The organism is Robertkochia solimangrovi (genome assembly GCF_007279655.1).
Lineage (GTDB): Bacteria > Bacteroidota > Bacteroidia > Flavobacteriales > Flavobacteriaceae > Robertkochia > Robertkochia solimangrovi.
Genome location: NZ_QKWN01000009.1, coordinates 115,344 through 173,014 on the forward strand (window position 1 = coordinate 115,344; position 57,671 = coordinate 173,014).

A 57,671-nucleotide genomic window follows, 5' to 3' on the forward strand; every position below is an offset into this window, starting at 1 on the left:
TGAAGAATAATGGGGTGTTACCATTGCGAAATGACCTTTCAAATTATTATGTGACCGGTCCGAATGCGGCCAGTGTTGAAGTATTACTGGGGAATTATTACGGAGTCAATCCGGAGTTGGTTACCTTTCTGGAAGGTATCGCCAATGCGATCGAACCCGGAAGTCAGCTACAATACAGAATGGGCGCTTTGCTCGATCGTGATCCTGTTAATCCACAAGACTGGGCCTCTGGTAATGCCGGTACCAGCGATGCTACCATCGCTGTTCTGGGGATCTCCGGATTACTGGAAGGCGAAGAGGGTGAATCGATCGCTTCTCCCAGTTTTGGTGATCGACTGGATTATGATATTCCAGCCAATCAGATCACCTATTTAAAGAAGCTTAGAAACAGCGCGGGAGAACGCCCGATCATTAGTGTTATCACTGGTGGGAGTCCGATCAATCTGGCGGAAGTACAGGCCCTGTCCGATGCGGTGATATTTGCCTGGTATCCGGGGGAAGAAGGCGGGAATGCACTGGCGGATATCATTTTCGGAAAAGTGAATCCTTCCGGCCGACTACCTTTAACCTTTCCAAAATCGCTGGATCAACTTCCTCCTTATGAAGATTACAGCATGAAGGGACGTACCTATAAATATATGAAAGCAGCACCTTTATTTCCCTTTGGATATGGGTTGAGTTATACGACCTTCACCTATTCTGATCCTCAGGTTACCTTGAAGCAAACTGAAGAAGGATCTTCGGCCACCCTGACCTTTAATTTACATAATACCGGAAAGGTGGCGGGGGAAGAAGTGGTACAGTGCTATTTACACGCACCAGATGCTGAATTTACGGTCCCGAATGCAGAATTGAAATCGGTGAAGCGGGTTTTCCTGGAACCCGGAGAAACGACAACCGTGACGATGGAGCTCGATCCAAAAGACCTGCGGGTTATCAATGATGCAGGGGAGTCCGTTCAAATCCCCGGCCAGGCTGAATTCATTATCGGCGGTTGCAGCCCTATGAAGGTCAACGATCTCCCAATCGCAAAGATGATTCGCGTTACCTTCCAATCCGGCGCGTAACATTTAAATTGTAGATGGTGAATTAAGAGTTAAGGATTAAGAATTAAGAGTTAAGAATTATGAATTAAGAATTGAATTATAAAACTGTGTGCTCGTTCTCCATTCTCACACTGATCTTTAGGGAGACGAGGGAAGGTTTTAGATTGGTTTTCCCTTCCAATTCCACCCTTTAGGGCTGGGGTCAGCGAATTGGGAGGGGGGGAGGATTGTGAATTGAGAATTATGAATTGAATTATAAAACTGTGTGCTCGTTCTCCATTCTCACACTGATCTTTAGGGAGACGAGGGAAGGTTTTAGATTGGTTTTCCCTTCCAATTCCACCCTTTAGGGCCGGGGTCAGCGAATTGGGAGGGGGGGGGTAGGATTGAGAATTGAGAATTAAGAATTAAGAATTATGAATTAAGAATTGAATTATAAAACTGTGTGCTCGTTCTCCATTCTCACACTGATCTTTAGGGAGACGAGGGAAGGTTTTAGATTGGTTTTCCCTTCCAATTCCACCCTTTAGGGCCGGGGTCAGCGAATTGGGAGGGGGATAGGATTGAGAATTGAGAATTAAGAATTGAATTATAAAACTGTGTGCTCGTTCTCCATTCTCACACTGATCTTTAGGGAGACGAGGGGAGGTTTTAGATTGGTTTTCCCTTCCAATTCCATCCTTTAGGGCCGGGGTCAGCGAATTGGGAGGGGGGGGAGGATTGTGAATTGAGAATTAAGAATTGAGAATTAAGAATTGAGAATTAAGAATTAAATTATAATCTACAATTTACCACTTACCACTTACCACTTACCACTTACCACTGTATGGATTATTTTATCCGTTTGGAAGAGGCTCTTACAATGATCTCGGTACTGAGTACGGTAACTTCAGAAAGATTGTTGTCGGCATTTTTCTGGTCGTGTTCCAGGATTCGTTGTGCTGCGATCTTTCCCATTTTAGCTGCGGGATGGGTAACGGTCGATAATGGAGGGTCGACGATAGAGGCGATGGGATCATCGTTAAAGCCGATGATCGCAAGGTCTTCAGGGATATTGATGCCGCGTTTCTTAGCACAAATAATCGCACTTACCGCAGCTGTATCATTAGCGGAAAAGATCCCGTCGGGTGGATGTGGCAGATCAAGCAGTTTGTTCGTCGCTTTTTCACCTTCTTCGAAACTGAGGGTCTTTGCATGGATGATCAGGTCCTTATCGATCGGCAAACCGTATTCGCTTAACGCATCCAGATACCCTTTTTTACGGTCTTCATAAATGTTTCTTCGTTGTGCCCCGGCGAAATGTGCTATTCTACGGCAACCTTGGTCGATCAGATGTTTGGTAGCATTATATCCTGCCGTATAATTGTCGATCACCACCTTATAGGAACTGAAGGTTTTAGGTACCCGGTCAACGAATACGATTGGAATACCCTGATCTCTGAATTGTTGAAAATGCTCGATATTTCGGGTTTCCATCGCCAGAGAGACGATGAGTCCGCCCACACGACTATCATAGAGAACCTTAGAATTGTCTACTTCATTTTCATAACTGTCGTTAGACTGGCTAATGATCACATTGAAACCGGCTTTTCTGGCAGTCTCTTCAATTCCGCTGATGAGCGTCGACATAAAAGGCCGATTGATCCTGGAGATCAGGATCCCGATGGTATTACTTCGATTGTTTCGCAGGCTGGCCGCCAGTGAATTCGGACGGTATCCCATTTCCAGAGCAGCCTTTTTGATCACCTTAATCGTTTTTTTACTTATGCTTTTATGGTCATTCAGGGCTCTTGATATCGTGGAAGGAGAGTAATTTAGCTCTCGGGCGATATCATATATGGTGACCTCTTTCTTTTGATTCATTTGGCGATGGATTCAGTTAGGTTGATCATTCTTTAATGCTCGTATTTGGTGACGACTGAATATGGAGAAATCCGGTAGGAGATCGAAGCTCTCAAACGTGATTTTTCCAATTCCGGCACGGTAATATGACAAAATAAAATTACGTCAGGCAAATAAAATATCAGGAATTTAGATTTATTGTTAAATATTACTTTTTTTAGCCAGACTAATTTATATTTAAAAATTTTTGTAGCAATTTATTACGAATATAGTTTATGCAATCGATTCCGTTAACTATATTTAAACTTTTAAATTTAATAAAAATTAGTTAATTACCATGTATTGGATAGGTTTTGACCTTGGAAGTTCTTCCATTAAAGCCGCTTTGATCCGTTCGGAAGACGGAAAAGTCATTGCGGTTACGCAATATCCCGAAACAGAAATGCATATCAGTTCCCCGGAGATCGGATGGGGTGAACAGGATCCTGAACTTTGGTGGGAAAATGCCTGTATCGCTTCCAGAAAGTTGATTGAAGTTTCTGGTGTGGCTTCCGGAGATATTAAGGGAATAGGGATTTCCTATCAGATGCACGGACTCGTATTGGTAGATAAGGCGTATAAGGTCATCCGGCCCTCCATCATTTGGTGTGATAGTCGGGCCGTTTCCAGTGGTGATGCCTTGTTTGAATTGGCAGGAGAAGAGCGATGCCTGGAACATTTACTGAATTCTCCCGGCAATTTTACACTGGCAAAATTAAAATGGGTCAAAGATCACGAACCTGAAACTTTCGCTAAAATATATAAGTATATGTTACCCGGTGATTTTCTGGCATTACGCCTTACCGGAGAATGTATCACGACCCCTTCCGGACTTTCGGAGGGAATAGCCTATGATTTTAAATCGAATAATACCGCATCATGGTTACTGGAATTGGCGGGGATATCTCCTGAACTTGTACCTGAAATAAGGCCTTCCTTTTCCGAACAGGGACGCGTGACAAAGGCAGCAGCTAATGTTTCCGGACTCCCGGAAGGAATTCCGGTGATGTATCGTGCAGGAGACCAGCCTAATAATGCATTGGCCCTGAATGTACTTGAACCCGGGCAGATCGCAGCTACGGGAGGGACATCCGGGGTGGTGTATGCCATAACCGATCAGGTCACGACCACGGAAAGCGTCAGAATTAACAGTTTCGCTCACGTGAATCATAGTCCGAATGCGCCGCGTATCGGAAAGATGTTGTGTATCAATGGAACCGGGATTCAATATAGCTGGATGCGAAGCCAGGTTTCCGGAGGGAAATCTTATAATGAAATGAACGAGCTCGCTGCAACGGTACCGGTTGGTTCAGAAGGATTATGTATACTTCCATATGGAAATGGTGCAGAAAGGATGTTGCGCAATCAGTATAAAGGAGCCCGTATCTCCAATTTAAACTTTAATGTTCATCATCAGGCGCATTTATTTCGTGCTGCTTTGGAAGGGATAGCCTTTTCATTTGTTTATGGGATGGAAATTCTCGCAAAGGATGGAGCCAACATTCAAAGTATCAAAGCTGGGAATGATAATTTGTTCAGGGCGGGTATCTTTTCAAATACAATTTCGATTCTTACGAATGCCCGTATCGATATCGTGGAGACCACAGGAGCTGTGGGTGCGGCCAGAGCCGCTGCGTACGCTTCAGGTGCATTCAAGTCTTTTGATGAGGCCGTGCAGACCGATAAGGTTCAGCTACAGTATGAACCCGACCACAGTGTTCTTGAGCAATACAAGACCGCTTATAATAACTGGAAACAAGAATTAAAAGCATATATAAACTAGTAACATTTTAAATATTATGGTAACTCTAGGTGAAAAGGAATTTTTCAAAGGAATAGGAAAGATCGCTTTTGAAGGCAGAGAATCAGATAATCCGATGGCTTTCAAATATTATGATGAGAACAAGGTAGTGGCAGGTAAGACACTGAAGGAGCATTTTAAATTTGCCATCGCTTACTGGCACACGTTCAATGCCGTTGGAACGGATCCGTTTGGAGGACCTACACAGAATTTTCCATGGATGACGGCTACAGATCCGATACAACAGGCAAAAGATAAAATGGATGCAGCATTTGAGTTCATTACTAAGATCGGTGCTCCCTATTACTGCTTTCATGATGTGGATCTGATCGCTGAAGGTGGTTCTTTACAGGAATTTGGTAAGCGATTGGAAATCATTACCGACTATGCAGCGGAAAAACAAAAGGCATCCGGCGTGAAACTCCTGTGGGGTACTGCCAATTGTTTCGGTCATGCCCGCTATATGAATGGTGCTGCCACGAACCCTGATTTTAAGGTGCTGGCCTATGCAGGGGCACAGATCAAAAATGCGATCGATGCAACCATTAAGTTAGGAGGAGAGAACTACGTATTCTGGGGAGGCCGTGAAGGTTATATGTCGCTGCTGAACACCGATATGAAGAAGGAGCAGGATAATTTTGCAACCTTCCTGCATATGGCCAGAGATTATGCAAGAAAGCAAGGATTTAAAGGAACCTTTTTCATAGAACCGAAACCGATGGAACCTTCGAAACACCAGTACGATTTTGATGCGGCAACGGTGGTGGGATTCCTGAATAAATACGGACTACAGGATGATTTCAAGATCAATGTGGAAGTGAACCACGCGACCCTGGCACAGCATACATTTGAGCATGAATTACAGGTGGCTGCAGACAACAACATGCTGGGTAGCATCGATGCTAACCGAGGAGACTATCAGAACGGTTGGGATACCGATCAATTCCCGGTAGATCTTTTCGAGGTGACCCAGGCGATGCTGGTATTCCTAAGAGCAGGCGGACTCCAGGGTGGGGGCGTTAATTTCGATGCGAAGATCAGAAGGAATTCAACCGATCTTGAAGATATTTTCCATGCACATATCGGTGGAATGGATGTGTTTGCAAGAGCGCTGATGATCGCAGATAATATTATCCAAAAATCTCCGATGGAAAAAATGCGGGCAGACCGATATGCTTCCTTCGATAGTGGTAAAGGGAAAGAGTTCACAGAAGGTAAACTGACCTTTGAAGACCTTACAAAATATGCGGAAGCAAACCAGGATATCCCATCGATCAGCGGTAAACAGGAATTATACGAGAACATCATCAACCAATTCATCTGATGAGGGGTAATGTGAATTGTAAATGGTAGATTATAAATCAATTCTCAATTCTTAACTCTATTTCTCTTCCATTTCGCTGAACCCGGCCCTCGTATGTTAGCATTTGAATTAAAAGGCTAACATACGAGGGTTAGGGTAAAACGAGGGAAAGATCAGTGTGAGAATGGAGAACATGTACACTGTTTAATTGTAAATGGTAGACTATAATATAATTCTCAATTCTTAATTCTCAATTCTCAATTCTCAATTTATACCTTAACGAATAACTCACAACTGATAAACACTATTAACTAACCAAAACCAAACTACTATGAATTCTGTTTTAGAAACTGCCGACTGGGTGGTATTAGGACTGTATTTTCTGGCCTTAATGGCAGTTGCCGGCTGGGTGGTTCTGCAAAAGAACAAAAATACAGAAGATTACTTTCTGGCCGGACGAAACGTGGGCTGGTTCGTGATCGGGGCTTCTATTTTCGCCTCGAATATCGGATCTGAACATGTGGTCGGACTTGCCGGTACGGGTGCCGAATCGGGGATGCCGATGGCGCATTATGAATTACATGCCTGGATCGTACTTCTCCTCGGATGGCTGTTCCTGCCATTTTATATCCGGAGTGGTGCGTTTACGATGCCTGAGTTCCTTGAAAAACGCTTCGATAGTCGCTCGCGTTGGTTCCTGTCGATTTTTTCCCTGGCAGGATACGTGATCACTAAAGTATCCGTGACAATTTATGCCGGAGGTATTGTGGTTTCCGAACTGCTCGGAATCCCTTTCTGGTATGGGGCAATCGGTATCGTACTCTTCACGGGACTATACACCATTATCGGAGGGATGAAGGCGGTGATCTATACGGAAACATTGCAGACGGTTATTCTCATCCTCGGTTCGGTGATTATTACCTGGCTTGGAATGGAAGCGGTTGGAGGCTGGGATCAACTTCAGGCTACGGTACGTGAGACGAGTCCGCAACATTTCAATATGTGGCGTTCGGCATCGGATCCGGATTTTCCCTGGACAGGACTGCTGTTTGGAGGAACGGTCGTAGGGATCTGGTATTGGTGTACAGATCAATATATCGTACAGCGTACACTGGCCGCTAATAATATTAAAGTAGGGAGAAGAGGAGCGATTTTTGGAGCTTATCTGAAGATCTTGCCGATATTCATCTTTCTTATTCCCGGAATCATCGCTTATGCATTGGATCAACAGGGAGTGATCGAGCTTGGAAGAGCCGATGAAGCGTTCCCTACATTGGTTAAGGCATTATTACCGGTAGGACTTAAGGGGTTAGTAGCCGGAGGATTGATGGCAGCTCTTATGAGTTCACTGGCTTCTGTATTCAATTCATGTTCGACGATTTTCACCATCGATATCTATAAGAAACTCAGACCTGATGAAAGTGAGCGTAAACTATTGAATGTGGGTAGAATTGCAACCGGTATAGTTGTGGTTTTGGGGATCATCTGGATTCCGATTATGGAAAAGATAGGTGGAGGAGTCATGTATCAGTACCTGCAAAGTGTACAATCCTATATCGCACCACCGATCACTGCAGTATTTGTCTTAGGGATATTATGGAAGCGTGTGAATTCGAAAGCAGCTATTGTAACCCTTTTTGCAGGATTGATCGTCGCTGCGCTCCGTATTGGTGCCGAGCTGTACTATACCCCGGAAATTACCCATTTTAAAGAAACCGGTGAACATTTACTGTCCGGAATAGGGTATAGGTTCGCCGTGATCAATTTTGCCAACATGGCGATCTTCATGTGTCTGTTTTCCATATTTCTATGTATCGCAATCACTTTATTGACCGAAGCGCCTAACTATAAAAAGATTCAAGGACTTGCTTTCGGTACACTTACGGAAGAACAAAAACAATCGGGTAAAGACAGTTTTACCTGGATCGATATTGCAGCCTCACTGATCCTGATCGGGGTGGTCGTAACTATATTAACCTATTTTACCGGTTAAAGAATATTTAGATACAGTTGTTAAAAGGCAGCCAGTTCTTCAGAACAGGCTGCTTTTTTTGTTTTGAACTTTTCTGTTATAAAATCAATGGTTAAATTGGACAGGTATTAAAATATCTCTTATGCGATCTTTACTTTGCCTGCCACTGCTTTTATTGTTTATCAATTGTGGAAATTCCTCGAAGAAATCAGAAGAACATCATACAGGCCTTTCCGAAGCGGCTGCGGCTGAAGTTCTGGTGAAGGACTCAATCCAACCGGTTTCTGAGCCTGAAACGCAAACATCAGTTCCTGATCTCACTGCGCTAAACGATACGGTTTTTGTTCGTCTTGCTGATTACAGCGATGATTTTCGATATGATCTCAGGTATGCTACAACGAATAATTTTTTAAAGAGTCAGGTTTATGAATGTCCTGAGTGCTATGTCCGTGCAACCACGGCAAAGGCACTGATTGCGGTGAATGAGAAATTTATGGAGCAGGGCTACAGAATCAAATTTTTTGATTGTTACCGACCGCATGATGTGCAGAAAAAGATGTGGAAGATCATGCCGAATCCGATCTATGTGGCAGATCCTGCAGAAGGGTCTATTCATAATAAAGGCGGGGCGGTGGATATTACTTTGGAAACTTTGGAAGGAGAAGAATTACCGATGGGAACTACATTTGATTTCTTTGGAAGGGAAGCGCATCATGCCTATACCAAGCTTCCGGAAGATGTACTGAAAAACAGAAAACTTCTGAAAGAAACCATGGAGGAATTCGGCTTCGGCTCTATCACTTCAGAATGGTGGCATTATAATTATAAGCCGGTTCTTGACCTTTCTGTGGCAAATTTCACTTGGGATTGCCCGGAGTGATCTTCAGACTTTTTTACAGAAGATAACCTGTCGTTGGCCTTCAGGGTCTGTACAGAAGAAAAGGTAGGCGTCTCCTCCATCCTTGATCTTGAATTTTTTACGTATATCCGCAACAGATTCAGGAAAATTTCGGGTGGTTATATTTGCTTTAGTACCTGAGAGTTCCTTTTTTAATGACTTTTTATCTTTATAGGGCAGTACCTTTTCAATGACAAATACTCTTCCCGGAAAATCGATATAAACCTCATTGGTATACAAATGGGTATGCTGATGTAACTTTTTAAGATTGAAAGAACTGGCGATACTGTTAAAGGCACCTGCCTTCAAGATCGCTGCATTGGGTTCGTAGAGAAAGATTTCAGGTTTACCATAGGCAGGTGTCTGTGCCTCCTGTTCCTTGCTGAAGGTAAAAGATACCGGACTATTCTTGTCAATATTGATGGCATGTATACTTATTTCATGGTCTACATTGATGATATTTCCGAGTATCCAAAGTAATTCTTTGACTTCGTTATCCACAGCCACCACGTAGATCTCTAACACCATTTGAAGATCCTCCACACCTTTTTGAAGATCTAGCATGGGAGAAGTCTTGATCATGATATTATCCGATTTCGATAAAAGTAAATCCAGATTAGTGGGAATATCCGGAAGGCAGTCTTCCAGGAGAAAGACCTTGCCTTTTACATCATTCCTTCTGGAAGGATCTACATAGATCCAGTCATATCTTTCTTCAGACGACCTGAGTGCTTCTATACCGTCGATGGCCCGGGTCGTTATGTTCTTTTTTCCGAGCACTTCATAGTTGTGGGTGACAATTTCCGAGAGTTCTTCATTGAGTTCACAATGGGTAACAGCATCGAATCGTTCAGCAAAGAAAAAGCAGTCTACCCCAAATCCTCCGGTCAGATCGATCAGCTTCTTTCCGTTCACAAGTGAAGCCTTAAATCTTGCAGTTGCAGAGGAGGAGGTTTGCTCGATGGAGACTTTCGCAGGATAGTAGATCTGGTCTGATGCAAACCATTCAGGCAGCTTATTTTCCGCCTTATTTCTGGCTTCGATCTGGCCTGCGATTAATTTGATGTCAACACCGTCGATTTCGGTCATTTTTAATAGAAGTGACGAAATGTCAGTATTGTTATTTTCTTTTATAAAGTGTTGAATACCAGTATGTAATATATCTTTATTCAAAGTATTGCTATAAATTTCGAGTCAATGATTTCACAATCTTATTTTCTGATAGAAATTCCTTTAAAATCACTTTGGAAGCCGTATAGGCAGGGATCGCGATGACCATTCCGAAGACTCCGAAAATCAGTCCGGCGATGATGATCACCAGGAAGATTTCCAGCGGATGGGAGCGCACGCTACTGGAATAGATCAGGGGTTGACTAAAGAAGTTATCGATCAGTTGCCCGATCAGAAAACCGATCAGAACGTAGATAGCTTTCGGGAGCATAACGGAGCTGAAATCGCTTCCGAGATACCCGGATAGGGTAAGGGCGATCATAAGAATTCCTCCGATCAGCGGACCGATATAGGGTATTAGATTTAGCAAGGCACACAGGAATGCTATGACCATAGCATTTGGAATTCTAAAGATGAGTAACACGATGGTGTAGATCACAAATAAAATAAAGATCTGAAGTACGAGTCCAATGAAATACCGGGACAAAAGATCTTTGATCTTCTCTAAAGAAACCAGAACTCTTGTTTCTTTATCCGTAGGGATGAACATAAGGAGTCCGTTCTGGAACAATTTGGAATCCTTTAAAAAGAAAAAGGAAATAAAGATGATCGAAAAGAATCCGAAACTGAAATTCCCAAGTCCGCCCATGATAAAATTCAGTAGATTGGGAATGGCAGAAAGATCGAGGTTTGAAATCACATTGGATTTTTTGATCGATTCTTCGATCGATTCCTCTACTTCAAATCGGCTAATGGCAAAGTATTCCGATACCTGTCGGTACACGTCTTGTAAAGTGGTTTTAAGGTTGTCTATATCAAGAAGTGATAGATTCTTACCTTGCTCAATGATCAGGGGAATAAAGAGCCCGAGAAGGCCCAGGGTGACCGTTACCATCAGGATCATCGTCACAACAACAGCCAGTGTGTTATGAAATTTAAGACGTCTCCTAAGGAAAATGACCAGCGGTCTCCCGATCAGCGATATGATTACAGAGATGACGATATAGAGGATAACGGATTGTATCCTGTATAAAAAATATAACAACAGGCATATGCCGGTAATGATCGCGACTGCTCTTAATATTCCGTTGGCTATGGTTTTAGATTTCATATTTTGGTTGATAATGCCTTCTAATTTAATTAATTGTAACTGATTTACTTTGTTGATAATTGTGAAGAAATCTCATAAAGGGCAATGCCGGCGGCTACCCCTGCATTCATACTGCTGTTCTCACCGTACATTTCGATATGCACAGAGCGATCCGTTAATCGGAGTGTGTTTTCTGAGACTCCGTGGTTCTCTGCCCCGAGTATGAGGGCCAGAGGCATGTTTTCAGGCAGTTTGAAGTTTCGTAATGAGATGCTGTTGCTGGTGATTTCCAGAGCTACGATGTAAAATCCCTGGTCTTTCAATTCCCGGATGAGTGCCTCGGTTGATTCGCGATATTCAAAATCAACTTTCTCATGGGTCGAACGGGAGGTTTTCTGCATACGTCTGTTGAATACGGGGATGACACCACAGAAATAGAGCTTTCTGACGCCCATAGCCTCAGAAATTCGAAAGATGGCTCCGGTATTTGCAGCACTGCTGATACCATCACAAACCAATGTAACAGGGAATTTCTGTGCTCTCGTATTGACTTCTTCGTGTTCGAGTTGTTTGTTCATGAAAATTGATCAGTTCGAGAATACATAGGAGATGATATTGGCTCCCATACGCAACGCCTTTAAATGCACTTCTTCCGGGTCCTGATGCACTTCGGGATTTTCCCAGCCATCACCGAGATCTGACTCAAAGGTAAATAACAGGATCATTCTACCCTGATCGAATAGCGCCAAAGCTTTTGGAGCTAACCCATCGTGTTCATGGATTTTCGGTAACCCGTCTTTGAAATCAAAAACCTGATGAAAGATCGGATGATCAGCAGGTAGTTCCTGTAACTCCTTTTCGGGAAAGAGTTTTTTTAGTTCCCGCTCCAGATAAGGCCTCATCCCGTAATTGTCATCGATGTGTAAAAAACCTCCGGATAAAAGATACGATCGAAGGTTTTCGATATCCTTCTCATCGAAAAAAACATTTCCATGCCCGGTCATGTGTACAAAAGGGTACATGAAGAGGTCCTTACTCCCGGTACTCACGGTCTCGGGTTTAGCATCCAGATTCGTAGCGATCGAACGATTACAAAAACTGATCAGGTTTGGGATGGCAGTTGGATTCGAATACCAATCACCCCCTCCCTGGTATTTCAGGACCGCAAGTTTTTGTCCGTAAACACCGAAAGTACCTGAAAGTATAAATATCCAGAATAGCGTACGCATATTGAAATGTTATTAGGGTAAATATAAATATATCCGTTTAATTTATGAGCGAAAGTGGTTGTTTTTCCACCTTACATGAAGCTACCTGTCTGCAGAGGGTATCACTAACAGCGATGCGAAACAACGCCATAATAAGGCGAAGCGTCAGCGAGTTCGTCCTGCGAAGCGTCAGCGAGTTCATCCTGCGAGCGTCAGCGAGTTCATTCTGCGAGCGTCAGCGAGCCCCAAAATCAAGCAATGCGAAGCGAGCCCGTAAAGTCACTTAAGAGCGTATTGCGCCAGCAATACAACTCGCGACACTGGAGAACTGATCGCGCCAGCGATCAGGATCGACACTAAGCACCGTCAGGTGCACGTCACTGGGCCCGGACAAATCATTGATTAATCAACGCCACCGTATGACAAGCCACAATCGCCGCCGTCTCCGTTCGAAGTCTGTTCTCCCCAAGCGCTGCCGGAATATACCCCGCCGCTCTTGCCTCTGAAACCTCCTCCTCAGTAAAATCCCCTTCAGGACCTATAAGTATTAAAACAGGCTGATCAGGTTGAACGCGTCTTTTCAGATCGAATCTTTCCTGTTCATTACAATGGGCGATAAAACATTGTCCTTCTTTGTGTGTGCTGATAAAATCGCTTAAAGGTATGGCATCATTGAGTTTTGGGAGATAGCAATTAAGGGACTGTTTCATGGCAGAAAGAATGATCTTTTCGTAACGATCCGTTTTAACCACTTTTCTTTCGGATTGCGCACAGATCACCGGAGTGATCTCATCGATGCCGATCTCCGTGGCTTTTTCGAGAAACCATTCGTACCGGTCATTCATTTTGGTGGGAGCCACTGCCATATGAAGGTAATAGTTCTTTTTCCGTTTTAACTCCGACCCTATGATCTTTACACGACAATGTTTGAGGTCATCGGAGATGATTTCTGCCTCGAACAACCAACCTTTTCCGTTTGTGATATGGAGGATGTCGCCCGCCTTCCGTCTGAGAACGCGGATGATATGCTTACTTTCTTCCCGGTCGAACTCATATTCTGAAGTATGTTCGTTTGTATCGGGAGCATAGAATAATTGCATAGGAGGAGTTTTATAATGAAAATCTGGCTTGTGCAGTTGCCGTTTCGTCGGTGAAATCCTTATTGAGGAATTTGTGATAGCCTACAATTCCGATCATGGCTGCATTATCTGTGGTATATTCAAATTTCGGGATATAGGTTGTCCATCCGTAATCGCCTTCTGCCTTTTTGAGTCGGTTTCGGATTCCGGAATTCGCAGAGACACCCCCGCAAATTGCGATGCGGTTAATGCCGGTGATCTTAACGGCTTTCCGTAGTTTCTTCATCAGGATCTCCACGATAGTATATTGAATGGAGGCGCAGATATCGTTCATGTTCTTTTCGATAAATTCCGGATCCTGCTCCAGCGATTTCTCTACAAAATACAGGATGGATGTCTTTAACCCGCTAAAACTGAAATTGAGTTCTCCGACTTTAGGAATAGGGAATTCAAAAGCCTTGGGATTTCCTTCCTTCGCATTTCGGTCGATCAAAGGGCCGCCCGGATAGGGGAGTCCCAGTACTTTTGCCGATTTATCGAATGCTTCTCCCACTGCATCATCGATAGTTTCCCCGATAACTTCCATGTCGAAAAAATCCTTAACCAATACGATCTGGGTATGTCCGCCACTGATGGTCAGTGCCAGAAAAGGAAATTCGGGTTTGGGAAATTCGGGCTCATCGATGAAATGTGCCAGAATATGTGCCTGCATATGGTTCACATCGATGAGTGGAATATCGAGTCCCATCGATAAGGATTTAGCAAATGAAGTACCCACAAGCAGCGATCCCATAAGTCCGGGACCCCGCGTAAATGCTATGGCAGATAACTTATTTTTATCGATATTTGCTCTGTGCAGCGCCTGGTGCACCACGGGTACGATATTTTGTTGATGTGCCCGGGAAGCCAGTTCGGGAACCACACCCCCATATTCTTCATGAATTTTCTGATTGGCAACAACATTGCTCAACACCTTGTCGTTTTTTAATACAGCGGCAGAGGTGTCGTCACATGAAGATTCTATGGCTAATATGAAGACATCATTATTATTCATCCTATCTTTGGAATTATAATTGTGGTACAAAGGTAAAATATTAAGTACGATCAGGAAATTAAGAAAAATATTAATTCGCTTTATACTGATAATGATAGGTATATTCATTATCACAGCGATTATTTTGTCCTTACCTCCCGTACAGACCAGAATTGCCAAAAAAGCCACCAATTACCTCAATGAAACGTTTAATACCAATATCAACATAGAAAGGGTTAGTCTTTCCTTGTTCTTCGGGGATGTAAGCCTGAGAGATGTTTATGTGGAAGACTATAAGAAAGATACACTGGTATATATCAATGATCTGAATACTTCTATTCTCAGTATGAGAAAGTTGATCGGTGGTACGCTTCGTTTCGGAGATGTAGAGATCGACGGACTCAAAATGGTGATCCGTACCTATGAAGGTGAACGCGACACCAATCTTGATGTTTTTGTACAGAAACTCGAATCGGGAGAGTCTGATCCGAATGCTCCTCCGTTTTTGATGTCATTTACAAATGTAGAGATCGCTAATAGTGAATTTCATTTGATCGATGATAATCTAAAGACTCCGATGATCGTAGGTTTAGATGAACTCAATATCGATGCAGATGCATTTAAGATCGAAGGACCAGTCGTGACTACGTCCATTCAAAAACTCAACTTTACGACGAAAAGAGGAGTGAATGTGACGAATCTGAGTACCGATTTTGCCTACAGTAAATCTGAAATGAGTCTCAAGAATCTTATGGTAGATACCCAGAGTTCCGATATTGAAGGAGAACTGGTGTTTACGTACAAAAGGGAAGATTTTGCAGACTTTACCAACAAGGTAATGGTGAACGGATTCTTCAAAAATTCTACTATTGCTTTTGATGAGATCAACAACTATTATAACGTCTTCGGAAAAGGTAAAAGGGTTACCTTATCCACAGAATTTAGCGGATATCTGAATGAATTGGATCTCACTAATTTGAATATGCAATCGGAGAATACTGCGGTTCGCGGTGATTTTCACTTTACGAATATCTTCGATTCCGACAAAGAATTCAGACTGGATGCCAGGGTTGGAAATCTAACCTCGAATTACCGTCAGCTTACCACTTTATTACCCACCGTTCTCGGGACGACGTTACCAACTTCCTTTACAAAATTCGGACAGTTCAATCTGCAGGGTCGTGTAAGGATCAGTGAAGAATCGGTTTATGCCAAGGTTGATCTGGTCACTAAGATAGGAACGGGGCATTCTGATATCACCCTCACCAACATCGATAATATCGACGAAGCTTCTTACAAAGGGTCGCTTTCACTGGAAGAATTCGATCTTGGGGAATATATCGAAGACAAAGCCCTTGGAAAAACAACGCTGGATGTTACTGTAGATGGTTCCGGCTTCAAAAAGGAGTTGCTGAATACTGAGATCATTGGAAAAATCGACCTTTTGGGATACAATGGCTATGAGTATCATACCATGAGGATATCCGGAGTGCTTAAGGATCAGTTGTTCGATGGTTCCCTTATCAGTCGTGATGAAAATTTTGATGTTGATTTTAAAGGATTAGCGGATTTTTCGGGAGATCGTAACCAGTTCAATTTTGTAGCCTCGGTGAACACCGCTGATCTAAATAAGCTTAACTTCTTCAAAAGGGATAGTATTTCTATTTTCTCCGGAAAGATCATGATGAACGTCAGTGGAAATACCCTGGATAATTTTGCCGGAGATATCAGTTTTTCCAAAACCAACTACACCAATCAGAACGACAGTTATTATTTCGAAGATTTTAAAGTGGTCTCAAGATTTGAGAACGAAGAACGGATCATTGAAATCAATTCACCGGATATTATAACAGGCTCGGTTGTAGGGGTGTTTAAAGTGAACGAACTTGGGGATCTTATCAGTAATTCTCTGGGTAGTATATATACTAATTACGAGCCGAATCCAATTACCCCCGGACAGTATGTCGATTTCAATCTGAAGATCTACAACAAGATCGTTGAGGTTTTCTTCCCGGAAATCGAGTTTGGCAGCAATACCATTATCAAGGGTAGTATGGCTGCAGATAATGGCGATTTTAAATTATCCTTTAAATCACCGAACATCAATGCTTATGGCAATGTTTTCGACAAGATCAACGTCAATATTGACAACAAGAACCCATTGTTCAACACCTTTGTGGAGGTGGGGGAGATCGAATCGAGTTTCTATGATGTTTCCAATTTCAATCTGATCAATACCAAGATCAAGGATACGCTTTTCTTCCGTACAGAATTCAAGGGAGGAGAAGAATATGGTGACACTTACAGTCTTAACTTCTATCATACCTTTAACGAAAAACAACATTCGGTGATCGGCCTTAAGAAATCGCACCTTGGCTTTAAAGGGAACGATTGGGTGATCAATGAAGAGAATAATCAGCGGAATAAGGTTACGTTCAATAAAACCCTGGACACCATCAATATCGAAGAGCTGGTGATGAACTATAAAGACGAACAGATTCGTCTTGAAGGGCATCTGATCGATTCGACCTATAAGGATATCGATCTCGAATTTCAGAACGTTCAACTCGATAAGATCACCCCTGAGATCGACAGTTTGCGAATAAAGGGTACGGTGAACGGATTTCTCAACATTCTTCAGCATAGCAACGCCTATGTGCCTTCATCCAATGTCAAGATTGCAGATTTTGAGGTCAATGACCTTGTGCTGGGGAACCTGTATTTATCGATTCTCGGGAATGAGAGTTTACGGAATTATAGTGTCAATGCCAAGATCGTAAGGGATGCCCGTGAACTGCTCAATGTACTGGGAGATATAAATTATGAAGGAAATCAGTCAAACCTAAACCTGAGAGGAACGCTCGATCAAATGGATCTTAGTCCGTTCAGTCCGCTCGGAGGTATTGTTATCTCGGATATCCGTGGAAATGCCAGCGGAAATTTCACGGTGAGAGGACCGCTTTCAAATCCGGATATGAACGGTAAGTTGCAGGTGACCGATGGCGGCTTGAAGATTCCGTATCTGAATCTTGATGTTGATTTCAATAAGGTGACGGAGATCGGAATGGACAAACAATCGTTCGTTTTTAATAATATTCAACTTACCGACACCCAATTTAAGACCAAGGCGAATTTCGACGGTACGATCACCCATAACAAATTCAAAGATTGGTATCTGGACCTGAATATCGATACCAAAGGTGAGCGTTTTCTGGTGTTGAATACCAAACAGGAAGACGATGTGTTGTATTACGGTACCGCATTCATAAGTGGTGATGCCAGTATTCGCGGACTTACCGATGAGATATTGAATATCGATGTTAATGCCACTACGGAAAAGGGAACCGTCTTTAAGATTCCGGTTAGTGACGTAACGGAGGTTGGTGATATTTCATTCATCAATTTTATTCCCAAAAATGCGGAACATCATGACCTGACCAAGCGAGAGCTAAAGGATTACAGCGGACTTGAATTATTCTTCGATCTGGATGTAACACCGGATGCAGAAATTGAGATTGTGATCGATCAGAAAACCGGTAGTTCTCTGAAGGGTACCGGAGCAGGGAACCTGCTTATAGAGATCAATACCAATGGAAAATTCAATATGTATGGTGACTTTATCACCTATACGGGAAAATATAATTTTAAATACGGAGGATTCATCGATAAGCGCTTTAATGTACAGCCGAACGGAACCATTGTCTGGGATGGAGATCCCTTAAAGGCGGATGTTAATATAACGGCGGTTTATACGCTGTATGCGAATCCGGCCGTATTATTGGATAATGCACAGTATACGCGAAAGATCGAGACCGATGTTATGATTCATATGGTGGGAGACCTGATGCAACCCACACTCGATTTTGAAATTCAGTTTCCGGGAGCCAGTGTCGTGACGAATTCAGAATTGCAATATCGCCTTGATGACAAGACCAAACGCGAACTACAGGCCTTTGCATTGCTTTCTCAAGGTTCCTTTATGAGTGAGGTGAGTTTGAATCAGCAGGCGGTCACCGGTAACCTGGTGCAGACGGCATCGAGTATGTTCAATCAGATTTTAAACTCAGATGATGGTAAATTCGATATCGGTGTTTCTTATGATATCGGAGAGCGAAATCCTGAACAGGATTTCGTGACGGATGACCGACTCGGGGTTACGGTTTCAACGCAGATCAGTGATCGTATCCTGGTGAATGGTAAGATCGGAATGCCGATAGGAGGCGTGACCGAAAGTGTGGTGGCAGGAGATGTGGAAGTTCAGATCCTTCTCAACGATGAAGGAAACCTGAGTGCAACCATTTTCAATCGTGAAAATGAGATTCGCCAGTTCTTTGCTCAGGAGCAAGGTTATACGCAGGGTGTCGGACTTTCCTATCAGGTCGATTTCGATACGTTCAGGGAATTGTTCCGCAAGATATTCAAAGGAAATAAGGCTCCTGAAAACGAGAAGGAAACGGTGGAAGAGGAGCAGACATCTGCAAGAGAAGAGGACGTTAAAGTAATGGGTGGCGGACTCGTAAAAATGACTTCTAAAAAAGGGAATTGATTCTATTGGGATCAGGTCTTTTTTATCCCTTAATTCATACCTTAAGATGACCGGTTTTCGGCGTGTATTTTATGAGTTTTAGTAAAATTATGTAAAACTGAAAATACCTTTTGTTATGAATTTCTCAACGCAAACGTTTGAAGTTTGCAATATCATAAATTTACCCTTAGGGTATATAAGAAATGTGGAAATTGTTTGGTATTTTTACGTTCCTAAATTAAAATTTCATGTCATCAAGTATTAAGAAAATCGGAGTCATGACTTCTGGTGGTGACTCCCCGGGAATGAACGCGGCTATTCGTTCAGTAGTTCGTACCTGTGCCTTTCACAAGATTACCTGTGTGGGAATCTATCGTGGATATCAGGGACTGATCGAAGGCGATATGGAAGAGTTATCTGCCCGTAGTGTGAGGAATATAATCAACAGGGGAGGAACGATTTTAAAATCAGCCAGATCGAAGGATTTCAGAACACCGGAAGGACGTAAAAAAGCACATGAAAATCTATTGAAAGAAGGTATCGACGCACTTGTACTGATCGGTGGTGACGGAACCTTTACGGGGGGAATGATCTTCAATGAAGAATTCGGTTATCCGATCATAGGAATTCCCGGAACTATCGATAACGATATTTACGGAACGAAATTTACCCTGGGATATGATACCGCTCTGAACACTGTTGTGGAAGCGATCGATAGAATACGCGATACGGCGAGTTCTCATGACCGTCTCTTTTTTGTGGAGGTTATGGGGCGTGATGCAGGACATATCGCCTTAAACGTAGGAGTAGGGGCCGGAGCTGAAGAGATATTGATCCCTGAAGAGAATCTTGGATTACCGAGATTGCTTGAATCTTTGGAGAAGAGCAGGATTTCAGGTAAAACTTCTTCGATAGTAGTCGTGGCTGAAGGGGATAAAACCGGAAAGAATGTTTTTGAACTGGCCGAATATGTCGAAGAGCATATGCCGAATTACGATATCCGTGTAACGGTTCTCGGACACTTGCAACGCGGTGGTTCACCTTCTTGTTATGACCGTGTTCTCGCCAGCAGAATGGGAGTGAAAGCTGTAGAATCGCTGATGGACGGTGTTTCAAACTATATGGTAGGTATCGCGAATGATCAGTTGATCCTTACCCCACTCGATCAGGCAGTAAAAGGAAAATCGGAAATTGATAAAGAACTCATCAGAGTTTCTGAAATCATGTCCACATAATAATAGAATGTTATAATCATAAATTAAGAACAAATGTCAACACTAAAAATTGGAATAAACGGATTCGGAAGAATTGGTAGACTTGTTTTCAGAGCTACTGTCAACAGACCTAATGTCGAGATCGTAGGGATCAATGACCTTCTGGATGTAGATCACCTTAAATATCTGCTTGAGTACGATTCTGTACATGGAAGATTCGACGGTACTATTGAAGTAAAAGACGGACATCTTGTTGTAAATGGTAAAACTATCCGTATCACTGCTGAACGTGATCCTAAGAACCTTAAATGGGATGAAATAGGAGCTGAGGTTGTTGCAGAGTGTACCGGAATTTTCACTACACTTGAAACCGCTCAGTATCACATCGATGCCGGAGCGAAGAAAGTAGTTATATCGGCACCTTCTAAAGATGCACCTATGTTCGTTATGGGAGTAAACCACAGCGAAGTAAAAGCTACTGATACGATCGTATCCAATGCTTCTTGTACTACCAACTGTCTTGCACCGATCGCAAAAGTGCTTAACGATAAGTTTGGAATCGAAGAGGCGCTTATGACAACTGTTCACGCTACCACAGCAACTCAGCTTACTGTAGACGGACCTTCAAGAAAGGATTTCCGCGGAGGAAGAAGTGCGTTGTTGAATATTATTCCTGCATCAACCGGTGCTGCTAAAGCGGTTACTAAAGTAATTCCTTCTCTTGTTGGAAAACTTACCGGTATGGCTTTCCGTGTTCCTACTGCAGACGTTTCTGTAGTTGACCTTACGGTAAAACTTCAAAAGGAAACCTCTTATGATGAAATCAAAGCTGCCATGAAGGAAGCTTCAGAGAATGAATTGAAAGGTGTTCTTGGATATACAGATGAACTGGTTGTTTCTCAGGACTTCGTTGGAGAAACTTGTACCAGTGTTTTCGATGCTGATGCTGGGATCGAACTGAATTCTACATTCTTCAAGGTAGTATCTTGGTATGATAACGAAACCGGATACTCCAACAAGTTAGTTGACCTGGCTGAATACGTTCACGGACTCTAACAGAATATTTTTAAAGTATTTGGAATACCTGCCGGCCGGCAGGTATTCTTAACTTAATAATTATGTTATGATTTTAATCGTAGACAGTGGTGCAACGAAATCTGACTGGATCGCGTTAGATGAGGATGGTAACAAGATGTTCATGACACAGACCCTGGGTCTGAGTCCTGAAGTGCTTACCAGAGAGATCATCGATGAGCGTCTGGCCAATAACTTTGAACTCTATAAGCACCGTAAGGAAGTTACTCAGTTGTATTTCTATGGCGCCGGATGCGGAACCGAAAGAATGAGAGCTTTCCTTAAGGAGATTTTTCAGAATTATTTTAAGAATGCCAAGATAGTCGTTAAGGAAGATACCTATGCAGCTATCTATGCAACTGTTAAACCCGATGAACACGCCGTGGTTTGTATCCTTGGAACAGGGTCGAACTGTAGTTATTGGGATGGAAAGGATGTTTTCCAGAAAGTTACTTCTCTGGGGTATATCCTGATGGATGACTGTAGTGGAAATTATTTCGGACGTCAGTTATTAAGAGATTTTTATTATCATAAGATACCGCAGAAATTAGCGGTGAAGTTCGCTCGTGAATACGATCTTGAAGAAGATACCATAAAGAACAATCTTTATAAACAACCAAACCCAAATACCTATTTGGCAACTTTTGCCAGATTTCTGATTCAGAACAAAGACGAAGAGTATTGTCAGAACCTGATCAGAAAAGGTATGCAACTATTTATCAATAATGCTATCTTCCAGTTCGAACAGGCAAAGAATGTGCCGATTCACTTTGTAGGTAGTATTGCCTTCTATCTTCAGGAAGAACTTAAGACCGTTCTGAGTGAGAACGGACTCACCATCGGAAGAGTGTTACGACGCCCTATCGACGGACTTGTGGAATTCCACAAAGAAATGTTTGAGTAAACGCAACCTTATATAAAACAAGAACGGCATAGCTTTAAAAGGTATGCCGTTTTTTATTATCCGTTTTCATCACTAATGTCACCATTGTCACTATTGTCACCAGTGTCACTAATAAGTGGCAATTACCGAGATCTCCACACTAACTCCTTTAGGTAGTTTGGCGACCTGAACGGTTTCTCGTGCCGGTGCAGTGTCTTCGTTAAAACAACTTCCGTAGATCTCATTCACGATCCCGAAATTATTCATATCGCTGAGGAAAATGGATGATTTCACCACATTTTCGAAGGTCATACCAGCTTCCGTAAGAATGGCTTCAATATTCTTCATGACCTGTTTCGTTTCGATCTCGATCCCGGATAGCAATTCTCCAGTAGCTGGGTCGATCGCGATCTGTCCTGACATGAACAGGGTTTCTCCTGCCAATACCGCCTGGTTGTAGGGTCCTAAGGGAGCCGGAGCGTTCGGGGTGTTGATTATTTTTTTCATATGTTTTGGTGTTTTGTTTGGATTCTAACTATAGGCTGCGATCCGGTTCTCGTCGTTTTTCCCATTTGAGGTCGCTCAGCATTGATGATTTGATCCCAATGGTGAAGAACCAGCTTGCTCTGGTGCTGAAGGGAACCCATTGAAAATACATCTGCCAGCTCTCCATATCACGGTCAAATCGGAAACTCGTATAGGTAAAGCCCTTGCCGACAAAGTCATAACCGGAGGAAATACCTACCCGCCATCTGCTCGTCAGGTCGATGTTCGTAGAGAACATGAGGGAGCTGTTGGTGATCTCGCTCTGACGTCTGTTGTTGGAATAGGTCATGGAGTAGGCGAGACGAAGGTTCCAGGGTAGTTCGGAACGATAAGCCTGTATATCGCCACTATCTTCTTCCTCTTCCTCATCCCGTTCCCGTCCGAAATTTCGTTTATCACTGAAATCCTGACCGGTTCCGAAAAGGTCATCCTCACGACCGCCACTCTCCGTATTATCGATGTCCTTGGGGTCTTGCTTGAAGGTTTTACTGTCGATGGAATAGCTGACATTCACATTGGCCTGAGTAAGCCTGAAAAGACTTCCTCCATTGTCCAGGTTGAACATATCGATACGGTTACCGGCATTGTCGATCGCATAGGGATCCAGGGTTGCACCGAAGTTGATGTTCATTTTGTTGTTGAAAATTGCGGTTCCACCACTCATACGTACCGGACTCCATTTCAGTGAATCGGCAACCATATTATAGGAAGTACTGAAATTCAGGTTGTTCAGCAGTGTTATCTTTTTGGGTTCGGTCGCCGTGGTGTCTTTGTCTCTCACCTTGGCTTCCACGACATTGCTCAAAGCAAATCCAAGACTGTTGGATTCGGTTAGTCCCGGTGTCCCGAAGAGTCCGACATCCTGAAATCTTGTATACATCCGCTGCACACCGTTTTCATCCACATATTCGTCATAATACTGATCAGATGCCGGGGTATATCCGTAACTGACAGAGGGTCGCATCGTATGTCGGATGGCCTGGATCTTGTTTTCCTTGTTGAAATTAAAGGTTCCGTAAATGGTAGTCCCCACACTTGCACTGAAATTATAAGTGGCAAATCTGTCGAAACCGTTCAGGGTGTCTTTAGGTTGAAAATCCAGCAATTGATCGTAATCGTCGTAATGGATGGTTTTAAACTGCCATACTTCATTGTAATTGAATCCTACCGAAGTACTGAAATGCTTAAAGATCTTAAAGTTGGTACTGACCGGAATCGAATGTTGAAATCCTAACTTGGCATCATCGAACATCTCTTTCTTGAAAAGTAGTGAATCGATGGTATTGATTCGGTTTTCCCCGCGTCCGCTATATTGAAAATTGATGTTTTGTAATATACCCTTTTTGGTTCCGTCCTTTTTAGCGAAGGGAAAGATTCTTTCCATACTGGCCTGTAAGGTTGGCAGGGTAAGGTTCACTACCTGAGTTTGGGTGTTCTGACTGATCGAGGAGGTCACGTTCAGGTTGACCATCGGGTATCCGGGAAAGGTCTTGTTATAAGAAATAGACGATTGCAGGGTGTTGTTCAGGAAATTCCCCGTATTGATCTGGTTGACCGATTCCTGGTAATATTTCGAACTACCGAAGTTCACCGATGCAGACAATCTTGAATTCGGATTTGCCTTGGCATCCTGACTATGGTTCCATTGAATGTTATAGATCGTACTGCGGTTATAATCCGGGAAGCCTCGCTGACTTGAAACCAGATTCTCATATCGGAAACGAACACTTCCTCTGTACTTATAGCGCTTGGCGTAGCTGGATTCCGTTCGGAGTCCGTAACTACCATTGGTATAATAATCTCCCAGAACGGCAAGATCGAAATAATCACTTATGGCAAAATAATAGCCCCCATTCTGGAGGGAGTATCCACGTAAATTGGTTTGTCCCGGAGTAGGCAGGATGATACCGCTGGCGCTTTTTTCCTGATTGAGCGGGAAATAAGCAAAAGGAACCGCGATAGGGGTCGGTACATCTGCGATATACATATTGCTGAATCCGGCGATGATCTTTTTACGCGGCACAAACTTTCCTTTTCGAACCCGGATATAATAATCGGGGTTCTCCGGGTCGGGTGCGGTGGTAAGCCTTCCTTCATGAAGAAAGTAAACGGAATCATTCTCCTTTTTAACGGTTTCTGCAAAAACGCTCATGGTTTCCCCGACATTTTGTTCCGATCTGGAATTGCGGATGAAGGCGCGCTTCGTGTCGAAATTAAATTTGATGGAATCGGGCTCAACGATATTGTTACCCTGTTTAAAATAGGGGGTTTGCGTATAGTTCCCTGCAGAATCTTTTATGCGACCGGCATAAACCTCATTGGTGGTATAGTCGATTACGATAACCCCGGCTTTGAGCTCATAATCCTGATAATAGACTTCAGCCTCATCATACATGTAGATCTTACGTTCTTTATTGCTCATCTTCTGATACCCTTTGGCATGGTATCTTATCTTATCAGCAAGGTATGAGGGCTTTTTTGTGCTGTCTGCGACGATGGTGTCTTGGGGTATGGAATCCTGTATAGCAACCGGGCGTATGCTGTCCTGAAGGCGTACAGCAAGCGAATCCTTACCAGCCTTGATTTCAATGTTTGTCCTTTTAGGGGTTTCCTGTGCTTTCAGTACGGAACTTAAGAACAGAAAAGTAAGCGCTAAAAGTATGTAAGGTTTCTTTGCTTGCAATGCTTTAAATCCTATTTTTGTACAATGATGGTGCGGTTTTTGCCGTGCCAAACTTACGTATATTTTTGGACTGTTTTATATGGTTCCTGATTTTTTAATCAAATAATTAACTGCTTTCTGACGTTAATATTTTATGAAGCGATATTTAAAAGCATTGATTTTTCCGGCACTTAGCCTTATTCTTTTTTCATCCTTTGATAATCCTGTTGATCCGCCGGGTAGCAAGGTCTTTACCGTAGTGCTGGATGCAGGTCATGGTGGTAATGACCCCGGGAACCTAGGGAGCGGATTTAAAGAGAAGGATATCGCTTTAAGTATCGTGCTGCGGATCGGAAAAATATTGGAACAGGACCCGAACATCAAAGTGATCTATACCAGAAAGACTGATGTTTTTATAGAGCTTTTTGAAAGAGGAGCCATTGCTAATCGCGCCAATGCTGACCTTTTCGTTTCAGTACATTGCAATGCTCATGATTCCAATGCCCATGGAACAGAGACCTGGGTGCTCGGACTCAACGGTAATAAGAAAAACATGGAAGTTGCCAAAAAGGAGAACTCGGTAATCTTTCTCGAGGATAATTATGAAGTAAACTATGAAGGGTATGATATGAATGCTCCGGAGTCTATTCTTGGATTGACCATGATGCAGGAGGAATTTCTGGATCAGAGTATCGTACTAGCCAAGAACATTCAGGATAACTTTACACAGGATCTGCATAGAAAGGATCGTGGTGTAAAGCAGAATATTTTCATCGTACTGCATCAGACTTTTATGCCCAGTGTACTGGTAGAAACCGGATTCCTTACCTATCAGCCTGAAGGAGCTTACCTGAATTCGGGTAAGGGAAAAGATGAAATGGCGAAGTCGATCGCGGAAGCCGTTGTCAAGTATAAAAGGTCTGTAGAGAATTTCGTAGGCGAGGATTTCTCCTATGAACTGGGTTCGCTTAAACAGGATGAACCTTTGCTGGCTTCCGGCGACGAAACAGCGACGATTCCTGTTGCAAGTGAAAGCAGCGGTGATGCAGTAATATTTAAGGTACAAATATCCGCAGGGGCAAATGATCTTGAATTGCAACCTTTTAATTTCAATGGTCTGGATCAGTTGTCGAAACAGTTCAGTGAAGGGATCTATCGCTATTATTACGGGAATACATCCAACTGGGAAGAAGCAAAAAAATTACAACAAAATGCCGTTGATAAGGGATTCGGTTCCTGTTTTATTGTTGCGTATAAAAACGGAGAGAAAATTAATTTGGAAACAGCGGTTAATTCCGTCTCACATTAAAGCACAACTTTAGAAAATATTTCTAATTTTGTTACTTGTACTTTAAAAAGATAGCTTTTGAAATTATCCAGAGAACTTAAAACTGCCATCATCGTTCTTGGTGGAATTATCCTGTTTATTCTGGGATTCAGTTACCTGAAATCCAACAATTTGTTCGATAACAGCAGAACATTCTATGCGGTTTATGATAATGTGAACGGACTGGCGACAGGAACCAATGTCGATATCAATGGATTGAAGGTGGGAAGTATTCATAGTATTGAATTTTTGAACAGCACAGGGAATCTTTTGGTTACCTTCTCAGTAGATAGTGATTTTAAATTTTCCAGAAACAGTGAGGCAGAACTTTACGATACCGGGATCATCGGTGGTAAGGGGCTGCGGATCATACCGGTATTCGATGGCGGGCCTAATGCTAAATCAGGCGATACCCTTGAGGCAAAGATAAGACCGGGGATTACTGAACTGGTAACGCAAAGACTGAATCCGTTACAGGAAAAACTGGAAGGAGTGATGATCAATGCCGATTCTGTACTTGCAGGCATGGATAAGGTGATGAATGAAAAGTCAAGAAGCCATCTGCGCAATGTGATCGCAAATCTCGATGAGACCGTTAAAGAATTCAAAGCTACTTCATACCGTATCAATGGTTTTCTAAAAGAAAATCAAGATAATATGACCGCTTCGGTAACCAACATCAAAAAGATCAGTGAAGATTTTTCTAAACTCAGTGACAGTCTGAGTAATGCCGATATTTCAGGGTCTATAGAAAAGCTTAAGTCTACCATGGATAATCTTAACAGTGTAGTTGCTAAAATAGAAGCCGGAGAGGGTTCTGTAGGAAAGTTGCTCAACGATGAAACTTTATATCAGAATCTGGAACAGGCTTCACTGGATCTTCAATTATTACTGGAAGATCTTAGGTTGAATCCGAAACGGTATGTTCATTTTTCACTTTTCGGGAAAAAGGCAAAACCTTATGAAGCTAACTCAGATACATTAACTATCATTCAAAATAACGATTGATCATGGGTTTTATCTCTCAGATATTATTTGCAGTTGTACTAATTGCTGGAATCGGATATTTTGTCCGTAATATCAATAAACTGCGGAGAAATATAAAACTGGGGAAGCCTGTTGATCGTTCCGATAATAAAGCCGAGCGTTGGAGAAATATGGCTTTGATCGCTCTGGGACAGAAAAAGATGGTAGTGCGGCCAATACCTGGTTTATTGCATATCATCGTCTATGTCGGATTTATCATTATAAACATAGAGGTACTGGAGATCGTTATCGATGGGTTATTTGGTACGCATCGGGTCTTATCCTTCCTGGGAGGCTTCTATGACTTTCTAATCGGTTCATTTGAGATTCTTGCATTACTGGTGATTGTATCGGTAACTATATTCTGGATCCGTAGAAATGTGATTCGATTAAAAAGATTCTGGAACCCGGAAATGAAAGGCTGGCCCAAAAATGATGCGAATTATATCCTCTATTTCGAAGCGGTTCTAATGCTTTTGTTCCTCACGATGAATGCAGCCGATCATCAGCTTCAGCAGGCCGGAGCAGCGCACTATGCACAGGCAGGGGCATTCCCGGTAAGCGGGATGATCAGTTCTGTATTTGGAGGATTGGATGTTGCCAGTCTGATCGCAGTAGAACGAATGGCATGGTGGTTTCACATTATAGGAATTCTGATATTTTTGAATTACTTGTATTTCTCTAAACATCTCCATATCCTGTTGGCATTTCCGAATACCTGGTACGCTAAATTAACACCGAAAGGACAGTTCGATAATCTGGAAGCGGTTACCAAAGAAGTCATGCTCATGATGGATCCCGATGCGGATCCGTTTGCTGCGCCGGAGGAAACTGAAGGAGAAGAGGAGCCTGGTAAATTTGGGGCCTCCGATATTTTTGATCTCAACAGGGTACAACTTTTAAACGCCTATACCTGTACGGAATGTGGTCGTTGTACCAGTGAATGTCCGGCAAATCAAACGGGAAAAAAATTATCTCCCCGTAAGATTATGATGGATACCCGCGACAGAATAGAAGAGGTAGGGAAGAATATCGATGCCAATGGCGGTAAGTTTGCCGATGATGGAAAACAACTGTTGGATGGCTATATCAGCAGAGAGGAACTTTGGGCCTGTACCACCTGTAATGCCTGTGTGGAGGCTTGCCCGGTAAGTATCGATCCCTTATCGATCATATTGGAAATGCGAAGATATCTCGTAATGGAAGAGTCTGCAGCACCTAATGAACTGAATGTGATGATGGGAAATATCGAGAATAATGCTGCTCCGTGGCCATTTAATCAAATGGACCGGTTGAACTGGAAAGAAGAAATTGAAACAACATAAATTGAAACTGATGAATAAAGAGGAAGTAGAGAAGTTACTACATGAGAAGTTGGAGGCGGGAGAACATGTAAGTCCTGTATTACCGGAAGGAATCAAGAATTACCTGATCGACATCGACGGTACTATCTGTGACGATATACCGAATGAAGAGCCGGAAAGAATGGCTACTGCACAGGTGTATCCGGATGCATTGAAAACCCTGAACAAATGGTTTGAAGAAGGACATGTTATCTATTTTTTCACATCGCGTACGGAAGAACATCGCGGAGTAACCGAAGACTGGTTAAATCGTCATGGCTTTAAATATCACGGTATGGTGATGGGAAAACCTCGTGGAGGTAATTACCACTGGATCGATAATCACCTGGTAAAGGCTACCCGATATAACGGTAAGTTTACAGATCTGGTCGACAAGGAAGTTACCATTCAGGTTTTCGACGACGGTAAACACGATCAATAATACGGAATAAGGAATCCATCGGATTTCCTAATTCCATTAATGCACCCATTAGTTATGAGTGAAGTGATTAAGGTACCAACCATGGCAGAATACATGGGCTTGGGGAAAGTTCCCGAAGTTCTATTCTGGGTGGGTTGTGCCGGTAGTTTTGACGACAGAGCAAAAAAGATCACCAAAGCCTTTGTCAGGATCCTGAATAAGGCAGGTGTTGATTTTGCAGTACTGGGAACGGAAGAAAGCTGTACTGGAGATCCGGCTAAAAGAGCTGGAAATGAATTTCTTTTCCAGATGCAGGCAGTTACCAATATTGAAGTTTTGAATGGTTATGAGATAAAAAAGATCGTAACCACCTGTCCGCATTGTTTCAATACCCTCAAGAATGAATATCCTTCCCTGGGTGGTAAATATGAGGTCATCCATCATACGCAGTTATTGCGTTCTTTGTTGGATGAAGGCAGATTGACCATCGAAGGAGGAAAGTTTAAAGGGAAACGCATTACTTTTCACGATCCGTGCTATTTAGGAAGAGCGAACAACGTGTATGAAGCACCGAGAGAGCTGATCAGAAAACTCGATGCGGAACTTGTAGAAATGAAAAGTTGTCGCTCAAGAGGACTATGCTGCGGTGCAGGGGGAGCTCAGATGTTCAAAGAACCAGAGAAAGGGGATATGGATGTTAACGTTAAACGTACGGAGCAGGCCTTAGAAACCGCACCTGAGATCATTGCAGCGGGATGCCCTTTCTGTAATACGATGATGACCGATGGCGTGAAAGCCAAAGAGAAGGAGAACAGTATCGCTGTTATGGATGTAGCAGAACTTATCGCAGCAGCGGAAGATTTATAATTAAGAGAAGAGAATCATGTTAGTTGAATTTGAAAAATTGCCGGATTATTCAAAAGTTTGGATTTATCAGGCAAACCGATCGCTTACAGATGATGAAGCAGAAGTGATCAAAAAAAGGTTGGATGAGTTTCTGACGCAATGGACCGCACATGGGGCCAGCCTGCAGGCGGCCTATGAATTACGGTACAAACGATTTATTATCATTGCGCTCGATCAGGAATTCAATGCTGCATCAGGATGTTCTATCGATACCTCGGTAAGATTCATTCAGGAATTGGAGCGTGATTTCAATATTGATCTGCTCGATAAGATGAACGTATCATACCGTCAGGGAGATTTTATAGCCTATAAACCATTAGCTGATTTTAAAAAGATGGCGAAGCAAAAGGCGGTTTCTCAGAATACCATCGTATTCAATAATCTGGTAACAAATAAAGAAGAATACCTTAACTATTGGGAAGTCCCCGCCAGAGATAGCTGGCATGCCCGGTTTATGAACTGATTTTTAAGAATATTAACCGAAAAAACAGGAAAGTCAGGATTTTTTCCTCAAATTGACAACCCTGAAACTAAAACTACTTGCTCAATGAAATGGAATAGATTGGTGCTGTTGCTGGTGTTTTATGTTACAGGACTTATAGCACACGCACAGCAGATTAGTCCGCTTATAGCAAAAGATCACCTCGAACAACAAAAATGGGTCGATAGCGTATATAATGCTATGACTCTGGAAGAAAGAATCGCTCAGCTTTTTATGATTCAGGTCTTTACCGACAAAGGAAAGGTCCACGAAGAATCGATAAAGAAGATCGTCAGTGATTATCAGATCGGTGGGGTTATCTTTTCCAAAGGTGGACCAGTTAGGCAGGCGAAGCTAAACAATACGCTGCAACAACTCTCCAAAACCAAAATGCTGGTTGCCATGGATGCCGAATGGGGGCTTTCCATGAGACTTGATTCTACCTTCGCCTATCCCTATAATATGATGCTGGGTGCCGTTAAGGATGATCACCTGATCAAACAGGTAGGAGAACGTCTTGGATATCATTGTAAACGTCTGGGGGTACATATCAATTTTGCTCCGGTGGTAGATATCAATACAAATCCTGATAATCCGATTATCGGTAACCGTTCCTTCGGTGAGAATATGGAGAAGGTCACCGAACTTTCACTTGCCTTTATGGAGGGTATGCAGTCTGCAGGAGTTCTGGCGAATGCAAAGCATTTTCCCGGTCATGGTGATACCGATCAGGATTCTCATAAAACCCTTCCGACTATAAGTTTTGATGCAGAACGAATCGATAGCATTGAACTCTATCCCTATAAAAAACTTTTTAAGAACGGACTCGCCAGTGTTATGGTGGCGCATCTTAATGTACCTGCACTGGAATCCCGCAATAATTTTCCTTCCTCGCTTTCGGAAGATATCGTAACTGGGTTGCTCAAACGAAAATTGAACTTTGATGGTTTGATCTTTACCGATGCCCTGAATATGAAAGGAGTCTCTGAATATGCTGCTCCGGGGGCGGTTGATCTGGCTGCGTTTCTGGCCGGTAGTGATGTTTTGCTGATCCCTGAAGATGTAGAGAAGGGAATCGGCACACTAAAGGAAGCTTATGATAAGGGGGTGATTTCCGAAGGAAGGCTTTCCCATTCTGTTAAAAAGATCCTGAATGCAAAATATATGGTCGGTTTGAACGATTATCAACCTGTGGTAACCAATAATCTTGTTTCTGATCTGAACTCCGTTAACGATCAGGTTCTAAGGGAAAATATCGTAGCCAATGCGATCACTATCGCTCAAAATCTCGATCAGCAGATTCCACTCAGAGATCTCGATAAACGAAATATCGCTTATCTCCAGTTTGGCGATGGTAATGGAGCCGTTTTTTTGAATGCATTACGAAAATATACGAAGGTTGATGTGGTAAACGGAGATGATCTTGCGGATATCCTGAAGTTTCTGTTACCATATGAGACCGTGATCATCGGGTTTCATAAAAATACCGATACCCCATGGAAGGATTATAAGCTTACCGATCAGGAAATACACTGGCTGAATGAGATCTCACGTACTAAGAATGTGATATTCGATGTATTTGCTTCTCCCTATACTTTGTTAGATCTTCGTACGATCACCAATATAGAAAGTATTATTGTAAGCTACCAGAATGATGCTATGGCTCAGGAAAAATCTGCCGAACTTATTTTTGGAGCCATTGGAGCCAGAGGTAGTCTTCCTGTATCTGCCAATCCGTGGTTGCCTGAGAACAGAGGTTTTATAACACATCCGCTTTCCCGGCTTGGATTTGGATCTCCCGAGAGTGTTGGACTGGATTCAGAGCGTTTGAAAAAGGTGGATTCAGTGATCAAAAGAGCTATTAGTTCCGGAGTGACTCCCGGAGCTCAGATTCTGGTTGCCAGAAAAGGGAAGGTGGTTTATGAAAAAAGCTTTGGAAAATTCTATTATGGATCAGATGCTGATAAGATAACCGATCAAAACATTTATGACCTCGCCTCCTTGACGAAGATAGTAGCGACCCTACCGGTTTTAATGCAGATGGTGGATGAGGATAAGTTGAATTTCAATACGACACTGGGCGAAATGCTACCTGAACTTAAAGGAACCAATAAGGAAGACCTTCGACTTGTTTCGGTGCTGTCACATTATGCACGATTAAAGCCCTGGATTCCTTTTTATATGGAAACCCTGAATGATGGTACCAAAAAGCCGGATGAAAAGTACTACCGTGAATCCCCACAAGGTAAATTTACGGTGAAGGTTGCCGATGAACTATACATGAGAGAGGATTATAAGGATAGTATCTTTAAAGAAATTAAAGATAGTGATCTGTTGAAAAAACTTCAGTATCGTTATAGTGACCTGCCTTATTTTCTGATGAAGGAATATATTGAAAAGGAAACCGGAGAGACCCTCGATCAGGTGGTTCAGGAAAAATTCTATCGTTCTCTGGGAATGAATTATACCACCTATAAACCCTTGGAGAAATTTAGGAAAGGCGAGATCGTGCCAACGGAAGTGGATGATTATTATCGTTATCAGACGGTTCAGGGGTATGTTCATGATATGGCTGCAGCTATGTTGGGTGGTGTGGCAGGACATGCCGGACTTTTCAGCAATGCGAACGATTTGGCAAAGCTGATGCAAATGTATCTTCAGAAAGGATACTACGGTGGTGTTCGTTACTTCAGTGCCGATACTTTTGATAAGTTCAATACTTGTTATTTCTGTGATCAGAATGTGAGAAGAGGTGTTGGTTTCGATAAGCCGCAATTAGGAGAAGCAGGCCCGACCTGTGGTTGCGTATCCATGACGAGTTTCGGTCATAGCGGGTTTACAGGTACTTATGCCTGGGTAGATCCGGAAGAAGAACTCGTGTATGTCTTTTTGTCCAACCGGACGTTTCCAACCATGGAAAATCGTAAACTCATTTCGGAAGGTACCCGGACGGTTATCCAGGAACTGATCTACGATTCCATAATTTTTTAGTGATTTCAGGGAGTTTTTATGGAGGTCGATATCGCGTATTGACAGAATTAAGATTCTGACAACATTTTTGTACATTTTAAAAACATAACTTTGTAAGTATTGGTTTAAATAGCAGACCAAACACGGGAATATCCGACTTAAAAAAGTATCAATGATCATAGGAATTGTTTGTTATCCTACCTTTGGAGGAAGTGGTGTAGTAGCGACTGAATTAGGGATGGCACTTGCGAAACGCGGACATGAGATCCATTTTATCACTTACCATCAACCGGTACGCCTGGCATTACTCAGTGGAAATATACATTTTCATGAGGTAAATGTGCCTGAATATCCATTATTTCATTATCAACCCTATGAATTGGCGCTTTCGAGTAAGCTTGTAAATATGGTGAAGCAGTATAATATTGAATTACTGCATGTTCATTATGCGATCCCTCATGCCTATGCGGGATATATGGCTAAAAAAATGCTGGAAGCTGAAGGGATTCATTTACCTATGGTGACCACTCTGCATGGTACTGATATCACTTTGGTAGGTAACCATCCGTTCTATAAGCCGGCAGTAACCTTTTCGATCAACCAATCGGATGAAGTTACTTCCGTATCGGAAAGCCTTAAAGAGGATACTTACAGGCATTTTGATATCGATAAAGAGATCCATGTGATTCCAAATTTTATCGATATTTCCAAATACAAGAAAGATTTTACCGATTGTCAGCGTGAAATGATGGCAGACCGGGGAGAGCGAATCATTACGCACATAAGTAATTTCAGAAAGGTGAAGCGTATCCCTGATGTGATTAGAACCTTTTACTCCATTCAAAAAGAAGTCCCTTCCAAGCTCATAATGGTAGGCGAGGGGCCCGAAAAAGAGCGGGCTGAAGAATTAAGTGATGCTTTGGGAATAGGCAGAAAAGTGATCTTCCTCGGGAATAGTACAGAGATCGATAAGATCCTGAGTTTTTCTGATCTTTTCCTCCTTCCTTCTGAAACCGAGAGTTTTGGTCTGGCAGCACTGGAAGCTATGGCAAATGGAGTTCCGGTAATTTCCTCCAATGCAGGCGGTATTCCGGAAGTTAATGTACACGGTTTCAGTGGCTTCCTTAGTGACGTAGGAAACTGTCAGGAGATGGCTGAGAATGCTATTTCGATTCTGAAAGACGGAAAAACGTTGCAATTATTTAAAAAACAGGCGTTTGAGCAGGCGAAAAAATTCGACATCAATGAAATTGTGCCTATGTACGAAGAAATCTATCAGAAAACCTTCTCTATTCTTTAAGAAATATTCTTATAATTCTTACAAATTTTACTTTAATCCGAATTTTAATTGGAATAAATTACATTTCATCTAAAATTGTTTTCGGATTAACTTTTCTTTGATCGATATTCAATTAAATTATATACATTTATGTTGAGTTTCAATCTCTTGTACTCTTAAGTATAAGTAACTCAGGTGTAAAGAATTTCACAGCCACAAAAAACATTATATGAAAAATCTTTATTTTTACACCTGCTTGCTATGTATTTTTGCCTCAAATTACACCTTACTTGCTCAAAGAGATGATGAAAGCGCCACCTGGTATTTCGGGATCGGATATAACGTAGTTGATGATTCGGGTCGTGAAGCACGACAATTATTCGACATCAGTAAAAACTGGAATTATGTCTGGTTTCCATCCACAGTGACCGCTGGATACATGTTCAACAATGGATTCCGTGTAACGTTTATGGGAAACTATAACCAATACAAAGACGGAAAACAGATCAATCTTAAGGATCAGATCGGCGATGAGCCTTTTTGGGCCTTCGACGGGTTGGTTGAATATGGATTGAACATCTTCTACCGGGAAAGAAATCGAAATCTTATTGATCCATTTCTGAGTGCGGGATTCGGGTATACCTCGAATGACGCAGCGTATGACGGAATGACTTTTGATGCCGGCGGTGGACTCAATCTCTGGATCGACCGTAATTGGGCGATCAGTATGAGGGCACTCGGTAAATGGGGGATCGGAGATAATAAGAACAACTACAAACATTATTCGATCGGCGTATTGCTGACACCAGACCTGTTTAAGAGGTGGAGTATGAGAAGGGCTGGAAGAAGGTCTGTCTCTAATTCTACGTCCCAACCGGTTCCGCCGGCGTATGTTCCGGATACAACTCCAGACGAGCCTGTTGTCGAAGATACTCCGGTTGAAACAGAACCCGCAGTGGTTACTGAACCGGTCGTACCACCCGCACCTACCAAATCTGAAGAAGAACTTCTTTGGGAAGAAATGGAAGAAGAACTGGGTAGAATCGCTATCGTATATTATGCATTCGATTCATCTTATCTCACTGAAGATGATAAAGCCATTGTAGAAGAACTCGTAGAATTTATGAATAAATATCCACGTGCTAAACTAGATATTCAGGCACATGCCGATTCACGTGGATCTGCTGATTATAATATGTGGTTATCACAGAAACGAGGTAAACGTATCGTTGATTACATCGTCTCTAAAGGGATCGATGAAAAACGCCTGACTTACACGGGATTCGGAGAAACTCAGTTGGTGAATCGTTGTGCAGACGGAGTACCTTGTAGTGCCGAAGAACAAAGACAGAACAGACGTACAAAATATGTGCTGATACGACTGGTAAATGAATAGAAAATATCGATCGATATAACTAAAAAAGAGCGGGATGTATTTATCCCGCTCTTTCTATTTTATTTCGATTCAACATCCTGATAATCAGTATATTGAATTTAGAGTAGTAGCGTGGTGTATTTTTAAGTTCTGGATTTGGACAGGTGAATTTTAAACGCTGTGAAGGATAATTTCTATATGCTTTTTAAATAACGAAAAAACTGTCCTTTTAAAGTATTTTTTTGGTGGGTATATAGGTCTTGGGTACTTTAACTTAGTTTTATTTGTACCCCTTAAATGTTGATACCTTTTAATTTTTTATACTTCGCAAAAGAAGTTAAAAATCTATCGTTATATTCCCGGAGCTTCGGAGAATTTCACTGGGACGGTATTACTGTTTCACAAGCGGAGCATTTATTTCCTTTTTACATAATCAATCCAACAAATTTAAAGCTATGGTTATTCTAGGCCTGAATTATTATTTTCATGATTCAACTGCATGCATCGTTGTAGATGGTAAATTGATTGCCGCAATGGAAGAAGAGCGGTTGAACAGGGATAAACATACGGATATGTTTCCGGAAAAGGCTATCGAGAAATGTCTCGAATTGGCCGGTTTGGGGTTTGAAGATATCGACCATATTGCAGTCTCGATAAAACCTTCTACACATATGTTCAAAAAGATCACCTATGTGATGAAGAATCCCAAAACCTTCGTTCCTTTTGTGGGGCACCATATTGTTAATGCCTATGCCAAGCAACGTAGGTTTAGGCTGTGGTATCAAAGAAAATGGAAAAAGTATACAGGACCAAAAGTTCATTTTTTTGAGCATCACCTGACGCATGTTGCCGGTACTTTTTATGTTTCTCCTTATAAGGAAGCAGCTTTGCTGGGTATCGATGGTTCCGGAGAATGGGGTACAACCTGGCTGGGTCATGGTATCGGTAACGATATAAAGAAGTTTGGTGAAAGTTTCTTTCCAAACTCTTTAGGTTCCTTTTACGAAACTATTACACAGTTCTGTGGTTTTAAACCCAACTATGATGAAGGAAAGACCATGGGATTAGCACCTATGGGTGACCCGGATGTTTTTCTGGATGAAGTCAGGAAAATGGTACGTATAAATAAATCCGGAGAGGTATGGATCGATCAGACTTATTTTAACTATAAATATCTCATAAAGGAACGCTACTCTGCCAAGTTTATCGAAAAATTTGGAGAACCCAGGGCACCCGGTGCTCCTTTCCGTGAAAACCATATCAATCTTGCTGCCTCCTTTCAAAAGGTACTGGAAGAATCAGTACTTAAGATCTGCGATATCCTTCATGAACGTACAAAATGTGATTATCTCGTAATTGCCGGAGGGGTCTCTCTCAACAGTGTTATGAATGGACGGATTGTACGGGAGAGCAAATTCAAGGATGTATATGTAATGCCGGCTGCCGGAGATAACGGTACAGCGATCGGTGCAGCTTTCTATCTTTACAACGGTCTTTTAAAACAGGAACGGATCTGTATACACGATAATCCTTACCTAAGTACCTATTATACTAATGATCAGATAGGAAAGGCAATTGCCGGTGCTAAATTACAAGCGGATTATTATGAGGATATTACTGAAAAGGCAGCCGATCTGCTTGCTGAAGGAAAGATCATAGGATGGTTTCAGGGTCCCATGGAAATCGGTCCTCGTGCGTTAGGCAGTAGAAGTATTCTTGCAAATCCGGCTTATCCAGATATGAAGGATAAGATCAATGCTGAAGTGAAGTTCCGCGAAGCCTACCGACCTTTTGCACCATCAGCGCTTTTGGAATCGTATAAGGAATTCTTTGACCTTGAAGTGGAGTCTCCGTTTATGCTGAAAGTATGTAATGTAAGAAAAGAAAAACAAGAGGTAATCCCTGCTGTGACTCATGTCGATGGTAGTGCACGATTGCAAACGGTACGGAAAGAACAGCATCCGATATATCATGAGCTAATTCGCAAGCTTGGCAATAAGACCGGGGTGCCTGTTGTGCTTAATACTAGCTTTAATATTCAGGGTGAACCAGTGGTAGAGTCACCTCAGGATGCTTTACGATGTTTCTTTTCTACCGGTCTGGACTATCTTGTTATTGGTAATTATGTTTTGAGTAAAGAGGGTTCAGCTGGGAAGACGGGAATTTAGAGATTCGATAATGTCTCCAACGTTTTTCCATTGCGCGACCTCACTGGTTTCAAATTTGACATTGAATTCATTCTCGATCTCGACCACCAGATAGATATGATTCAGTGAATCCCAGGTATCGATGTCTGCTGCTACGGTTTCCGGACTGATCGAAATGCTTTCATCTTCAAAAACGTCTTTAAATACCTGATTTAATTTTTCGATGATTTCACTCATTGGATAAAATGTTTTTGGATGACAAAATCTTTGATTTCTCCTTTGAATATACCTTTTTCAACGGGGGTCAGTCCTACTTTTAAAAGTAGCTCTGCAACCATTTTGTTTTTTGCTGTAGGAATATATTCACCCGAAAGATACCGAATTTTTAGTCGTTTAAGATCCTTTGATATATTTTCAAGAACAAAATCTTCGACACCTCTTTTCAATACCCTGCAACTCATTATCCAGGTATCGATAAAAGCCTCTTCCGGAGATACAAGCTTTAGTACCAAAACAGAGATGAGTCCGTAATCTCCGAATTTATCGCTTAATTTAACGGTATAGGTTATATACCCGGGGCTATTTGCTATGGCCGTGATCTCCTGTTCCGTATAGCGTATCGTTCTAAGGTTGTATTGATTTGAACGTTGTGTTAATTGTGCGATGCGAGGAATATCCTGAGAGTTGAAGGCAGAAATGTCACCTTTCATGGTTAATGACTCTAAATAATCGTCGATACTTGAATATTTGATCTGAAGGGATCTTCGTTCCGCCTCTTCCTGATATTGACGGGTACGGTCTTTATCCTTTTCAGAATAACTCGCTATATCGAAAAGATCCAATTGCTGAAGAAACGGCAGGTAGAAAGCAGGGTCTGCAGGTAACTCAGGCACCGTTATATTTGGATGTCGCTGGCGAACGATCTCTCTTTCTGCAGGATTATCATCTAAAAAAACCATGGAGTCAAACCCTATGTTCAACACTTCCTGAATGTGGGTGATATTATCAGCCTTATTGTTCCAGTTAGCAACGAAAACAGCGATATCTTCCAATTGCAGTAGCATGTTATGATTTTTAAGAAAAGCTTCCTTTGCTATTTGTTCATCATTTTTGCTACAAACTGCAAGAATGATTCCACGTTCTTTCAACGATTTGATCCATTGTTGTAATCGCGTATAAGCTTTACCGATACCGAGATCTCCGATCTGTATATTCTCAGGTCCGTCATCACCGATAATACCACCCCATAAGGTATTATCCAGATCCAGTATAAGACATTTTTTTAGCTTTCCTTTCATCGCTCCGATAAAGGAAGTAGCAGTCTTTGCCATGTCAAATTGGGTTTCCAGTGTATAAGGCAGATCGCTACTCAATAACAGGGAGGCATCCCGATAGGGGTTATTTCGAAAAAGGATTTTTTGAATATCCAATACAAAAAAGCCAGTATATTTTGCAGTCAGTTCCATCAATCCGGAATTTAACAGATAAAATTGCCGGAGTAAACTTTGGTCGGTTTTACTAAAATAATTTCCAAATCCGTTATCATCGTAAAGTTCAAAGGTGAACATCATAATTTTAGCAACCGGATTATGTGTATTGATCAGTTGAATACGCCTTTCGATCACTTCCAGAAAGTGATCCGCCAGTGTTGCTTTGGCCTCTGTGCTCATCGCATAGCTTTTATCTGCTATTTTCAGGGCACTTTCGAGAATGATGATTATTTCCGATTTCGCTTTATAAATTCCAGAATCAGGATCCAGTAATTCTATATCTGTCTGATCATATGCCCCTTCATGAATTTCCGGATTGTATCCGGATAGTATCAACAGGTTTCTTATATGATCTTTAAAAAAATGCGTGGTATAATTCCCAAGGATTCCAACAGAAACCGGGATGTTAAGAGAAGTGTCCTTTTTCTTAGCCAATTTACGGGCTGTCATATAGTTCATAGTGTCCATTACCTTTCTCTACTTTATCGTCCGTCACCGTCTCTAAGCACGAATTCGTGTTGCTCCAGATGAACATCTTTATAGGCTACCAGTGACTTTTCATTCTTATGCGCAAGAATGATCGGATTTAAGGTTGCTAATATTCCTGCAAGGTTATCATTGGTGGTGATCAATCTGGTACATTTATGCTGATAATATTTAAGCATTAGCGCATTTGCGATGATCTCAGTATTTTCAGGCTCATACAAGGCAAGTTTTACCGATAGGGTAGTTCCCGTAATAACATAACAAAGAAATCCTTTGATATGATTATCAAGGGTTACAAATGCTGCGGTGATTTGATGTTTCGATGATGCGTTTATATTGATTTCCGGATATTGTCTTGGGTCCATTAACCAGTTCAGATATGTAGCGTCTTTTACAACGAAGTCATCATTCATAAGGTTTTTGATATAACCTATGTTCTGATCATCAAAGCCCGCCACCGGAAGAAATCCTATGCCTGAAGAACGGTTCTTATTGACCTTTTTACCATATTGATCTCTAAGATGTAGGGCAGTAGCATTAGCAAACCGCAATGGATATTTCATAAAGTCCGGTAACGAATAACGGTCCATCACCAGCTCTTCTGGTATTCTTGTGAAAATGGTATAGATACTTCTGGGTCTGAGTTTTTTGAACAGTCTTTCATTTGCATAGAACTTTTCTGTAACCTTTGTATAACTACCCACTAAAATTTGACCATTCAGTCGTTTAATGGCTTCAAAATAGATCAGGGATCCCATTTTATCCGCATTCGAGTCTTTATCAGAAATAGGGAAGGACTCCCAATTGCGCAGCCAGTATTTTTTTTCAATCGTTGACTTACCTGTCCTTACAACGGCAGGAATCACCTCAATTTGACTAACGATACGGTCGTTCTCCAATGCGAGGATCGCTATAATATCAGCATCATCCGCATATGGATTATCGGTTAACCAATAACCGCGCTCCAATGAAAACGGTGGTTTGCCGCTTTTCCATAAAGTTCTGTTATCCAGTGATGTGCGGAGTTCTGATCTGTCTAAGGCGATAATATTGACCAATATGATATCGTTTAAAACCTTAAGTTAATAATTAGATTTTAAAAGAGGATTTATTTTTTGTTGACTCTGAAATAATTTCGGTTAAGTACCATGTTACAATAAAACGAGTAGCTGTAAAACCGTTGTAATTAAGATGTAAATAATTCTGAGTACTTATTACTGCTGCTTATTGATTTTTTTAGTTTCCTCCTTTACCTAAACTGCTTATGACTGACTAATCTGATTTTTTGGAATTAATATATTCAGAAATACACCTTGCAATGATCTTTCGTCCATTTTCATTCCAGTGCTGATCATAGATTAGGGTTACGGGCTTCTCAGATTGTGCAAATGCACCCGAATAGTCTATAACAGGATAACCTTTAGATTTTAACAGGGAGACGATCTCCGGGGCACAATGCTCACCATCGATAAGGAAGGCGGTCTTTTGTGCCGGAGGGGGAAATTTAGTGAACAGGGATTCGATATTTCTAAGGTAGGAAGCGATCTTTTCGGAATCAGAAATTTCATCGTGAACCTCCGTATGGCCCGAACTTCTGATGCTGAGTATCGCTTCTTTTATCGGATCCACCAAACCTATTGCGGAGGCATAAGACAATAATTTTATTTCATCCCGAATCTTAAAGAGAGGAGAGTTAAGCATATTGACCCGATCCTGGTTGGGTTCGTAATCATCCCGGTACAGATCATCCGGGTAATGTACATAGATGATCACATCATCGATAGCCTTGAAAATTGAATCATAAGCATGTATTAGATATAATTGGTCGGCAAGGTCATATCCTGCGTAACCGAATTCAAATACTTTATATTGCGGCAACTGATCTTCTATTTTTTTTCCGATAGAGTTTGTATAATCGATATGAAATCCTTGTATGAAAGAATCTCCGATCAACGCGATTTCTTTATCAGTATCCGTAGGAATAAATTCCCTGAATGAATTATAGCCAAATTTATTGATATGAAATCTTGCATGATTCTGAATTCGATTGCCTGTAACAGAAATTCCTTCATTTCCCGGTATACGTTTTTCCACTCCAGCTTCGTCGATAAATCTGGGAGGGTCTTCATCATAAAGATGTAAGATTCGAACTAATCCCTCCAGTATCAGAAGAATTAGTACTACATAGGCGATTGATTTTATTATGAACTTTTTCATGTCAGAATTGGAAATATATAAAGGATCGGTCTACCTGATCATCATAGAACAACATGATAGCTAAGACAGTAATAGAATATAATGAAAGTCGAACCCATTTATTTTTGAAAGGATAAGGAGCCCGTTCATTTCTTCTGATCAAAAATTCGTATCCGGTAAAGATCAACAATAATATAAAATAGTCGATCATACGGTAACCCGCGGGGTGGAGGTAAGGGGTTATGCTAAAGTCGGTAAACATGCGTTTCAAATATTCAAAAGCACTTGTAAGGTTTTCGGCCCTGAAAAAGATCCAGGTGATCGTTACCAGTAGAAAATTAAGCATCACAGAAATGATATCCGTCAACCGGTTAATACGAAGTCCCGGATTCCATTTTGCCTTATGAATAAAGAAAAATGGAAGGAAAAGTAAAGCATGTAAACCACCCCAGAAAACAAAGGTCCAATTCGCTCCATGCCACAGTCCACTTACCAAAAAAATGACAAACACATTTCGGATGGTGGTTATTTTAGATCCTTTGGATCCTCCAAGAGGATAATAGATATAATCTCTGAACCAGGTGGACAGTGAGATGTGCCATCTTCTCCAGAATTGTACGATATTCCTTGAAAAATAGGGGAATTTAAAATTCGACATTAGTTCAAAACCAAACAGTTTTGAAGTTCCAATGGCAATATCCGAATAACCACTGAAATCACCGTAGATCTGGAAACCAAAGAACACTGCCCCTATAAACAAGCTGGACGATGACATGGAATCTGAATTAGAGAAAATATCATCCACAATTGGAGCCAGGGCATCGGCAATGGCAATCTTCTTGAAGAATCCCCACAATATCAGGCGTAAACCTTCCACTGCCTGCAAGTAATTGAATTTTCGTTTGTTCAGCATCTGAGGTAACAGATGTGATGCTCGCTCGATCGGACCTGCTACTAACTGAGGAAAGAAACTTACGTAAGCAGAGAAGGCAATGAAATCTTTCGTTGGTTTTAGTTTTTTATGGTAGATATCTAATGAGTAAGACATGGTCTGAAACGTATAAAAAGATATCCCAACCGGAAGTAATATGTTCAATGTGAATTGATTCTGAGCATGGTAACCGAAATGTTCCAATAGCTCATAAAAGGAATCTGCAAAGAAATTATAATATTTAAAGAATCCCAGTAACCCGATATTAAATGAAATACTTGTCCATAACCAAAGTCGTCGATGTCTTTGTTCCGGTTTACCCAACTGAATTCCAACAAGGTAATCTACAAGGGTACTCAGAAAAATTAGCGCGAGGAACCTGTAATCCCAAGCCCCGTAAAATATATAGCTCAAAACAACCAGTAGCGTATTCTGGATTTTGAGATTTTTTCTAAATAGCAGCCAGTATAAAATAAAGGATACAGGCAAAAAAATGAGAAATTCTATGGAATTAAATAACATATCAGGCTATGTATGGGGTTGTTGTGTTATTGGATTTGGAACAAAACTTTTTTAAGGTTATTCTCTCCCTCGATTAGTAACACATGTTGTTCATTGCTGTAACTGTAAATTTTTGTTTTATAGGCATTGTCCTGGAACAGATAAAGAAATTCAAAAAGAACTTGTTTATATAAAGGGGAGATTCCATTTTCTGAGGGAATTTCAATAAGATCAGAATTATTTGGTCTGGATTCTACATTCTCAAATTGAAATGAAACCGGTTGTTCTACAGAAATTTTAGGTTTTTTATTGATAAGGAAAGTAAGTTTATGCAATTTTTCATTATAATTCTTTTCACGCATCGTCTGCTTAAGCTCGAAATAAGATTTCATAACTTTCCCGGTAATATTAGATCGCAATGAACTGCGGTCGTAATACAAATGATAATGGAAAGGGTAGGAGTCGGTCATCCATCGAGTTTTATAATCAAAATATCCTTTGGTAAGGTCCAGAATATCATATTGATTTTGAAAAGCCCATTCCAGCAATCCCATTAAGGTCACTGATCCGGGATGAAATTTACCGTAATCGATATCAAATACGGTAATGGCATCGAAGATCACTTTTTCTGAAAAATAACAAAGAGTTACGCATACCGGTATACCTTTATCTTCAACCACAAAAATGCCGGCTTTTCCTTCCTTCATCATAGGATAAACTACCTCCTGATAAAAATTCCATTCTGCAGGGTCTAAATTGTTATTGTAAATCTCTTTATCATCGAATCGCTTATCAAGAAGTGCTTTGAAGTTCGTAAATAAAGTCTTGTAAGTGGTTTCGTCAATGTCCGTACCATACATGCGATACGTTATATCAAAACTGGTTTCCAGTCTCTTCTTATATTTTTTGAGTTTATAACGACTGCTTTTACTGAATCGCTGCGCCAGAAAATCTTCATACCCTTTAAACTTTTTGAGTTCGATCATAAATCCCGGATATTGTTTGATTTTATGAAACTCGATGTTTTCAGGAAGTTCCCTTGAAGGAATATCAAAATATTCAGGAACATCATAGAGGAGGACAACCTTATTCTTTAAATTCAGGCCATTGCTGAAATTGGGGTCATAGCTGATCCCTTTAGTCAGATTTCGTCCTGCATTGATATATACGCCAGCTTTTGCCTGGTAAAATTCTAATCCCGGGAATTCATCGAGTAAAACTTCCTGTTCGTTATCAATGAAATGATCCTTCCAGATCTTCAAAAAAGTTGAAGAAAGAAATGGGTTGTTCTTTATGGTCATAATTTAGACTACTTATCTTCCGGGTTTCTGTATTTAGGAAAAAAATCCTCGTTGCTGGATTGATATTTGTTTACCAAACTGTCATATGTATCCTGATCGGTTACCAATTTCCAGATCTTGAAAATCTTATGGTCTTTTGAAAAAGAAGATTTGAATTTAAAAAGATTATCGGTGTACCGTCCACCCAGGCCTCCACCAAGATTATAATATTCGAGTCCTTCCTGTGTAGCCAGAATTCGCATCTCATCCAGAAGTAATTTTATAGGGCTCCAATGCAGGTAATCCTGATGTGTGCCACCCAGATGATATTGCACAATCCCATTTTTGATCAGAAAGATACAACCACCGATCACAGTTTCAGAATCTTTTTCTACCGCGATCAGTGACCTGATCTCAAAGTCTTTACACGTATTAAGATTTTTAAAATACTCTTTATTGAAGTAGTAATACGAATTCGCATTTACCCGATCCATATTAGAGTGATAGATGGCCATGAAATCGGCAAGATCCTGTTCAGACTGACAAAGTCTTATTTCGCATTTCTTTCGTGCACTGTTGATATAGGTTCTTAATCGGTTATGATATTGCCCGGTTTGTTCCTGATCGGAAAGCGTAATATCAATATTAACGATCTTGCCTTTTTCTACAAGCTCTCCAAAATATTTAAGGATATTATCCTGTGTAGGAATATAAGGATTCAGTCTGGAGAAAACTGCAATGATCTTGTTCTTTTTGAAGAATTCCCTGAAACAAAGCGCATAGTCTTCCAGATAGAAGTTTTCAGGTTCCACTGCAAGATTTGATAATGGACCAACATATCCGTATGCAGATGTGGCATCAAAATATGGCGTGTCAAATATCTTACTTACCAGAAGTGGAAATCCTATTTTAATATCGTCATTCTCGTATGCCACGAGTATTGGCTCCTGATCTTTTCTTTTAGTTGCTAAATGGTAATCGTAAGTGTGATAGGCATCATATCGATTCATATGGGATAGAAAGGCATTCCATGATACCCTGTCACTTATGATTCTAATATTTCCATGGCGCTTGGTTAACTTCCCGATTTCATCATTATTTAAATGCGTCATCTGAAGTGGTTGATCTTTTAGATTTTCAAAAAATGAATTTAATTCATCCAAAAGGCAATTTCTCAGGTTTTGAATATCCGGAACCACATCCGGTTGGTAATTCAGAGATTTGGCCTCCTTGCTCATGACATTGAATATTGCTTTTAGGGATTGGCTTTTTTATTTTAAATGTAAACACTACATTCAAATATTCATTGAAATTAAAAATTACAACAATGCCTGTTTATATATTCAGGTTCAAATACTGAAAAACTTGATTAAACGTATATTTGATTAAAACGAGTTACTTTACTATAATTTTTTCTGTATAGACTTTGTCGTTAATGGTTACAAAGCTTAGAATATAAACACCCTTATGTAGCCCGTCTAAGTTAATTTTATAGACGAAATCTTCCCCATTAACAATCTTAAATTGCCCGGAATCTAAAGTTTGCAGATCATAGGTGCGTATTAATTGACTATTCAGATTATGGATATGCACCGTTTTGAGATTTTCTTCCCCTGGATAGATCCTGATATTCAGATAATCTGAAGTAGGGTTTGGATATACCTGGGCAAAATAGAAATCTTCCTGGTTAAATACCATTAATTCCAGTGTACTGCTGTGTTGATCACCGTTATCCGCAAATACGGTTAGCGTAATGGTATATTGACCTACTTCTTCATAAGTATGAGAAAGTGTTGCCTCTGCGGAGGTACTGCCATCTCCAAGATCCCAATAATAGCCGGTAACAGGTCCGGTTGATTGTGCTGCACTAAGATTTATTATAAATGGTACATTACCTTCAGTATGATCGGCGGTGATCACTGAAATTACCGGTTCTGTTTGTGATTCGGTAACTTTGATCGTCACCGTATCGGTTGCGATAGCCTCTGTTTCATCTTTCACGGTTAGTGTAACTGTATATGTTCCGGCTTCAGTATAGGTATGATTAGCAGTCTCAGTAGTCGCACTGGATCCATCACCAAAATCCCAAAGGTATTCTGTGATATTTCCGGTTGACGTTTCAGCGCTAAAAGCTATGCCTAACGGAGCTGTACCTTCGGTTATATCTGTTGAGATTTCAGCCATAAGAACTGGTATCTCAACTGTTTCTACGGTGAAATTAATAGTGATCGATTCACCTTCCAGTCCGGAGGCATCACTCTCGGCATAGGGAGTTGCTATAAGGGTATAGGATCCTTCCGGGAAGCTGACACCGGAATCGTCACCAAAGACAGTATATGGATTTGTATTGTCGGTAACTTCGTTACTTAGGGCCCCGCTTAATTTCATCACTACACTTCCGGTGGTTTCCGGGTCTGTTGCTACTTCAATATTGAGCGAAAGACCTGAAAGATCTTCGGAATTGAGTACCAGACCATCGGTAAGGGTTGTTATCGCCGTATCTGTATCTGCATTGATCAGGATTATACTGACAACCTCAGGAGCGGTTGGAGCGGAAACTGAATTTAAAAGGATGACTTTTGATTCACCATTCTGATAGGTGATCGTCAGGGTAGCCGAATCATCCGTTTGTGTTCCTAAATGAGTTATAGTCAGATCATGTACTGTATCAGGACCAAGCAAACTTTGCGAAAGCATTCCTTCACTTATTTCAAACTGATCGGCATTCGTACCACTGATCTCCATACTTTCTATCCAGAGCGCTATATTTCCACCGCTTATAGTAACGGGTAGCCCTGCATTCGTTCCGACAACTATATCCAATGATTCGGCTACGTCCATGATACTGGCTACGGAAGCCTCTCCTTCAGGAGCATCCTCGGCATAGTATTCCATATTACGCTGATTTCCACCTCCTTTATTCGGTGAGCCGGAAGTTATAAAGATTCCATTGCCGGAAACAATAGCCTGTGTACCCTGACGTCTATGGTTCAATGATGAACCTGTTTCCCAGGTTAGTGTAGAAGGATCATAGATTTCTGTAATGTCATATGCAAGGTTCTGATCATCTGTCTCTCCGCCGATTACAAATAATTTGTTCTCGAATTCAACAATGGAGGCTCCTGCTCTCGGTGTTGGTAAATTCTGAGTTGCGGAAAGCGAACTCCAGGTCCCTGTAGTAAAGTCATAAACATCTACCTCGGGAACGGTAGGAGCAAACACGCCTCCGTCTCCACCAGACAATCTTCCGGCTACAGCATAAAGCTTACCGTCGATAACGGTTGCCTGGAAATGATCCCGTGCATGGGGAGCATCCTCCAGTTCGGTCCAGGTTCCGGTAGCGGGATCGAATTCATCGAACCATTGTACATATCCTCCGTCATGTCCCTTTGTATTACCTCCTATAACATAGAACTTATCGTTATAGACTACCATTCCGGTAGATCCCCGACGCCTGTTTTCAGGGATCTCAGGACCTTGTATCCATTGTTGTCCGGCAGGATCGAATATATATATGTATTCCGCAGGAGTTTCGACTGGATAGGTATTGTCTTTAAAAGCTCCGATCACCCAAATCAAACCTTTATATTCAGTTGCCTGAAAGTGGTTTAGTTCCAAGGGTACATTTTCGGAAAGCGAACTCCAGGTATTGGTTGTATAGTCATAAATATCAACCGTTGTTGCATTTTCACGTCCTCCCAACAGATAGAATTTATCTCCTGCCTGAACAAATGAACATTCATGTCTTGCGGTATAGTTGGTCGGTGTTATTTTGTTATACCATAAATCGGTTTCCGCATCGGTAATTGTCCAGGTAAAGGTAACTGATCCTGATTCCGATCCTGGTTTAGAAGCCATCACCGTTACTTCATAAATTCCATTTCCGGAAGGCCCGCCCGTAGCAGCACCGACCTCAATGGTACCATAGATTTGTCCGTTGGTCGGTTCAACTTCCAAACCTGCCGGCTGCCCGCTGATGGAATAGGTGAGATTAGCCAGTTCATTACCGCCACTGGCCGCAATAGAAAGGGCAGGAGTGTCGCCTTCCGCATTTGTTTGATCCTCTATATCATTGACGGTAATAGGTCCGTATTCATATTCTTCTGCAGTACCAAGAACTTCAATCGCTGAAACTTTAGGTTGATTAGCACCTCCTAATGTGGTTTCAGATGAAAAATATAAATTCAATTCATTGTCTGTAATATGAACCTTGAAGGATTTTGTGATGGGTGTTTCCGAACCGGTTTCCGCGAGTATATCAAAATCGTCCAGTTCCAGTTCGTCTTCTATGATGACATCGAATTTTCTACTACCCACATCACCTTCCATACCTCCGGTGGCGTTGAACCAGATTTCTGCAAAGTGTAATATCACATCATAGGTGCCATTTTCTAAAGGTACGTTATATGAAAAGACTTTAGCGCTTGAAGTACGTTCCGTTTTATAGAGATCGTGGGTGGCCACACTTGTATTGGAGAAAGAAGATCCGCCGTTATAATATTCATCGGCTGAAAAAGTATCCCCATTGTAGTCGATCTCTGGTCCTCCAGAATTGATCCTCCATGCAAATCCTTCTGTTGACGATGGATCTTTTATGTTGATGGTTATCGATTGCGTATCGGAATGAGTTCCGTCGGTAACGGTTAACGATACTGTATAAATTCCGGGAGTGGTATATATATGGTCAGGATTCATGGCTGAAGAATTACTTCCATCGCCAAAATGCCAGGAATAGCCTGTAATTGGATTGTTCCCTTCAGATTCAGATCCGTCAAATGATATGGTCGCCGGGGCATTCGAAGTGTATACGGAGGCCATGGGTATGGCAAGAATATCATCATAGGAGATGGTAGAAATTACCTCTATAGCATTGATCTGTGGGTTTTCTATAATATGTTCAAAAGACAGGTTCAGCTCGCCATCCGTGAGTGTGACGTCATAGGATTTAATCGCTCCGACCCCAAAACCAAAGGCTGCAACAGGATCAAAATTCGATTCGACCACATTGTTTTCCAATAGTATATTAAAACTTCGGTCTCCTTCATTCATGGTACCATCATAAGCGGTCCCCAAATAAAGGTTTATTTTGTAAGTGCCATTTTCCAAAGGTATTTTAAACTCCATTTCCTCACCGGTGGCCACATCATATCTTTCAGTGGCATATAAGGTAGTATAAAGGTCTTCGGTGATATAATCCGGGATACTCTCGTCGTGATTTGCATACAGGAAGGAAGTGCTGAAGTTATATCCGGTATTGACAGAATAATCAGCACCGATATAGGTGCCGTTTACAGGAGTGGCTACCCAATCAGGACCATTATCTACAGTGGCTATATCAACGGTAGATCCGGCATTTATTCTAAAGACAGGAATTTCTGCAATATTTTGCATGATTTCCGCTTTTAAGGGAATAATGAGCGGACTATTTTCCCCGGTATGTTCGATGATAACCTGCAGCTCTTTTTGCCCATAATCTTTATTTGGAGTTAAAGAAATTGGAAATGATTTACTGGCTCCCGGTAATAGACTGAACGGAAATTCCAGATCGAGATTGAACAGGTCACTATCGATCCCGTTAAAAGTTATTCCGGTAATCGTAATCGCATCATCTCCAGGTCCTCCCTGGTTAATGATCTTCGTTAGCTCACTTACTACATCGGTACCATATACTTCTTCGAAATCGATTATATCTGATTCGGTAGAAAGTTTATTCGAAATATTTTTAAAGGCATTGATATAATCCCAGGTTGCAGAAAATGTTCCTGCACTTGCCGTCGTAGAACTGATCATACCGACAGCAACTCCAAATTCATCATTGGGGTCCAACACACCTGCAGGAAGATCCATTTCATCTCCTACAGGATATAAATTAGCTCCGCTATCGATGGAATAATAGGCCTGAACTTTATTGGAAGAAGGTTTCACCTGAATATAAAGCTCAATAGCATTGGCTTCTGTAAGTCCTTCCACATCAAATAATGATTCAGTACCGATTTGATTTTCTTCTCTGTAAATACTGATACCATTTTTACCATCACCATAGGTGGTTCCGGTACTTATTTCAATGGAGAAATAATTATCCTGATCACCGGTTCCGATATAGATACCATAATATTGTCCGGTTTTAGCTTCTATATTGTTAAAAGGCACTTCGATTTCACCCTGAATGGTAAAGGGTAAGGAATTTGAATCAGCATTCATCCCGAACTGGAAGCCATAATCCTGATCATTAGTTGATCCTCGCGCTGTTCCGGTAGTTACTTCATCAACAGTGGCTTTTCCGGCAGCACCTCCGAAAGACATAAAGGAAAGATCATACAGATCGAGATATTCAGTATCGGTTACGGTGTTAAGCATTAAACCGGTGAATCCAAGTCCTAAGAATCCGGTGCCGGGATCGTTGTTCCAAAATGGATAATTGATGGGCATTTCGACATTTAAACCGTTGTTGGCATCAATAGGAAAGGGATCGGAAAAATCAGGAATACCGTCATTATCATCATCATCATCCATGAGATCTGATATAAAGTCGCCATCGTTGTCCATAGGAGCACTACCCCCGGAACAATAGTTGGTTCCTGAAAGAATTTCGTCTTCATTGGTGTAACCATCACCATCGTAGTCAGCTGTTGGATCAAATTCAGGGTCATCCTGACTTAAGCAGTTTATAAAATCGCCGGGTTCAAAAACAGTGATGTTATCATCTGCATACGTGACAGCCCAAATAGTACCCGGAAATATTTCATTATCTCCCTGTGCGGTAACATCCAGAGGAATGGAACCGAATCCGGTGAGGAATTTATTATCCTTGTTCTCTAAAGAATTCCCATCTGCAGCGGTTTGGAATCGATGGATACTTCCGTCATAGGAAGCAGCCAAAAGGTTTCCTTTTATAGCTCCATTAAAATTTGATGCTGTATAAACAGCCATTCCATTGGTGGATTTCTCATTGGATTCCAGAACATGAGTGTTCGGATGAGAAGCGTTATTTTTATAATAATCACCTTGTCTTGGATCATCTGGGAAGTCTGAAATGGAAAAGGAATCATTGAAGTATCCACTTACTCCTACCAGACGATCTATAAAATCATAACTTGCAGTTTCGACCCAATTGGTACCGTCAAATTCATATTTATAAAGTCCGGCCTTGGAAGGGAATGCTCTTATGGGGTCGGTATGACCACCGTAATAGGTTTGGAATTCGTCGGAAATATTACCGATATGATGAAGATGATCAAAATATTGATTCCCGTTGGTATAATTATACTCACTGGTCACATAATCTCCTGCGGCAGGTTCATAGGTGGCAGAACTGAAATCACCTTTGAAATTTCCGGCACTATCATAAATTCTTGGAGGGCCTCCCCAGTCTTTATTTGGACCATTATCAAAGCTGAAGATCTGACCGTTTTCGTTGATCACAACATCATATGCATTTCTGAATCCGGGAGCAAATATTTGAACTGGGCCTCCAGGTTCACTAAAAGCCATATTCAAACCATTATTACCTCCGAACGGATCTCCCAGATCAATCGTAGCATTATATAGTGGATGATTTATTCCATATGGGAATTCTGGAGAGGTATTATCGATATCTTCTCTTTCAGGATCATTTAACGTTGGAAGATCATATACAAAAGGGGTATTGCCATACCTTGGATCAAGGAAAGGACCACCGTTATTGCTGGCTATCTCATCGATCTGATCCAGGTCTACTACTAATAGGGCAGCGGAAAGGAAGAATTCTATGGAACCTGCAAAATTGTTACTTGCCGCTCCCTGATTCGTATTTCCTCCTTGTTGGATCAAAAGATAATGCCTTCCATTTTTTTCAAAGGTCGCCATACCATTGGTTGAATGATTTTCTTCACACCTCGGCAAACCTCTGACCAGATCGACCTTATCCCATGAACTTCCGTTCCAGGTTAATCGACTGAGAATACCTGAATTCATATCGAGATTGTTGTCGGTACCTGCAGTACCACCCCCAATTCGCGAATCTGAAGAAGTTACATATAAAATCGGAGTTTCAGCAGTACCCGCCGTAAGGATCCCCGTGATCTGACGGGCTTTTAGCGTATTGACTGTTCCATCGTCATTGTGATTAAAAATATTATTCTTAATCTCGGAGATCGCTGTTGAATTGATTACGGTATAAGTACCGTTTCCGGCATCAGCTTCGTCTCTTTCAATTTCATATTCATAGATCACACCGTTTTGTTGTGATACGTAGAGTTTTCCGTTAGGGCCAAAATCTATGGATGTTGGATTATTGATATTCATGTTCTGAAGTCCACTTCTTCCAAATGGATAGGACTGACAATAGGAAATGTCAGGTACCATGAATAGGATCAATATAAGACAAATGATACTTGTTCGAAAAGTAACATTTTGTGTTATTGGATCTAGCTTGAAAAAGCTGTTAATCCCCAATTTTTTCAGACGTAATTTTTTTACCATTGGCCCTGTTTTTAGTAATCATTGGATGCTGCTATTATCAATTTACCTAAGGGCGGGGGGATATTTGAATTAAAATTCTGAAAAATTATCTAAGAATGGACGTTAATCTCGATTAAGAAGAAAGATATTCGACTAATGGGAAATTTAATGTATTGAGTACGCTAAGTAGCGTTAACGAATTCTAAACGAGTAAAATGTAAGAATATGATTATAAAATAAATTGAATTTTATTTCAATAATTCAGGGAAAAATCAAATCAGAAATAGCATTGATGAAATAAGTAGGGAGATATTCAGAACTCAGTTCATCGGGATTGCAATCGTGAATATTTCGGCCATTATTTCGCAATGCAATGGTTAACCAGCCGCGCCGGTTCGGGGTGATGAAGTCCTTTTTCAAATTGTCACCGATGTAGATATAGCTCTTACCCGGGAATTTATGTTCTACTGCCAGATAATTATTTTCGTGTGGTTTTGTGGTTCCTAGTTCTTCAGAAATTATAATTATGTCGGGATAGTGGAGAAGGTCGAGGGATCTTAATTTATTGGTTTGTGTAAGAGTTCTTCCATCGGTGATTAAACCTATCGGTGCAGGAATATTCTTAATCGCTTGCAATAAATCCTTTACGCCTTTGAAAGGTGAAATTTCAGGAAAATGGGCTCTGTATAATTGCAATAAGATCATTTTGCTGATATCAAATCTTTCCGATAACCATTGAAAGGTGTCGGAACCTTGCCTGTAAGACGTGAACATTTCATCAAAAAGCTGTTCCTTGTTTTCAGGATCCAGCTTACCGGCTATCATTTTATAGGCTGAAATGAGATAATCGATCTCATTATATAAAGTGTCGTCAAGATCAAAAACTACAACCGAATTTTCATCAAGATTTATAACCATGAACCAGTATTTCATTGTCATAGCGAAGCATCAGTAACTGATCTTCCCAGACATCGAATTTGTCTTCTATAGGTTTACCCAGAAAATATTCGTCGATGATCCAGCCGGAGTAATTTCCTCCTGCCAGGTATGACAACGGATATCCACCTCCGAATCTTGCATTGATCTCGATACCATAAATGGCACCGGTTTCTTTGTGTTTAAAAAATTGAATATTGATACATCCGAATACTCCGGGAAGCGTACTCAATTTTTCACGAACCATGGAAATGATCTCATTGCGTTCCGTAAGCCCTTTGTTTACTTCTCCATCACGTACTTCAACACGCTTCCTTGGAATTACACAACGTAGGGAACTTTTGCGATCATAATAGAGGTCGCAGGTATATTCCTCAAATTTGTCATGATCGAGATATTCCAGGAAGATCAAATTGTCATTCTCAAAATGATAACTGTTCAGGTCGGTCTCTTCACGGATGATGAAATTATCAACACCACGGCTTCCGTTGATCGGTTTGATGTATAAAGGAAGCGAATAATTGTCTTTGGAATACTCTTTGGCAGCAAGAATATCGATAGACTTAAAGAATTCATGCGTAAGTCGTTTATTATGACACATACGAATGAATTCCAAATCGGAGACCAAAGGAGTGATACCCTCGGCCTCCAGTTCTTTTTTATGTTCAGCAAGTATACGTAATTCTGTATCTATCGTCGGAATCAGTAACTTAATGTCATTGTTTTTGCAAATTTCTATGAGTCGGGGGATGTAGTCAGTTTCTGATAGACTGGGTACTTTGAAATATCTGTCAGATATCTGACAAGCAGCCGCCAATTCAGGACGAGCGTCACTCGTGAAAACTTTTGCATCGGGTAATCGTGTGGTAAGTTCTCTTTTAAAAGAATTTACCAGAGACACCCTTCTTCCGGCTGAGCATATTAGAATATTCATGAGACTAAGGTATAAAACTTTTCTTGTTGAAAATTAACAGAATATGTTTTATCGATAAATGTTAAAATTATTCTTTAAACTAAATGTAATTTCCCTCACGTAACATACTCATTTATGAATGTGGGTCTTTATACCTAATTCATGCTATCCAGTGCTTTTTGCATTTTTATACGAATCTGATCGAAACCTGGATTGCCCAAACTTCCGAGATGCACATGTTTGATATCCCTTTTGGGTTCAAAAGTGCCTTCCTGAATCTCCATCCCCATTTTTTTATAAGCATCTCTGAAAGGAAGTCCCTGCATTACCAAATCATTAAGTGTATCGACACTAAAGAGGTAATCATATTTCTTATCGCTTAGGATATCTTTATTGACCCTGATATTCTGAATGGAAAAATTGAGTAATTCCAGACAGGATTTCAGTTCTTGAATTCCCGGAACCAGAATCTCTTTGGTAAGTTGCATATCGCGATGATATCCACTTGGGAGGTTCGTCTGTAACATCGTAAGCGTGTTCGGGAGACTTTGCACCTTATTGCATTTACCTCTGATCAGTTCGAAAACATCCGGATTTTTTTTATGAGGCATAATACTCGAACCGGTCGTCAATTCGTCCGGAAAGCTTATAAAGTCGAAATTCTGACTCATGTACAGGCAGATATCCATAGCCATTTTAGAAAGGGTTCCGGCCACTGAACTCATGGCAAAAGCCGTGCTCTTTTCCGTTTTTCCTCTTCCCATTTGGGCTGCAACAACATTGTATTTAAGCGTTTCGAACTCGAGTATTTGGGTCGTAAATTCACGATCGATAGGGAAGGAGCTTCCGTATCCTGCTGCACTTCCCATAGGATTTTGATCGACACATTTTATTGCGGCATTAAGAAAGTGTACATCATCGATCAGACTTTCCGCATAGGCCGAGAACCACAAACCGAATGAAGACGGCATGGCGATCTGTAAATGCGTATATCCGGGTAATAAAATATTCTTATGTTTTTCAGACAGATCCATTAGGGTAATAAACAGCGCTGATACCTGACCCACCATCGATTTCAATTCATGTTTCAGATATAACTGTATGGCAACTAAAACCTGGTCATTTCTTGACCTTGCTGTATGGATCTTTTTACCGGTATCACCCAGCTTTTCGGTAAGTATATATTCGATCTTAGAGTGAACATCTTCAAAACTGTCATCGATGATGAATTCACCTTTTAGTATACTTTGTCGGATGGCTTCCAGGGCTACTACAAGTTGATCGGCTTCCTGCTGTTCGAGCAATCCTATCTTAGCCAGCATTCTCGCATGAGCCATGGAGGCAATTGTGTCGTATTCGGCAATCACCAGGTCGAGTTCTCTGTCTGAGCCTACGGTGAAGATATCTATTTTCTCATTGGTTGAGAATCCTTTATCCCAAAGTTTCATTTGTCGTCAGTACTTTAAATTATTTATTGATGATCACTTTCTCAAGGATCCTGATATAAAGATTAATCCCTTCCTTGATTTCATCTACAAAGATATATTCATTTGCTGAATGAGATCGTGTTGAATCACCGGGGCCTAATTTCAGAGACTGACAACTGAGGGCAGCCTGATCTGAAAGGGTCGGAGATCCATAGGTGGTTCTGCCAAGACTCATACCTGCTTTTACCAGCTCATGATCTGGAGAGATCGCAGAGGAGTTTAATCTGAGCGATCTTGCTTTTAGGGTACATGGAGCTTCTTTCGTGAGTATTTCATTGATCTCTTCGTTTGAATACTTATCGTTAACCCTTACATCGACAACCAGATTGGTGTCCGCAGGTACTACGTTATG

General features: G+C 41.3%; 40 protein-coding genes (2 of these 40 cut by a window edge). 19 read left to right on the plus strand and 21 right to left on the minus strand.

Translation table 11 applies throughout. The annotated features are described in order from the left end of the window. A protein-coding gene (locus tag DMZ48_RS13360) for a glycoside hydrolase family 3 C-terminal domain-containing protein (protein WP_143955654.1) crosses the window boundary here: on the plus strand, positions 1–1,067 show its 3' end. The gene continues 1,186 nt to the left of window position 1, outside the view; only the last 1,067 of its 2,253 coding nucleotides appear in the window; its start codon lies off the left edge, out of view; it ends in the stop codon at positions 1,065–1,067. A gap of 810 nt (positions 1,068–1,877) precedes the next feature. Here the strand turns inward: DMZ48_RS13360 and DMZ48_RS13365 are convergent. Next, positions 1,878–2,909: a LacI family DNA-binding transcriptional regulator gene (locus tag DMZ48_RS13365; protein WP_143955655.1), complete on the minus strand. Its 1,032-nt coding sequence runs from the start codon at positions 2,907–2,909 to the stop codon at positions 1,878–1,880. Positions 2,910–3,225: 316 nt separating this feature from the next. On the opposite strand from DMZ48_RS13365, the gene DMZ48_RS13370 reads away from it, so the two are divergent. From DMZ48_RS13370 to DMZ48_RS13385, 4 genes are all read left to right on the plus strand, one after another. Then, positions 3,226–4,710: a xylulokinase gene (locus tag DMZ48_RS13370; protein ID WP_143955656.1), complete on the plus strand. Its 1,485-nt coding sequence runs from the start codon at positions 3,226–3,228 to the stop codon at positions 4,708–4,710. A 16-nt stretch (positions 4,711–4,726) separates the two neighbouring features. Then, positions 4,727–6,052 carry a xylose isomerase gene (xylA, locus tag DMZ48_RS13375; RefSeq protein WP_143955657.1) on the plus strand — a complete coding sequence of 442 codons (1,326 nt, stop codon included), beginning with the start codon at positions 4,727–4,729 and terminating at the stop codon, positions 6,050–6,052. Between the two features lie 310 nt (positions 6,053–6,362). Beyond that, positions 6,363–8,024, plus strand: coding sequence for a sodium:solute symporter (locus DMZ48_RS13380; protein WP_143955658.1), 1,662 nt, complete (start codon positions 6,363–6,365; stop codon positions 8,022–8,024). 121 nt (positions 8,025–8,145) lie between these two features. After that, entirely contained in the window at positions 8,146–8,883 is a 738-nt protein-coding gene (locus DMZ48_RS13385; protein WP_143955659.1) for a M15 family metallopeptidase, read from the plus strand. A 3-nt stretch (positions 8,884–8,886) separates the two neighbouring features. Here the strand turns inward: DMZ48_RS13385 and DMZ48_RS13390 are convergent, their stop codons facing one another. From DMZ48_RS13390 to tsaD, 6 genes are all read right to left on the minus strand, one after another. After that, on the minus strand, positions 8,887–9,990 hold the full coding sequence (locus DMZ48_RS13390) for a class I SAM-dependent methyltransferase (protein WP_338420308.1): 1,104 nt from the start codon (positions 9,988–9,990) through the stop codon (positions 8,887–8,889). A 91-nt stretch (positions 9,991–10,081) separates the two neighbouring features. Next, positions 10,082–11,182 carry an AI-2E family transporter gene (locus tag DMZ48_RS13395; protein ID WP_143955661.1) on the minus strand — a complete coding sequence of 367 codons (1,101 nt, stop codon included), beginning with the start codon at positions 11,180–11,182 and terminating at the stop codon, positions 10,082–10,084. Between the two features lie 44 nt (positions 11,183–11,226). Then, positions 11,227–11,739 carry a TrmH family RNA methyltransferase gene (locus DMZ48_RS13400; protein ID WP_143955662.1) on the minus strand — a complete coding sequence of 171 codons (513 nt, stop codon included), beginning with the start codon at positions 11,737–11,739 and terminating at the stop codon, positions 11,227–11,229. 9 nt (positions 11,740–11,748) lie between these two features. Next, positions 11,749–12,390 (minus strand): DUF4159 domain-containing protein, encoded by a 642-nt coding sequence (locus tag DMZ48_RS13405; RefSeq protein WP_143955663.1) that lies wholly within the window; start codon positions 12,388–12,390, stop codon positions 11,749–11,751. 374 nt (positions 12,391–12,764) lie between these two features. Further along, entirely contained in the window at positions 12,765–13,469 is a 705-nt protein-coding gene (locus DMZ48_RS13410) for a 16S rRNA (uracil(1498)-N(3))-methyltransferase (RefSeq protein ID WP_143955664.1), read from the minus strand. A 10-nt stretch (positions 13,470–13,479) separates the two neighbouring features. Further along, a complete protein-coding gene (gene tsaD, locus DMZ48_RS13415; RefSeq protein ID WP_143955665.1) occupies positions 13,480–14,502 on the minus strand; it encodes a tRNA (adenosine(37)-N6)-threonylcarbamoyltransferase complex transferase subunit TsaD in 1,023 nt (340 codons plus the stop codon). Between the two features lie 91 nt (positions 14,503–14,593). Between tsaD and DMZ48_RS13420 the strand changes: the two genes are divergently transcribed. From DMZ48_RS13420 to DMZ48_RS13435, 4 genes are all read left to right on the plus strand, one after another. Then, the gene (locus DMZ48_RS13420) at positions 14,594–19,027 is read left to right on the plus strand and encodes a translocation/assembly module TamB domain-containing protein (RefSeq protein ID WP_143955666.1); all 4,434 of its coding nucleotides are present in this window, start codon (positions 14,594–14,596) and stop codon (positions 19,025–19,027) included. A 227-nt stretch (positions 19,028–19,254) separates the two neighbouring features. Continuing rightward, positions 19,255–20,241, plus strand: a complete 987-nt coding sequence (pfkA, locus tag DMZ48_RS13425; protein WP_143955667.1) for a 6-phosphofructokinase — start codon at positions 19,255–19,257, stop codon at positions 20,239–20,241. 33 nt (positions 20,242–20,274) lie between these two features. Next, on the plus strand, positions 20,275–21,276 hold the full coding sequence (gene gap / locus DMZ48_RS13430) for a type I glyceraldehyde-3-phosphate dehydrogenase (RefSeq protein ID WP_143955668.1): 1,002 nt from the start codon (positions 20,275–20,277) through the stop codon (positions 21,274–21,276). Between the two features lie 67 nt (positions 21,277–21,343). Beyond that, complete coding sequence (locus tag DMZ48_RS13435; RefSeq protein ID WP_143955669.1) at positions 21,344–22,198, plus strand: N-acetylglucosamine kinase; 855 nt, start codon at positions 21,344–21,346, stop codon at positions 22,196–22,198. A 108-nt stretch (positions 22,199–22,306) separates the two neighbouring features. Here the strand turns inward: DMZ48_RS13435 and DMZ48_RS13440 are convergent, their stop codons facing one another. Both DMZ48_RS13440 and DMZ48_RS13445 read right to left on the minus strand, forming a co-directional pair. Then, on the minus strand, positions 22,307–22,684 hold the full coding sequence (locus tag DMZ48_RS13440; protein WP_143955670.1) for a Rid family detoxifying hydrolase: 378 nt from the start codon (positions 22,682–22,684) through the stop codon (positions 22,307–22,309). A 28-nt stretch (positions 22,685–22,712) separates the two neighbouring features. Next, complete coding sequence (locus tag DMZ48_RS13445; RefSeq protein WP_242009206.1) at positions 22,713–25,406, minus strand: putative LPS assembly protein LptD; 2,694 nt, start codon at positions 25,404–25,406, stop codon at positions 22,713–22,715. Positions 25,407–25,539: 133 nt separating this feature from the next. On the opposite strand from DMZ48_RS13445, the gene DMZ48_RS13450 reads away from it, so the two are divergent. The 10 genes from DMZ48_RS13450 to DMZ48_RS13495 all read left to right on the plus strand — a co-directional run bounded on the left by DMZ48_RS13450 (position 25,540) and on the right by DMZ48_RS13495 (position 38,681). After that, positions 25,540–26,694, plus strand: a complete 1,155-nt coding sequence (locus DMZ48_RS13450) for an N-acetylmuramoyl-L-alanine amidase family protein (RefSeq protein WP_143955672.1) — start codon at positions 25,540–25,542, stop codon at positions 26,692–26,694. Positions 26,695–26,751: 57 nt separating this feature from the next. Beyond that, a complete protein-coding gene (locus DMZ48_RS13455; RefSeq protein ID WP_143955673.1) occupies positions 26,752–27,720 on the plus strand; it encodes an MlaD family protein in 969 nt (322 codons plus the stop codon). A gap of 2 nt (positions 27,721–27,722) precedes the next feature. Beyond that, on the plus strand, positions 27,723–29,063 hold the full coding sequence (locus tag DMZ48_RS13460) for a 4Fe-4S dicluster domain-containing protein (protein WP_143955674.1): 1,341 nt from the start codon (positions 27,723–27,725) through the stop codon (positions 29,061–29,063). A 10-nt stretch (positions 29,064–29,073) separates the two neighbouring features. After that, a complete protein-coding gene (locus DMZ48_RS13465) occupies positions 29,074–29,523 on the plus strand; it encodes an LNS2 domain-containing protein (RefSeq protein WP_143955675.1) in 450 nt (149 codons plus the stop codon). A gap of 54 nt (positions 29,524–29,577) precedes the next feature. Beyond that, a complete protein-coding gene (locus DMZ48_RS13470; protein ID WP_143955676.1) occupies positions 29,578–30,369 on the plus strand; it encodes a (Fe-S)-binding protein in 792 nt (263 codons plus the stop codon). A gap of 16 nt (positions 30,370–30,385) precedes the next feature. Next, a complete protein-coding gene (locus DMZ48_RS13475) occupies positions 30,386–30,871 on the plus strand; it encodes an ABC transporter ATPase (protein ID WP_143955677.1) in 486 nt (161 codons plus the stop codon). An 84-nt stretch (positions 30,872–30,955) separates the two neighbouring features. After that, positions 30,956–33,880, plus strand: coding sequence for a serine hydrolase domain-containing protein (locus DMZ48_RS13480; protein ID WP_143955678.1), 2,925 nt, complete (start codon positions 30,956–30,958; stop codon positions 33,878–33,880). A gap of 151 nt (positions 33,881–34,031) precedes the next feature. After that, positions 34,032–35,159: an N-acetyl-alpha-D-glucosaminyl L-malate synthase BshA gene (gene bshA / locus DMZ48_RS13485; protein ID WP_143955679.1), complete on the plus strand. Its 1,128-nt coding sequence runs from the start codon at positions 34,032–34,034 to the stop codon at positions 35,157–35,159. 208 nt (positions 35,160–35,367) lie between these two features. Beyond that, positions 35,368–36,534: an OmpA family protein gene (locus DMZ48_RS13490; protein WP_143955680.1), complete on the plus strand. Its 1,167-nt coding sequence runs from the start codon at positions 35,368–35,370 to the stop codon at positions 36,532–36,534. A 434-nt stretch (positions 36,535–36,968) separates the two neighbouring features. Further along, positions 36,969–38,681, plus strand: coding sequence for a carbamoyltransferase family protein (locus DMZ48_RS13495; protein WP_143955681.1), 1,713 nt, complete (start codon positions 36,969–36,971; stop codon positions 38,679–38,681). Here the strand turns inward: DMZ48_RS13495 and DMZ48_RS13500 are convergent. The 12 genes from DMZ48_RS13500 to DMZ48_RS13555 form a co-directional block, all read right to left on the minus strand. Further along, positions 38,658–38,897, minus strand: a complete 240-nt coding sequence (locus DMZ48_RS13500) for an acyl carrier protein (RefSeq protein WP_143955682.1) — start codon at positions 38,895–38,897, stop codon at positions 38,658–38,660. The genes DMZ48_RS13495 and DMZ48_RS13500 overlap by 24 nt on opposite strands. Beyond that, positions 38,894–40,609 (minus strand): HAD-IIIC family phosphatase, encoded by a 1,716-nt coding sequence (locus DMZ48_RS13505; protein ID WP_162558722.1) that lies wholly within the window; start codon positions 40,607–40,609, stop codon positions 38,894–38,896. Before DMZ48_RS13505 ends, DMZ48_RS13500 begins: the two co-directional genes overlap by 4 nt. 23 nt (positions 40,610–40,632) lie before the next feature. Beyond that, a complete protein-coding gene (locus tag DMZ48_RS13510; protein WP_143955684.1) occupies positions 40,633–41,694 on the minus strand; it encodes a hypothetical protein in 1,062 nt (353 codons plus the stop codon). Between the two features lie 214 nt (positions 41,695–41,908). Next, positions 41,909–42,853 (minus strand): hypothetical protein, encoded by a 945-nt coding sequence (locus tag DMZ48_RS13515; RefSeq protein WP_143955685.1) that lies wholly within the window; start codon positions 42,851–42,853, stop codon positions 41,909–41,911. Position 42,854: 1 nt separating this feature from the next. After that, a complete protein-coding gene (locus DMZ48_RS13520; RefSeq protein WP_143955686.1) occupies positions 42,855–44,285 on the minus strand; it encodes an MBOAT family O-acyltransferase in 1,431 nt (476 codons plus the stop codon). A gap of 26 nt (positions 44,286–44,311) precedes the next feature. Then, entirely contained in the window at positions 44,312–45,565 is a 1,254-nt protein-coding gene (locus DMZ48_RS13525) for a GNAT family N-acetyltransferase (RefSeq protein WP_143955687.1), read from the minus strand. An 8-nt stretch (positions 45,566–45,573) separates the two neighbouring features. Then, positions 45,574–46,782 carry a GNAT family N-acetyltransferase gene (locus DMZ48_RS13530; protein ID WP_143955688.1) on the minus strand — a complete coding sequence of 403 codons (1,209 nt, stop codon included), beginning with the start codon at positions 46,780–46,782 and terminating at the stop codon, positions 45,574–45,576. Between the two features lie 157 nt (positions 46,783–46,939). Beyond that, positions 46,940–53,887: a PKD domain-containing protein gene (locus tag DMZ48_RS18855; protein WP_162558723.1), complete on the minus strand. Its 6,948-nt coding sequence runs from the start codon at positions 53,885–53,887 to the stop codon at positions 46,940–46,942. A gap of 357 nt (positions 53,888–54,244) precedes the next feature. Then, positions 54,245–54,901 (minus strand): HAD family hydrolase, encoded by a 657-nt coding sequence (locus DMZ48_RS13540; RefSeq protein ID WP_162558724.1) that lies wholly within the window; start codon positions 54,899–54,901, stop codon positions 54,245–54,247. Continuing rightward, positions 54,885–55,853, minus strand: coding sequence for an ATP-grasp domain-containing protein (locus tag DMZ48_RS13545; protein WP_143955691.1), 969 nt, complete (start codon positions 55,851–55,853; stop codon positions 54,885–54,887). Before DMZ48_RS13545 ends, DMZ48_RS13540 begins: the two co-directional genes overlap by 17 nt. 134 nt (positions 55,854–55,987) lie before the next feature. After that, positions 55,988–57,280, minus strand: coding sequence for an argininosuccinate lyase (argH, locus tag DMZ48_RS13550; protein ID WP_143955692.1), 1,293 nt, complete (start codon positions 57,278–57,280; stop codon positions 55,988–55,990). A gap of 19 nt (positions 57,281–57,299) precedes the next feature. Further along, positions 57,300–57,671 carry the end of a M20 family metallo-hydrolase gene (locus tag DMZ48_RS13555; protein WP_143955693.1) on the minus strand. The gene runs 699 nt beyond the window's last position, so 372 of the gene's 1,071 nt are visible here — the last part of the coding sequence; its start codon lies off the right edge, out of view — the gene reads right to left on this strand; it ends in the stop codon at positions 57,300–57,302.

Excerpts from the sequence above, each read along its gene's own strand:
- DMZ48_RS13365 (WP_143955655.1), bottom strand. The coding sequence starts at position 2,909 with ATGAATCAAAAGAAAGAGGTCACCATATATGATATCGCCCGAGAGCTA.
- DMZ48_RS13370 (WP_143955656.1), top strand. The coding sequence starts at position 3,226 with ATGTATTGGATAGGTTTTGACCTTGGAAGTTCTTCCATTAAAGCCGCT.
- xylA (WP_143955657.1), top strand. The coding sequence starts at position 4,727 with ATGGTAACTCTAGGTGAAAAGGAATTTTTCAAAGGAATAGGAAAGATC.
- DMZ48_RS13380 (WP_143955658.1), top strand. The coding sequence starts at position 6,363 with ATGAATTCTGTTTTAGAAACTGCCGACTGGGTGGTATTAGGACTGTAT.
- DMZ48_RS13385 (WP_143955659.1), top strand. The coding sequence starts at position 8,146 with ATGCGATCTTTACTTTGCCTGCCACTGCTTTTATTGTTTATCAATTGT.
- DMZ48_RS13390 (WP_338420308.1), bottom strand. The coding sequence starts at position 9,990 with ATGACCGAAATCGACGGTGTTGACATCAAATTAATCGCAGGCCAGATC.
- DMZ48_RS13395 (WP_143955661.1), bottom strand. The coding sequence starts at position 11,182 with ATGAAATCTAAAACCATAGCCAACGGAATATTAAGAGCAGTCGCGATC.
- DMZ48_RS13400 (WP_143955662.1), bottom strand. The coding sequence starts at position 11,739 with ATGAACAAACAACTCGAACACGAAGAAGTCAATACGAGAGCACAGAAA.
- DMZ48_RS13405 (WP_143955663.1), bottom strand. The coding sequence starts at position 12,390 with ATGCGTACGCTATTCTGGATATTTATACTTTCAGGTACTTTCGGTGTT.
- DMZ48_RS13410 (WP_143955664.1), bottom strand. The coding sequence starts at position 13,469 with ATGCAATTATTCTATGCTCCCGATACAAACGAACATACTTCAGAATAT.
- tsaD (WP_143955665.1), bottom strand. The coding sequence starts at position 14,502 with ATGAATAATAATGATGTCTTCATATTAGCCATAGAATCTTCATGTGAC.
- DMZ48_RS13420 (WP_143955666.1), top strand. The coding sequence starts at position 14,594 with ATGATAGGTATATTCATTATCACAGCGATTATTTTGTCCTTACCTCCC.
- pfkA (WP_143955667.1), top strand. The coding sequence starts at position 19,255 with ATGTCATCAAGTATTAAGAAAATCGGAGTCATGACTTCTGGTGGTGAC.
- gap (WP_143955668.1), top strand. The coding sequence starts at position 20,275 with ATGTCAACACTAAAAATTGGAATAAACGGATTCGGAAGAATTGGTAGA.
- DMZ48_RS13435 (WP_143955669.1), top strand. The coding sequence starts at position 21,344 with ATGATTTTAATCGTAGACAGTGGTGCAACGAAATCTGACTGGATCGCG.
- DMZ48_RS13440 (WP_143955670.1), bottom strand. The coding sequence starts at position 22,684 with ATGAAAAAAATAATCAACACCCCGAACGCTCCGGCTCCCTTAGGACCC.
- DMZ48_RS13450 (WP_143955672.1), top strand. The coding sequence starts at position 25,540 with ATGAAGCGATATTTAAAAGCATTGATTTTTCCGGCACTTAGCCTTATT.
- DMZ48_RS13460 (WP_143955674.1), top strand. The coding sequence starts at position 27,723 with ATGGGTTTTATCTCTCAGATATTATTTGCAGTTGTACTAATTGCTGGA.
- DMZ48_RS13465 (WP_143955675.1), top strand. The coding sequence starts at position 29,074 with ATGAATAAAGAGGAAGTAGAGAAGTTACTACATGAGAAGTTGGAGGCG.
- DMZ48_RS13470 (WP_143955676.1), top strand. The coding sequence starts at position 29,578 with ATGAGTGAAGTGATTAAGGTACCAACCATGGCAGAATACATGGGCTTG.
- DMZ48_RS13475 (WP_143955677.1), top strand. The coding sequence starts at position 30,386 with ATGTTAGTTGAATTTGAAAAATTGCCGGATTATTCAAAAGTTTGGATT.
- DMZ48_RS13480 (WP_143955678.1), top strand. The coding sequence starts at position 30,956 with ATGAAATGGAATAGATTGGTGCTGTTGCTGGTGTTTTATGTTACAGGA.
- bshA (WP_143955679.1), top strand. The coding sequence starts at position 34,032 with ATGATCATAGGAATTGTTTGTTATCCTACCTTTGGAGGAAGTGGTGTA.
- DMZ48_RS13490 (WP_143955680.1), top strand. The coding sequence starts at position 35,368 with ATGAAAAATCTTTATTTTTACACCTGCTTGCTATGTATTTTTGCCTCA.
- DMZ48_RS13495 (WP_143955681.1), top strand. The coding sequence starts at position 36,969 with ATGGTTATTCTAGGCCTGAATTATTATTTTCATGATTCAACTGCATGC.
- DMZ48_RS13500 (WP_143955682.1), bottom strand. The coding sequence starts at position 38,897 with ATGAGTGAAATCATCGAAAAATTAAATCAGGTATTTAAAGACGTTTTT.
- DMZ48_RS13505 (WP_162558722.1), bottom strand. The coding sequence starts at position 40,609 with ATGAACTATATGACAGCCCGTAAATTGGCTAAGAAAAAGGACACTTCT.
- DMZ48_RS13515 (WP_143955685.1), bottom strand. The coding sequence starts at position 42,853 with ATGAAAAAGTTCATAATAAAATCAATCGCCTATGTAGTACTAATTCTT.
- DMZ48_RS13520 (WP_143955686.1), bottom strand. The coding sequence starts at position 44,285 with ATGTTATTTAATTCCATAGAATTTCTCATTTTTTTGCCTGTATCCTTT.
- DMZ48_RS13525 (WP_143955687.1), bottom strand. The coding sequence starts at position 45,565 with ATGACCATAAAGAACAACCCATTTCTTTCTTCAACTTTTTTGAAGATC.
- DMZ48_RS13530 (WP_143955688.1), bottom strand. The coding sequence starts at position 46,782 with ATGAGCAAGGAGGCCAAATCTCTGAATTACCAACCGGATGTGGTTCCG.
- DMZ48_RS18855 (WP_162558723.1), bottom strand. The coding sequence starts at position 53,887 with ATGGTACCTGACATTTCCTATTGTCAGTCCTATCCATTTGGAAGAAGT.
- DMZ48_RS13540 (WP_162558724.1), bottom strand. The coding sequence starts at position 54,901 with ATGGTTATAAATCTTGATGAAAATTCGGTTGTAGTTTTTGATCTTGAC.
- DMZ48_RS13545 (WP_143955691.1), bottom strand. The coding sequence starts at position 55,853 with ATGAATATTCTAATATGCTCAGCCGGAAGAAGGGTGTCTCTGGTAAAT.
- argH (WP_143955692.1), bottom strand. The coding sequence starts at position 57,280 with ATGAAACTTTGGGATAAAGGATTCTCAACCAATGAGAAAATAGATATC.